Raw genomic sequence first — 55,190 nt, 5'->3', positions numbered from 1 at the left:
ACGAAGGCGACGCCGGCGTGGACCTTCACACCACGGTGGCTGTGAATATCCCACCGGGGGAGCGGGTTTTGGTTGGCACCGGCCTTGCCGTCGCGCTGCCGATCGGAACGGTCGGACTCATCCATCCGCGGTCGGGGCTCGCAGCGAAGCTGGGTCTGTCGATCGTAAATGCGCCTGGCACGGTCGACGCGGGCTACCGCGGCGAGATCAAGGTCTGCTTGATCAACCTGGATCCGCGGACTGCGATCAAGCTTCATCGCGGTGATCGCATCGCGCAGCTGGTGGTGCAGCGCGTCGAGCTGGTCGACTTCGAGGAGGTGGCTGTGTTGGACGCGGCGGACCGCGGCACCGGTGGATTCGGTTCCAGCGGAGGGCATTCGAGTCTGAGCTAGGTGGCGCGGCGAACGAAGTCGACCACTCGATCGCCTGGGATGCCGAGCAGGCGTGCACGATGGATTGCCATCAGCAGGAGCTGCGAGATGAGCGTCTCGCCCTTGTATCCGTTCGGCACCCATTCCCAGAGTTTCTCCACACCAAGGTCATTGAGTTCGGTGGTGAGGCCGGGGTATCTCGCCCGACACTCGGCGATGACGCCGGCGACGGCATCCAGGAAATCAGCTCCCGGCCGCACGCAGTAGAGGCCCGGGTACTGATCACCTTCGAGCCAGCGGCAGCCGATTGGTGGATCCGCGCGGATCTGATCGCGGACACCATCCGGTTCCCAGTACTCACTGAAGTGGAGGGCGAAGGGGTAGACCTCGTGGCCGTCGCCGTCGACGAAGTTCGCGTCCATGACAGCGCCCATGTCGGGTTTGTGGCCCTGGGGGATGAGCTCGTACAGGCTGTAGGCGACGCCGCGTGGTTCGGTCACTCGAATCTCGCCCGCGTCCGGATGCCTCGCGATCCAGGCATCTTCGTCGTCGATCAGCGTGACGGTGAATGGCTGGTCGTCGGGCAGGGATTCAGGCATCGGGTCCTCGTAGTGGTCGATGGTCCGCTGGCGTCCATGGAGATCGACTGAGTCTATTCGCCGTCAACAGATTGAAGGGCGATCCGAGTGCTCTCCATGGTCTTGAGCGGCAGGTCCGCAAGGGGAAACCATCCCAGGCCGGAGCAAAGATCCGACTCTTTGATGCTGGGCTCGCCCGCCCAGGTGGTGGCCAAGTAGGTATAGACGGCGCGGGCGCCACCCTCGTGGGATGCATCGAGCCTCACGATGGTGGCGAGGTTTGCGTCAGTGAGCTGGACATCGACGCCGATCTCCTCGGCCGTTTCACGAGCCGCCGCCGAGGCGAAGTCTTCGCCGGCCTCGATGCATCCGCCCGGGGCTGCCCACCAGTCATCGCCAACTCCAGTATTCTGCCGCCGCATGAGCAGGACCTGGCCGTCGCGCACCAGCAGGGTTTGGACGCAGGGCACGTACTCGTCCATGTGAGCGCCTCCGGATTACTGGGACGGGACCGGCCGCCAGCCAGACCAAGGCCGCGGACCGAACTTGCCACGGAGGCAGGCGATTCGGTGTTCGGCCTGCTCTCGGTCGGCCGGGATGGTCACCGCGGTCTGGGCCGCCATGGTGGTCATCCGGAACTCGCGCAGGTCGCGCAGGAGTTCGTACCCGGTCCATGCGGTCACATCGTGACCGTAGACGTCGCAGAAGGATTGGTACTCCTGCGCGCTGATCTGGCCGAGGCTTTTGAACTTGATCGCGGTGTGGACGGTGTCCCACTCGGGCGGCCCGATGGAGGTTCGCTCCAGGTCGAGCAGGATGATGTCACCGCCGTCGGTGGCAACCACATTGCCCACCCACGCATCTCCATGCACCACGCACCAGGGAAGACCATCGGGCAGCCGAGTCCAGCGCTCCTGCAACTCGGCCAGATGCTCACGCATCCAGGTCCGGTCGTCCTCGGAGATCGTGGTCGCGCCCTCGATTCGTTTGTCCAACCGCACGAATGGGTCCAGCGTGCCGAGATCGAGATCCACGGGCGGCGCCAGGGAGTGGAGTTCGCGTAGTGCGGTGGCCACCTCGGTCGGGGTGCCGTGGCGGTGCGGAGGCAGTTCTATCCAGAACGTCACGGCCCGTTCGTCGACAATGATGGGCTGCTCGATGCCGGGTACAACTCGCACCGCTGGCATCCCTTCGGATTCCAGCCACCGTGCCACTTCGACCTCACGCAGCGCCGCGGCCTGTTGGCCGGCGCGAGCTACGCGTGCAACCACTCCGCCGGGCAGCTTGTAGATCACGTTCTCGCTGCGGTTGAGGACGATAGCGCCATCGGATGGCACGCCCGCGAGGGCGCATGCGGTGCGGAGAATCGCTTCGGATGAGTCGGCCTGTGGCTCAGAGGTCATACCGCAACAAGCCCTTCGATCCGGTCCGTCAGCTTGGCGACCTCGGGCTGGTTCTGGCGGGCCGAAGCAAGTCGGTGAAGGTCACGGAGGTCATCGGCGGCGCGGCGACTGCGCAGGTGGATGGCGTCGTCTAGTGCATGGTCAGCGACGGTGGCGGCTTCTTGGGGATCGCCTACCGCCATGATCAGCGAGGACAGCTTGATTCCTGAGATGGCCCGGGAGCGGCGGTAGGCATCGGTGTGGCCGTCGACCGCGGTGGCGAGGCGGTGTTGGGCTTCGCTGGCGAATCTGCCCGCGATGGCGAGGTCGTAGAGTGCGTGGCCGGTATCGCCGCAGTGCTGGGCGAGGTCGTAGTACTTCATCCAGGCGGGATCGTTGTCGGGGCTGGAATGGGCGAATTCGTCGTCAGCCCTACCGATTTCAGTGAGCGTGTTCTGGACCTGGCCGAGTTTGGCGTAGGCGCGGGCCTTGGTTGTGTGCAGCATCGCCCGTTCGGTCGCGGTCAGCCGATCCGCCTTGTCGAACGCGTCTTCGGCTGACTTCAGCCCAGCTTTCGGGTCGCCACACCAGATCGACTGCCGTGCCATTGATGACAGAACCTTCGCGCGGAGGTGCGGTTCTCCGCAGCGCTCCGCACACCCGAGCGCGAGCGCCCACAAGGTATCCGCGTCGTCGTGCTCGTACTGATCGAACGCGGTGAATCCCACGCTGTGGCTGAGGAATCCGACGGCCGCGCAGAGTTCACGTTTGTCGCTGGGCGTCGCATTCGCATCGAGCAGGCGCACCGCATACCGAACTTGCGCGAGAGCGGCTTCCCGCACGAGGCCGCGGCCGGCGGCGGCATCCCACGAGCTGATCTGCTTGGCGGCGGTCCGGATCTCTTCGATCTGTTCTTGACCGACGGCAGCTGGCACCGGTGTTGAGCGCAGTGTGCCGATCAATTCCAGCAACGGCTCCGGCGTGAGAGCGACCGCCACCGCGGCGCGAAGAAATTCATGCCGGTTCACATCGTCGAGGGTATCGGCGTTTCGGTTCGGCAGCTTGAACCACAGAAGTTCGCTCGGGATCTTGAGGGTTTCGGCCCAGTATCTGAGCTTGCTCAACTGCTCGGGCGCGGTGCCGTTCTCGAGCCTGCTGAGTTGGCCCTGGGTGAGCTTGAGCCAGCTGGCCACCAGCTCCTGGCCGAGAGGACGGCCATGGAATGGGTGGGTGCGGTAGGTGAAGATGACGCGGCCCATATGCCAGGTGGCGAGCGCATCGTGCATCTGGTCGGTAAGCCAGAACCGGATCGGCAGGTCCGGCGGCTCCAAGATGCTGGACACGCAAGCACCGCAAAGGGTCTCGTCGTTGTACTGGCTCAGCGCGGTGCCGCATCGTGCGCAATAGCGCCGCGGCTGCGGCATCTGTTTCATGCGACTGCTCCGGCTCGCATTCGGGGCGTCGACCCCCTCGATCTCCCTGATCTGCGGAAGCTACCACGCTGTCAACCCGGCAGGTATGCGTTCGATGCATATCCCGGCCGTGGCTCTCGACATGGTTCGGCCTGCGCGTCCGCTGGACGCTTGGACCGTCCCAGATCGCGCAGAGGAAGGAGCAGGCCGTGGCGCTTTCGTTGGTGGTTCCGTTGTTCGGGCCGCCGGCCGCGGGCAAGACCACGCTGACCATGGTGCTCGGCGGAGAGGACGGCAGGCGGGTCTTCCGTCTTCGCGAGCACGTACCGCACGAGGTACTGTCGGCGACCGCTGGCAGCCTTGATCAATTGGGGTGGATCGACGATCGCATCGTCGAATCCGCGCTACGTGACTACTTCCAGGGCGTGGTCGACGATCCCAGCGCGCACACCGTCCTGATGGACAACTTCCCAGGCTCAGCTGATCAGGTCGGCCAATTGCTCTCTGTGCTGGAGGAATTCGACCCACCGTGTCACGTCGAGGCCGTGGAAGTTCACACGGATGCGAAGACGCTGAAGCAGCGCGCCCAGAACAGGAAGGTTTGTCACAGCTGCGAGCGTGACCCCATCTCTGATCCGCGGTTGCCCGCAATCCCGCAGCCAGACGACATCTGGAAATGCTCACGATGCCAGGGTGTCCTGCACCCCCGTCGAGGAGATTCCCCACGGCTGCTGAAAGCCCGCACCCAGCGCTACCAGAATTCCGCCGTCGGCATCCGCGCCACCTTCGCCGACTGGGGCGTCGAGATCACTGATCTGGACACCACCACGACCATCGAAGGCGCCGCGGATCTTCTTGCTCCCCTGCTTATCTCACGGAGTCCAGTCCAATGACATCGGTTTCACTGCCCACGCCCACGTTCGGAACGGACAACTACGGCCACGCCCGGATGCCGCGCCGCATCAGCATGCCCGAACCGGAGCGCATCGACCCCGTCAAGTACGGGCGATTCCGCAACGTCTACATGTACATCACCGAAGCCTGCCAATTGCGTTGCGAGCATTGCTATATGGGCGAGCGACTCGAACGCGCGAGGAAGATGGAACTCCCCCAGATCGTCGACTGGCTCAGAACGTGGCGAAAGCTCGGGGGCAGCAAGGTGACGATCCTCGGGGGCGAGCCCACACTGCACCCCTACTTCATCGACTCCATCCGCGCGGCAGGCAAACTCGGCTACGAGCACGTCATCACCACAACGAACGCCCAACTACCGGCGGCCAAGAAGTTCCGGAAGATGGATCCCTTGGACTTCGCCTACGTCCAGGTCAGCTTGGACGGCGGAAGCAAGGCCACCCACGATGCGGTGCGCGGCGCGAACACCTTCGAAACCGCGATGCAGACGACAACCGAGCTGACCGAGCGCGGATTCGACACACGAATCATCTGCACGGTCAACAAGACCAACGAGAGCGACGTCCTCCAGCTGCTCGAAATCGCCGACGACCTGAACGTCAGCCTCGTCAAATTCCACGTCTTCAGCACCATCGGGACCGGCCACGGGAATCCCGAGATGGCGATGACCCCACCGGAATGGGTTACGTTCTGCGACAAGCTCAATGAGGTCGCGCCCGAATACAAGACGCGGGTCTGGTACCAGCCGACCTACGTCCGTCGCGACCAGATCGAGCGCCACGCCCGCGAGGGCTACGCAGGGTGCATCGGCCGCACGCTGGACCGGATCTCGATCTTCCCCGACGGCCGGGCGTACGTGTGCAGCTACCTATTCGACACGAAGATGAACTACGCCCAGATGACCGACGGACAGGTCCAACTCAACCACGGCCCCAACGAATTCGAGCTGTTCACCAGCGTTTTGTCCGAGTCCAGCTGCGGAGGCTGCAAGGCCACGGCATGCATGGGCGGCTGCCCGGCCGAGGAGCTCGTGATGGGCGCATCGTCGTGCAGCGCCTACCCCGACATCGTTCCGATCTGTCGACTGTGGAAATCCAGCGCCAAGCCAGAGGAGTGAAAGCCCATGTACGAAACCAACATCGCCGAAGGACTGGATCTCGCCGCGACCGCCCTGTGCGGAATCGACTGGAACGACATCGACGAAGTCGAGCGCGCCGCCTTCGAGTTCTTCGAAGTCGTCGCCGCCGAGCCCGCCGTCATCCGCTCCCGCCTCGACGAGCTGCCGCGCCGCCCGGAGCTCATGGAGCTCTGCGAGCACTACGACATCCTCGACAAGGTGGTGTTGTTCAGCGACGACGCGTCCGGAGTCCGGATTCGCCTGCACGTGTTCCTGCCCGGCTATTACGACCGGCCGCACAACCACCGCTGGTCCTACGCCAGCCGCATCCTGCGCGGGCAGTACCGGCACTACCTGTTCGGCAACGCCGAGATCGACGACCAGCTCGATCCCGCGAAACTGCCTGTGCTGCAAGTCCGGGAAGAACCAGTCGGCGGCACCTACGCACTGCACCACACGATGGTGCACGCCGTGGTCGCGCAGCCGTGGACAGTGAGCCTGGTCGTTCGCGGGCCTGCCGTGAAGGACCGGTTCGTGGTTAGCGACCGTGGGACCGGCGAAGCGTGGTGGCAGTACGGTGCCGGCAAAGAGTCTGCCGCCGAGGCGGCGAAAAAGCGCATGACGCCGGAGCGGTTCCAACACGTCGTGCGGGATCTGAAGGGCTGGGAGCTGTTCTAGTTGGAGCACGATCGCGCCAGCGACGCGATCACCGATTCCAATTCCAGCAAGGTCGGAAGCGGCGCGCTCTGGTCCCGTGTGCACCGGAGCGCGCCGCTGGCGGCCCCCAACAGCAGACTCCGTTCGATCGGCAAGCCCATCCGCATTCCGTAGAGCAGTCCGCCGGAGAACGTAGCGCCCGCGCAGTGGGTGTGGCGCACCTGTACCGGGAAGGCCGGAACGGTCACAATTCGCTCCCTGCTGGCGGCGCTCGCGCCGTAGGCCCCCGCGGTGACGACGACCCACCGTGCACACGTATCGGTCAACAACTGCCTGGTCATCTCCGGTACGTCGCTTCGGGAGTCGTCATCGGCATTGGTTTGGACGATCAGATTTCGGTAGCCGGCCAGTTCGGTGCGCAACGCATCCGACAGCGGGCATCCACCCAGATTGACCAGCAGCTCGGCGCCGCACTCGCGCGCCGCCCGCACGACGCGTATCGCTGCGGGTTCGATGAGCTGATACGCGTCCAGGTAGACGGTCGACGCTGTGTGGATCGCGGAAAGATCGGAGCGGTTCAGCTCATCGGTGACACCAGGTAGGTGCGCGAACCAGGTTCGCGTCTCCCGGCCGTCGCCGACCACGACGATCCGCGGGGTAGTGACGTCGGCGCTGGCTACAGCAGTTGTGGGCACGCGATGTTGCTGTAGCCAGCGACCGACCTTCCCGCCCACCTCGTCGTCGCCGATCCTGTTGGCCACCAGAAGAGTGGGCACTCCAAGGGCCGCGAGCGTGGCCGCCGTCATGGGCCCGTCCGCAGCGATGGACTCTTCAGTGGTCCGGATTTCGGCCCCGTGGTTTGGGGCGGGGAACTTCGGCACGCTCCACAGTTCGGCTGCGGCTAGGTAGCTGACGCACACGACCGGTCTGTCTTGCGTGGTCATGCGAATTACCAGCCGTAGACCGAGAACTGCTCGTCGGCCGCGATGTGATCGAGCGCAGTCCGGCAGTAGGCGATCAGGTGATCAGGGAGCGCGTTGAGCGAGAACCAGTCCAGCTCACTGCATTTGTCCGGTTCCTGATTGACGGGATCGCCATCCCAGGCATCGACCGAAAAGAAGAAGGCCATCCGTCCGCCCGAGGACGAGTTGTGCATGACGTGGGCGAAGTGGACATCCTCCGGCCGGATCTCGACGCCGACTTCCTCTTCGGCCTCGCGGATCAGGGCGTCGACGACCGACTCGTCGGCTTCGAGATGTCCGGACGGCAGATGCCACGCTCCATCCTCGAATCCGGTGTTCTGGCGCTGCCCGAACAGCACCCGGTTCCCGCGGCGCAGCAGCAGGTGTACATCGCCGGTCACCTTGTGACGCGGCGGTTTTGCTACCTGGCTCGGCTGAATTGCCGTCTCCACAACCACTCCCTTTCGAAGGCCACGCGTATGCGTTGAGCTGGACTGTTTCTGGTAGAACTGCGTCAAGCGCACCGAGCCTAGTGCCATTTCGGGTGCTCGATTATGCGTCGGATACATACCCGGCAGCGGTGAGCGTGCATGGCCGAACGGTCGGCGGTGATCCACCGTGACAGCAGGACAAATGCCGCAGTGTCGCCCGAGGGGGAGATGATGAGCAACGCCTTGCCGGAACGGAATCCGGGCACCCACTATCCGTTCGAAGGCGCGCCGTTCGATCCACCACCGCTCAACAAGTTGATGGCGGTGTTCGAGGCTGTCCAGCATTGGGCGGCTACCGACGCTCGGCTCGGTTCAATACGGTCGGCCGATGACCCTGATCCGGCCGGATGGTCGCGAGGTAGGTACCGGCGGCCGGAGCACGGCATTCCACGAGGCAGGCCACGATTTGGCCGGGGTTGTCCGGGTGATGGTGCACGCTGACCACCCTGCCGGTTCGGAGTCTGCCCTCCGGGTCATGCGGGTCAACGCCCCGGCCGTGGCTGTCGGCCCACCACGCGATGCTGTCGCCCTCCGCAAGCTCATCGAACATGCATTCGATGGTAACTAGTCTGCTTGGTTGCGGAGGCTGGCGACTCAGGCGGTTTGCGTGGCCGGTGACGTCGTGATGTCCACGTCCACGCCGAGCTTGGCGGCGTGCCCGATGATCGAGTCCAGCTTCATCGTCTCCAAGCGGTGGGTCTTCAACTTCCAGATCGTGCTCTGGGGGAGATTCACCTCGTCCGCCAGGTCGCGCTGACTGCGGGTTTTGCCATCGAGCGTCCCATCCAAGGCGGCCTCGATGCATCGACCCAGGATGGTGGCGAGAGTTTGGCTGAACCGGTCGCTGTCGGCACCGTCTGACGTGGCGTCGATGCCGGTCCGCGGCGTGGCGCCCGGGTCCATGGCCGCCTTCGGGATGCCAGTGATGTGCATTGTCGGCGTGAGCCCGAACTGTGGGCTTGCATTGATCAGCCATCGCAGCGAGAAGGTTCGATCCTCCTGGCGCGCAAGGCGACTGATGTTGGCTGCGTCGATGCCTGTCTCTTCGGCCCATTGCAGCTGCCGGCCGCGTTCCGGGCCAATGACGTCCGAGATCGCCGCGACCAGCTTGATGCGGAGTTCATCGGTGGAGGGCATGGGCTCGAGTGTAGCCACCGCCCCGCTGCTTCCAGGTTCCCGCAGCTCGTCCGTACTACATCCTGTATCCCATGGAATGCATGGTACGGTTGGTGCTGCGCCACCGTCTATGGCGCGCCCCCTCAGCGCCCGTAGGGAACCCACGGGTGGGACGCCTCACCAGCGTTGCGGAGCCGTCAAACGGGGACTCAGCACCCATCTCGATCCAGAGAGATTCACCCGGTAAAGGCAGACTCGAGCGGGCGCGGCGTGGTAGCCGTCGTCAATCTCCTGGAATAGCAAAGGATCTGCGATCTCTCCGATCCACGATCTCCCAGTCCTGGGGCTGTACGAGTAATTCCCGTGAGCCCGTTGCTTAACCAGGCCAAACCGTTCCGACCGACCGGGCGAACCCGCGTTAGGCATCCCGTAACCCTTGCAGTTACGGGGTTACTCTGCCCGTCACCTCCCGAACGCTCGGTCCCAGGCGATTCCCGGATGGGAACGCACGGGGCTGATCTGGGCTGCCGAATGACTCTGAATCCGGGGCCTCACTGCACACTCCATCCCAAACACCACAGGTTGCCTGGGGAGCTAGGGTGGGACGACGGGGCTGATAGGTCCAACTAATCAATCGGCCGCGGTGGTTACGCTCGGCGCGACAGCAACCAGGGAGAGACACGACGGTGCATTACGAGTACGGCGAGATCGCGCGACGCGCGGAAGCCATCGGGTACGGCCATCGCGCCGCCACCATTGTCTTGGAGTCCGGCGATAGCGCCGTGGCACCGTGGTGGGCAGGGAAGGCTTTCCGTGGGCCGGGGCGGGTCCGCTACCTCTTCGATGACCATGGTTGGGATGCCTTCGCCGGTGCCGGGGTTGCCGTGTCGAGCTAGTGGCCCGGGTGTAAAGCCGAGGGGGGTTGCGGCGGGCGGCTCGTAAGGTTGGTGGCGCGGCTGGTGCTTCGGCTCACCGCGGTCCCCGGCTGGGTTGCTGCTACGACTGGTCGGGGTTCTCCTTCGGTGTTTGGGACACGAAGGGGCCCCGGTGGTTCGGGTCCGTTCCGCCGGGGCCTTTTTGTATCTGCACCCATTTGCGTCGCGCATCGATCTGCGCTTTCATGGAGAGGTGAAATACCCTCAGGTCCTGCGCCTTTCGGTCGCATCACCCGGGGGAGTGAAGGCTCTTCATCTGATTCGCAATGAGCTGCTTTTGTTTTCGGACCTTCGCCGCGCTGGGATCAGGCCCCCATATTGAGATACGTCTGAATGGTCCTGACGTTGGCAATCGCCGAGACGCGATAGATGCCGCACAGTGGATCATCCATGTTGCCGGTCAGCAGGCAGTTCTGGGCGGTCATCTTCTCGTAGGTGCCCTGGAAGGTCGCGATGGACGATTCGGCGTCGAAGCGGGTGCGGACGGCGGGCAGCTGCTTGACGGCCTGCGTCAGTGAATTGATCTGGATGACCTGCCATTTGAGGCAACTTGTGAACGCGTCGCCGGTCTTGTCCTCGCAGGTCGTGGTGAGGAACTGGTTGTAGTCGGACTTGAAGGTGCCCCAGGTGTACCCGGCCGGCGCAGTGGTGGTGGCCGTGGTCGACGAGGTGCTGCTCTTGGCGCTCTTCTCGTCATCGTCTGAGCATCCGGAGATCGCCAAGGTGAGGCCGGCAGTGAGGATGGCTGCGGACGCTGCGCCCGCGGTGGCCAGATTGCGCTTCACGTTCTACTTTCAGGTCATCCGTTGATCTTGGACCCAAATCGTAAACGGCGCAGGGCTGCCGAGTCATATCATCTGGAAGTAACAACACGCGCTGGGATAATCCGAATCAGATGATTTCAGGCGGTGGTGTTGTGGGGTGGGGTTCGGGTGGCACTCGGCAGGTGAGTGCGGAGCATCGGCGAAATCGGCCGATCGTATTGGAGCGCGACGAATTTCTCTGTCAGCTCCGGCTGCCGGTGTGTGTCGGCACGGCCACCGAGGTCGACCACATCCTGAATTTCGCAAGCCAAGGATCCGATCAGCTCGAGAACTTGCAGGCTGTCTGCGGGCCATGTCACAAGGTGAAGACCGCCGATGAATCCGCAGCAGCGCGGGCAGCGATGAAACGGGCCGCGCGGCATCCTGACTCGCTGCGTCGACACCCCGGCTATCGCTGATCATCTTGCACTCGACCGCGGTGCTCATACCGTGGGAGAGGTAGTGGGGCGTAGCTCAATTCGGTAGAGCAGCGGTCTCCAAAGCCGCCTGTTGCAGGTTCAAATCCTGTCGCCCTGGCTCTTTCCCCTCATCACAGCTCGGCAGGGGCGCGTCTGCCAGCTCGCGTGTGTGAAGCGGGTGAAACCAACGCGCGAATCCGTACCGCCGAACCGCAGGTAGCGCCGCCATGGTGGCTGCCCGCGGCGGGAGCGGCATTACCCCGACACGGGAGCACAACTTCATATGGCTGGACGCAGAAGCGGTCCACCGCCGAAGAACCCGGACGAACGATTGCGGCGCAACGCCGATCCGTTCATCACCGGTGACGGCTGGACCGAGATCGACCCGACCCCGCACGACGGGGAGATTCCCGATATCCCGGAATGGATCACGGTGGGGCCTACCGGGCGCGCGATCTACGAACACCTCGCGACGCTGCCACAGGCCCGCCTGTATGGGCCGGGTACCTGGTTCCAGCTGTGGGTGACGCTCCCGCTGATTGAGCGCTATCTTTCGCGCCCTGGCTCGGAGAACTACAAGGCCGTGACGTCGACTCTCGGTGCGGCGCTGCGCCTTACGGAGGATGACCTCGCGCGGGCGCGGGTGCGGATCAAACCGGTACTCGACGAGGACGACGAGGATGCGCCGGCCACCGGGAAGCAGGTGGTCAGCTTCGCCGAGGAGCGACGGGCGCGGCTGCTGAAGGGCGCGTGAGCCCGGGTGCCGCACGACATCGTCACCCACCCCGACCACGACCGCGAACGTAGCCTCGGATGGCTCGCTGTCGCGTGGCTCGAGCATTACGCCGTCCATGGCCCCGGCGACGTCGGCGGCGAACCTGTCGCGCCGATGATCGATGAGTACGTCGGGTTCGTCGTCGACACCTACGGCCTGGACGCGTCCGGGCGGCGGATCTACGACCATGTCTTCCTGAGCAGGCCCAAGGGGGCGGCCAAGAGCGAAGTCGCCGCTCTCATAGGTCTTTTCGAGGCACTGGGTCCATGCCGATTCGATGGCTGGGCGCGCGGCGGCGAGGTCTTCCGGGACGACTGGGGCGGTGACTTCACCTACACCTACGCCCCTGGCGAGCCCATGGGGCGGCGCCTGCGCAATCCCTATATCCGTTGCGTCGCAACCGAAGAGGGCCAGGCCGGGCTCATTTACGACACTATCCACCTCAATCTCACCGAGGGGCCGCTGCGGCGTGCGCTGCCGCGCCGTGACGATGCCGGCCTGACTCGAATCCTGATCCCGGGCGGCGGTGAGATCGTCCCGTCCACCAGCTCGGCGTCAAGTAAAGACGGCGGTAAGGACACCCTTACCTTGTTCGACGAGACGCACCTCTATAACCGCCCTGAACTGCGGCAAACGTACAAGACGCTGACCCGAAACCTGCGCAAGCGCCGCAAGTCCGCAGAGACGTTCGCGGTCGAGACCACCACCATGTACGCCCCGGGCGAGGACAGCATCGCCGAGCAGACCTACAAGCTGATCCAGGATGTCTTGGCCGGCAAGCTGAAAAGCCATCCACGCCAGCTATTCGACCACCGCTACGGCGCGATCACTCCTGAAGAGCTGGACGACGAGGAGAAGGTCCGCAAGGCCCTGATCGACAGCTATGGCGATACCGCGCTGTGGAACGACATCGACGGCCTGGTGGAGGCCATCGCCGATCCGCGCAACGACGTCATCAGCTCATTTCGCTACTGGTTCAACAGCCCCACCTCCGCGGAGAACGCATGGGTGGCCGCCTATGAGTGGGATGCAGTCGGTCCGGAGAACTCACCGGTCGAGCCGCTCGTGCCGGGCGATGTGATCACCCTCGGGTTCGACGGTTCGCGCCGTCGACGTCGCGGTGTCACCGACGCCACCGCGCTGGTGGCCTGCCGAGTTCATGACGGGCTGATCGTGCCGATCAAGATCTGGGAGCAGCCGCCTGGCATGCACGTGGACGGTTGGGAAGTCCCCGAGCACGAGATCGAAGCCGCGCTGCTCGAGACGTTCAAGACCTACAAGGTGGTCGCCTACTATGCCGACCCCGCACGGTGGGAAGCGAATGTCGCTGCGTGGGAAGCCAAGTACGGCCCGCACCTGCTGGTGAAGTCCTCGGCCAGCCATCCCATCGAATGGTGGATGACCGGCTCTCGCGCGTTCAAAACCGTTGAGGCGCTTAGGGAGTTCGTGGAGGCGATCCTCGATCGAAAGCTGTGCCACGACGGGAACCTGACACTGCGGGCGCATGTGCTCAATGCCCGGCGCGCGGAGACGCCGAAAGGCGTTCAGATCCGCAAGGAAAACCCCGACAGCCCCAACAAAATCGACGGCGCAGTTGCCGCGGTGCTGGCGTGGCAGGCCCGGCTGGATGCGGTGGCCAAGGGAATCGGAAAGAAGAAGCGCCGCCGGATCGCCGTGCGCGTGCGATGACTGAAGGACCTAACTGAATATGGCTCAGCAGCAGAAGACGCAGCCGCCGGAGTGGTGGTTCGAATACCTCATGAAGCGATTCGACGAGAAGCTCGAATGGGAGCCGCGCGTCACCTCCACCAACACCCCCAAAACCAGGCGAGAGCGCTTGGACCTGCTGTGGAGCTATTACATCGGTGACGGCCCGCTGCCGTTCATCAATGAAAAGTACCGAGAGACCTTCCGGGAGCTGCTGCGCAAGTCGCGCCCGAACTACGCGATCATGGCGATCGACTCCATGTGCGACCGCAGCGTGCTCAAGGGCATCTACACCGAGGCCGACAAGGATCTCGACGGCGACGATATCGCCCGCAAGGTCCAGGAGGTGTCGGGTTTCGCTGCGTTGCAGCGGGATATGCAGACCTGGCTCTACACCCTCGGCGAGTCGTACGTGACGATCGTGCCGCCACTGGCGGGCGCGCCGACCGGCAGCGTTCCGATGCTCCTGGCCGAGAACCCCAGATTCTGTGTGGGCGAACCGAATCCGCTCATACCGCGGCAGCTGATCGCATTCGTGAAGGTGTACCGAGACCGAATCGCCAACTGTCAGAAAGCCTTGCTGTTTCTGCCCGGCCAGCGGATCGAGTTTATTCGCGAGGAAGGTCAGTTCGGCACCAAGTTCATCCTCGACCAGTGGTCCAAGGGTGAGGTCGCGGCGATGGCCGGCCTCGAAGAGTATGGCGGGATCCCGGTCGTTCGGTTTGAGAACAAGATGGGCTTGGGGGAATTCGAACCCCATCTGGATACCCTCGACCGGATCGCCGACGGCATCCTGCACCGGAAGATCATCACCTGGTACCAATCGTTCAAGCAGAGGGCCATCCGGGGCGATTTGGACGGCGGCGAGGATTTCAGCGACGACGAGAACTCGCTGATCCGCTCCCTCGGTGACGCCAAACTCGAGGACATCTTCCAGGCGGACCCGGGAACCCTGTGGATCGTTCCGGAGGGTGTGGAGTTCTGGGAAAGCGGCGCAACGGATCTGACGCCACTGCTGCTGGCAGAGCGTGACGACGTCAAGGAATTCGGTGTGTCCACCCGTATCCCCATGCACATGCTCGCGCCGGACGGTAACAACCAGACGGCCGAAGGGGCCTCGATGCTTCGTGAGGGCCTGACCGACAAGATCAACGACCGGCAGGCCCGCCAGCAGCCGCAGTGGATGCTGTTGTGGCAGATGGTGTTCGCGCTGTCGGGCCAGGCTGCCCGTGCGGTGAATGTTCGCCTCCAGTGGGGCAGCACCGAGCGCACGCCGCTGGCGGTGCGCGCGGACGCGGTCCAGAAGACCCGCGGTGTTTTGTCCCGTAAGCGCCAGGTGGTGGAGCTGATGGAGATGGATCCGCTGGTAGCCAAGCTGAACGAGACCGAGCTGATGGAGGAATCCATGGCCATGGACACCACCTCCGGAGGAGCGGTACCGGCTACGAATCCGGCTGCCGCACGGAACGCTTCGGCCGAGCCGGGCGCAGATGCGGGCGGCGACGAGCTGGCGGTGGCCGCCTAATGGTGCCGGAGCTGCTGCTGCGAATTCTGCTGTCGCATTCGCAGCGGCGGCGTCTGCTTCTGCTCGACGCGCAGGACCGTGTGCAGGCGCGGTGGCGGATGACCGATCCATTCGACGGGGCCGCGGTGGAGGACTTCTCTCAAGCCGCTGCCGACATCTCGATCGCCGCCCAGCGCAAGGCCGTGACCATGGTCGCGGCGGCCCAGCGTCGCTACCTCGCCGAGATCGACACCGACCTAGGTGATTTCGTGCCCGAGGTGCCCGACGAGGTGCGCATGTACTCGACGACGCGCCCATACAAGTACGCGGAGCCGAAAACGGTGCGCACCCGGGCCGGGGTGTCGGAACGGCTGCCGGCCGCCGAGCCGTTCAATCGCCCCGCACGCCGATATCGGCACGAAGTTGCTGGTGGACGCGATTCCAGTGATGCTCTGGACGCTGCGGCGAACCGTGTGAAAATGGAGCTAGCCACGAACGTCGCCCTCGCTGAGAGGGAGGCGGAAATGCAGGTCATCGGCCAAGCCGGAATCGTGGATCTCGACGTGATCGGATATCGGCGAGTCATCCGGCCCGAACGCTCCCGCACCGGTGTGTGCGGATTGTGTGTGGCGGCCAGCGACCGGATCTACAAGACCGACGAGCTCAAGCCCATGCACACGGGCTGCAACTGCACGGTCATGCCGGTCAAGGAAGGCGCGGATCCTGGGCTTCGGCTCAACCGCGAGGACCTGACCCGGCTGTATGACGACGCGGGCGGCACCGGCGCAAAGCTGTTGCACCGCACCAAGTACGGCGTCGATGAGCATGGCGAGCTTCAGGCGCTACTGGTCCCCAAGCGCCGCGGCGAGACTGTACCGCGGTTTAGGGATCCGGAAGTGCCCGAGGTGGTGGACCTGGATGCCGACTTCGCCGAAGTCGCGCGCCGCCAGCTGCCGCTGATGCGCAAGGAGCTGGCCAAGACCCGCTCCCAAGGTGTGCCGGATGACGATCCGCGTCTGCGCTGGCAACAGTCGCAGGTGCACGCGTTCGAGCAGATCCTCGCGCTCTAGAACTTCCCACCCACCAGGGTGGTCGAGAACTGGGCCGGTTCCGGCAAGGAACCCTGCCCACCATCAAATCATTTACCCGACAAGGGATCACAACTGAATATGAGCAAGCAGCAGCGCGCCGATATCCCTGCCATCTCCGCTTCCGACGACGTCAACCCCGACGACATCGAGACGGTTGAAACCGCCCCGGAGGCAGGCGAACCCGACGGTGTCGGCGAGGAGTCGGCCGTCAACAAGCACGGCTACCCCGACAACACGCCGCTGACGGAAATGACCGTGGAACAGCAGGCCGCCTACTGGAAGGCCAAGGCCCGCATGCACGAATCCCGGTCGCGCGCAAAGGCCAGCGGCCTGAGCGCCGAGGAAGCTGATGCGCTCCGCACCGAGCTTCAGGAGCTGCGCGACGCACAGCTGTCGGAAACCGAACGTGCCCAGCAGGACGCGATCGAGACCGCCCGCGAGGCCGGCCGCAGCGAAGCACGCGATCAGCTGATGCCGATGCTGCACGAGGCGCAGCTGCGCGGCTACGCGTCCACGGTCGTCAAGGGTGCCAAGCTCGACGGTTTCGTTTCCACGGTGAACATCACCGCGTTCAGCGCCGAGGACGGCTCGATCGACGGCGAGAAGGTCGTCGCGCACCTCAAGGCCATGTACGGCGAGGAACCGCCCGCCTCGACCGCTGCGAGCACCTACCCGAATTTCGGACAGGGCAGCCCGGGGGCGACCTCCCAGAAGAGCACCCGCGCTGACGGCCTGGCCGAAGCGAAGCGGCGCGGATTCTCCCCGGCCGCCTAACCATCACTGGAGCCATTCATGAGCAACATCGCCACACGCAAGACCGGTACGTTCCGGGGTGATTCGCGCGCGTTCGTCTACGCCGACATCAGTGCACAGGCTGGCCGCGCCTCGGTCACTTTGGACATGAGCAAGTTCACCTCGGTGCAGATGCCGGAAGGCTACCTGCCTTCGGGCATTGTGCTCGGCCTGATCAAGGCCACCGGCAAGTACGGTCCCTACGACAAGACCGCCGCCGACGGCCGCGAGACCCCGGCCGGGTTCCTATGGGACGCGTTCGCCCCGACCGGCCCGGATGAGGCCGCGCCGCTGTGGTTCGGCCCCGGCGCCATCAAGAAGAACAAGCTGCCCGCAGGTGCCGGCCTCGACTCGACCGCCGAGACCACGCTGGCTGCCTGGTTCAAGTTCTTCTGAAACCTGGTCTCTCACAACTGAATACACAACTTAATACGGAGGCCATCCCATGGCTCTAGTCTTCGACGCGCCGGTCCATCCCGACTCGGCGACCGTCTTCGCGCGCGAGATCCCGCTGCCGTCCGATCACAAGCTGTCCGCGTTCTTGCCGGACCAGCTGGTGCAGGAGCAGACGATCAAGCTCGTCAATTCGACCCGGGTGAACCGGACCGCCAGCTTCAGGTCGTTCGACGGCAACATCCCTCAGCTTGAGCGGGACTTCTTCGAGACCAAGGAAGTCGACCTGCTTCCGATCTCGGTGCAGGGCATGAAGGGCGAGCTCGAAAGGTTGCAGCTCGAGCGTGCTCGGCAGAAGGGTGGCTCGCTCTCGGCGATCACCTCGGCGATCTACAACGACATCGAGCTGGCGGTCCGCGCGATCCGCAACCGCATCGAAGTCGCCCGCGGCGAGCTGCTGCACACCGGCAAGATCGACCTGGCAGGCGAGAACGGTCTGTACCTGAAGGCCGACTTCGAAGTCCCCGGCGACCATTTCGTCACCGCGGGCAAGGTGTGGACCGACACCGCCGCAGCCCAGATCGTTTCGGATCTGGCGACCTGGACCGAGAAGTACATCGCCGACAACGGGTTCGCCCCGGCCGGCATGATCATCTCCCGCAAGACCGCGTCGCTGCTCCAGCGAAACGCCGAGTTCCGCACCTACGCGGCCTCGATCGCCGGTTCGCCGCAGATCGTGTCCCGCTCGGTGGTCAACAACATTCTCGAGGACTACAACCTGCCGCCGATCGCCGAGGTCTACGACACGGTGATCCGCGTCGACGGCGTCGACAAGCGCGTAATCCCCGAGAACAAGGTGATCTTCGTGCCGCCGGCCGGTCGCCTGGGCGGGGTGAAGTGGGGCGTCACCGCGACCGCGCTCGAGCTGGTCAACGCCGCACAGTCGGACATGACCTTCGAGGACGCGCCCGGCATCACCGGCGTCGTGGTCAAGTCCGGTCCTCCGTTCAAGGAGACCACCGTGGTCGACGCGCTGACTCTGCCGGTCCTCGAGGACCCGAAGAGCCTGTTCGTCGCGACGGTCTACTAGGCCGGGTGTTGTTGTGGCGAAGTTGATTTCGTGGGTGGTCGCCTACGACGAACACAGCGCACCGTGCTGGTTCGGCCCGGCCGACGAGGTGCCGGAGTGGGCGGCCCGCCAGATCACCAACCCCGCCGCCTGGGACTCCGCCCCGGCCCCCGCTGTCGAAGCGGGGGCCGGTGAGGCGGCCACCAGCGGCGAGCCCGAATCCGAGGCCGAGCCGGTCGCGCCCAAGCGGCGCACCCGTAAGCCCGCCGAGGGGGCGTAACCGCGATGGGCGTCTTTGCTAGCCGAACCGATCTGATCGCCTCCTACGAAGGGCAGCTGACCGAACGGCAGCTCGTCTTCGCGGAGACCAAGATCCTCGAGGCCGAAGCGATGCTGATGTCGCTGGTGCCGCGGCTGGCCAGCAACCCCGCCGCGCTGCCGGAACTGGTGCGCTACAACGCGCGTCGCGCCGTCTGCGCGGCCGTGCTACGGGTGGTGCGCAACCCCGCCGGCGTCGCCTATCAGGCCGTCGGCGGGTCCACCACCCGCCTGCACGACAACGTGGCCTCCGGCGAATTGCATTTCACCGCAGAGGAACTCAAGCCGTTGCGCGCCCGCAAGAAGCGGTTCGGTGTCCTCGGAATCGCTCCAGTGAGGTGGTCGGTGTGATGCTGCTGCCAAACCTGCACGGCGACACCGTGGTCGTGTGGCGCCGCCCGGCCCGAGACCGGTTCGGCGACACCTCGTATGTGGAGCACCACGAGATCCATGGCGTGGTTGTCGATTACGGCGCGCAAGACGAGCCGAACGCCAATGGAGCCCCGACCGCTGATCGTGAGCTGGCCCGCTACGACGCCACTCTCTACGGCGTCCCGATCGGCTCCGATGTGCTGGCCAACGACTTGATCGAGCTGCCCGACGGCGACAAGTACCACGTTGTCGGCCGGCCGGTGAACCCCAAGCATCCGGTGACCGGGTGGACTCCCGGGCTGATCGTGAAGCTCCGGCGGATCGAAGGATAGGAACTAACACCAGTGCCCCGCTATGGCCGATTCGGTCGCCTCACCTGGTACGGCGATCAATCCAAACCAGCGATCAACCCCGCCGTCGAGACTGTTATGACCGGACCGGTCATGGGCGGCATCCTGCTGGGCGTGGCCCGCCAAGGCCAAGACATGTGGCGGGCGCGGACACGCTGGCAGACAGGCCATCTGGCCAACGCGACCACTCTCGCCCTGGCAATGCGCAAGGACGCGGGCGGCAAACGGCCCCGAATGGTCGCCGAGCTGACCGCAACCGCTGACTACGCCGGTGCGGTCGAATTCGGTCGATGGAATCTGGCCAGCAAGTACCCGCGCCCTGCGGTGCGGCAGCGAGTGAAGCCGGGCCAATTCCCGCCGCGGTACAGCAGGTACGCGCGCCACACGATGGGTGGCGACAACCGGAGACTGCGCTCGATCGTCGCTGACCTGGAACGGAAGTACCGAGCCCGATGAGCGAACCCATGGATTTCCCCGACGCCGAGCTCGTCACTATGGCCCTGCTCGAAGATCTCGGCTGGACCTGCACCGCGCTGCCGGATCCCGATGAATGGGCCAAGCTCGGCACCATCATCGCGATCAACCGCGTCGGCGGCGGCAGCGAAGACGGGATCACCGACCGGGCATTGATGTCGGTGGTCGTCGTCGACGACACCCGCCCCAAGGCATGGGCCGCCGCGAGCAAGGTGCGTCGCCGCGTCCTGGGCGCGTCGCGGACCCTCGCCGGAGGCGTGCTCATCGACAACACCAGCGAGGAAGTCGGCAACACCCAGGAACCAGACCTCGCTGGTGACAACCGATTCGTCGAGTCCAGCTACTGGCTCAGCTTCCGAGCGCAGTAGGCCATGACCGCACAATTTCATACCTGCTCCGGCTGCCTCGAAAACAAGCCAACCGGTCACTTTCATCGGAACCTGAGCAAGCGACACGGCATCGAACGTCAATGCCGCGACTGCGCCGCCGACCGGAAACTACGGGGCCGCTACGGCATTACCCGCGACCGCTACACCGAGCTGCTCGCCGAACAGGGCGGTGCTTGCGCGATCTGCACAGCCGTCGACGTCCCCTTCGTCGTCGACCACCAGCACGGCGGGGCCGGGCAAGTGCGGGGCATTTTGTGCCACGGCTGCAACACCGGAATCGGCCTGCTCAAAGACAACCCGACGACGCTGCACCGCGCCGCCGAGTACCTCGAGTCGCGCTCGCTGGCGGCTTGAAAGTTCGACCCCCACAACTGAATACACAACTGAATAGGGAGGCCGCGATGGCGGATCTCAACGTAATGCGCGATCTGAAGCAGTCGCTGCTGCTCAAGCCGCTCGCCGGTGCCGTCTTCATCGCGCCCATGTCGGTGGAGGTCCCGCAGGCATTCACCACCGGTGCGACCGCGGATCTGCTCGACCTGAAGTCCGCAGGCTTCACCTCGCTGGGCCACGTGTCCAAGGAAGGCGCACCCACCTTCACCCCGGAGACCGAAACCTCCGAAGTTGAAGCCTGGGGTCTGCTCGAGTCCGCGCGTACCGACGTCACCAAGCGTTCCACCAAGATCGCCTGGACCGGTCAGGAAACCCACAAGGCCAACCTCGAGTTGTTCCACAACCGCGACCTGTCCAACGTCAAGTACAACCCGATCACCGGTGAGACGGAATTCGCCGACCCCACCGCGCCGTCGATCACCTACAAGCGCGGCATCTTCATCGGCGTCGACGGTGCCGGCCCGACCACGACCTACGTCATCAAGGTGATCCCCAAGATGACCATCATCGAGGTCACCGAGCAGTCCTGGAAGCAGGACGAGGTCATCAGCTACGGCTTCACCGCCTCGGCCAAGCTCGACGAGTCCACCGGCTACGCCATCAAGACCGTCCTGGCCGGCCCCGGCTGGAAGGCCCTGGCCGCCAAGGCTGGCTTCACCGCCGCGGCCTGATTCCCTCCGGCCATTCCCCGCTCCGGCGCCGCTCGTCCCACCTGGGCGGCGCCGGAGCGATCAGAGATCGACTCTCACCAAAGTCTTTTCGTACGAAAGGTTTTCGCCTCTCATGAGTGCATTCACCCCCGTGGTCATGGTGTCCCCCGACGGTCTCGAGGTGACCGCTCACAGTCCTACCTCGGTCAATGATCTGGCGTGCGTCGGATATGTCGCCAAGATTGGTAGCAGCGCCGCCGCGCCGACCGTAGACGTCGAAGCAGATTCCGGCGATCGCAAGCCCAAGCCCAACACTGTCCGGCCTGCTGGAAAGTAAACGGGCGCAGGCCAATCCATAACTGAATACCTAACTGAATATCAGGAGCCGCTCACTCATGGCTGCCACCAAGGCCCCCAAGAAGACGTCCGAGCCCGCCGAATCGAACTGGTCGCGGCTGGTCCGTGAGGCCACCAAGGACCGAAAGGTGTTCGAGCCGTACGCGTTCGACGCCTACGACCCGCCGGTGATGATCACCCCGCCGATCGGTCTCGAGCGGACCCTGATGCTCGCCCGGCTCTCCGACGACGCCGACACCGTCTCCCCGGAGGACCTGCCGGACATGATCGCCGCCCTCGTCGGCGAGGACGCCTTTCCGAAGGTCTGGGCCGCCCTGCGTGACCAGCCACTCGATGTCACTCTCGCGCTGATCGACGACATCAACGCCCATTTCAACGGCGGCGCTGACGACGGCGCGGCGGCGTTCCCGGGGGGCGACTCGGCCTCGTAGCGCTCATCGAGAAGCACTACGAGGCCATCGAGTGGGATCTGCACGCCTACTGGCGTGTAGACCTGCTCGCCTTCTTTCGCGGTGAGCTGCCATGGGCCAAACTCGCGCGCTTTCTGCGCCAGCTCCCCGACGGTTCTCGCTACCGCGCCTCCCAGGCCATGGACATGGATCTCGCGGAGGACTGGTTGCGAGCCGAAGACGAAGCCGAAGCACGAAGGCAATCCGCCCCGGTCGAAGATGCCGATCCCGTCATGCGCTCCTCGGCCGGCTACGACCTCACCACCCATCTGCTGCTGACGATCGCTGACCGGTTGCAGATCCTCAACGCCACTCTCATCGCGGTCAATCTGCCGCCCGGGAAGAACCCGCCACAGCCAGAGCCGATGCCTCGCCCGGTGTCGGCTGTCGACGTTCTGCGCGCTCGCCAAGAACGCGAAGCCGCGAAGGACGCCATGTCCGCATTCGGGTTCTGACCCAATCATCCACTGCCACAAAGGGTTCGCACATGTCACTGATCGCTGGTCACGTAAAGATCGCTGTCGGCGCAGACATGAGCGACCTCGAAAAGGCGATCCGCCGCTACGTCGAAGGCTCCCAAGTTGCCGACGACAAAGGCAACGACCGCGACCGCGAGACCCAGGCCAAGAAGAAGGCCAAGCGCGAAGGCGAGGCCGCGGGCAAGGCGCGCAGCGACGCCGACCACGACCGATCCTCTCGCGAACGCAAACGCCACGCAGACGACGACCTGCGCGGCGTGCGCAAGGCCGCCGACCGGCAGGGCGAGCTGTTCGGCAGAACCTTCGCCCGCGCCTACGCCAAAGCGTTCCAGCAGGAAGTCCGCAAGACGAGCGGCAAGGGCGGCTTCGACGTCCAGAAAGTCCTCGCTGCCGACCTCGCGCTCAAACAGGGCAAAGCCGACAACTCCACGAAGGTCGCCAAGGGCCGCTCGGTCGCCAAGGAAGCGGTCCGAGACAACGAACACGTCGGAAATCTGAAGCGGACCGCCGAAGCGCGCAAGGCACGGCGGGCTGATGCACGCCTCGGGCGCGGCGAACGGTGGGCCGACGAGGATGCCCGCTCCGAGCAGAAGAAGGCCAAGAAGGCCACAGCGGCAAACGATTTCGCGGAGAAGGTCAACGGGCGCGAGCAGGAGATTCTCTCGCGGCTCAAGCCTGCGGGCAACAAGGCCGCCAAGGAGCTGCGCGGGCAGAAGGTCAGCGTTCCCGACGTCCAGTCCGAGATCCAGAACGCGGGCAAGCTCACCGAAACCACCGAGCGCCGGGCAAAGGCGTGGCTCAACACTGCCAAGGCCCACGACAAACTTCTGCGCGACGCCAAGACGGCGTGGACGTCGGTCAAGCGCGCCGACCAAGCCGTCCGCAAGGCCGCCCGCGGTCTGGCCGAAGCCAGCGTCGACGGCAACAAGGCCAAAACCGCGCGCGCCCAGCTGGCCTTCGACGGCGCTGTGTCCAACCACGGTGCCGCACGCGCGCGGGCGAAAGAAACCGGCGCCGCGCTCTCGCAGGCCCGCAAGAACGCCGACGAACTGCGCGACCAGTTCCGCCGATCGGTCACCCTCAGCGACCACGACCGCGAGCAGATGGAGAAGGGGCGCGCCGAGGTCGAGGATGCGATGCGCGCCAACGCTGGGCTCCCTGCCCAGAACGGCGACCGCAACTCCCAGATCCGCCGGGTCGAAACCCGCGTCAAGAACCTTCGCACCAAGGACAACGGCAAGCAGCGCCGACTGAGCCCTGTCGACAACGTCGTCATCACCCGGGTCACCGAGGCTGCCGCAGTACTGGATTCGCTCGAGCGGGAAGCGGTCGAACTTCAGGCCCGCGCGGATGCCGCCGACGAGCGCATCAAGAGCGCGTCGCTGACCAAATACGAGGTCGACAACGACGCGACCGCCGCGGTCACCCGCCGCACGGCCGCCGAGCGCGAGCTCAAATCCGCGATCCTCGAACGCGACAAGATCGAGACGAGCAAGTCCCGAAACCGGCAGCGCACCGAAATCGCCACGCGCAACTACCAGGTCGAGAGCAACGCGCTACGCAAGCGCGAGAACTCAAATCCCTTCCTGCGCTTCACCGAACGACTCGACAACGGCACCGCCAGCTGGCTCGACAGCGTCAACGACCGCCTGATCTACGCCGGCCGCTACCTGTCGTCGATCACCCAGATCGCCACCACCGCCGGCGCGGCGCTCGCGGCGATGGGCGCGGTCAACCTGCTCCCGCTGATCTCCTCCGCCGCCCAGGCCGCCTCAGCGCTGGCCACCCTGCCCGCGCTCATCACCACGGCCGGTATCGGCATCGCCGCGCTCGCCGTCGGCGGCAGCGGCATCATCGGCACGTTCAAGGCCGCCAAGGACGCGGGCAACTCCGCGGCCGACGTCGCCGAAAAGCAGCAGAACGCCGCCGAGCGGGTCGCTGACGCCTACGACTCACTCAGCGACGCCCGGGAGAGCGCCGACCGCACCGCAGTGTCGGGCGCCCGCCAGATCGCCTCGGCCGAGAAGTCGGTGCAGTCGGCGCTCGACCGCACCAAGTCCGCGCAGGAGAACCTCAACAAGGCGCGCAAGGATGCCGCGGACAAGATCCGCGACCTCAACGACGCCCTGCGCGACAACTCGCTCGACGAGCGCAGCGCCGCACTGTCGGCCTACAAGGCCGGCCAGAACGTCATCCGCACCGCAGCGGACCCGAACGCCAGCTGGATCGACATCGCCGAGGCGCAGATTCGCGCTGAGCAGGCGCAGTTCGATCTCGAGGACACCCGCAAGAACAACCAAAAAGAAGTCGAGGCCGCCAACAAGGCCAACAAGGACGGCATCGAAGGTGACGAGAACGTCATCGCTGCGCGCAAGGCGCTGACCGAAGCCAACGAGTCCCTGGCCGAGTCGCAGGAGCGGGTCAAGGAAGTCGCCGAGTCGGTCGCCCAAGCCAACGAGGACGCCAACAAGCGCGCCACCCGCGCGGCCCGCGACTACCAGCGCGCCATCGACGACCAGACCAAGCTGCTCGCCAAGCTCGGCACCTCCGGGCTGGGGGAAAAGTTCCAGGAGCTCTACAACAAGCTCTCGCCCAACGCGCAGGGTCTCGTCGACGACATCCGTTCACTGGGTCCGGAGTGGACCAAGCTGCGCAAGACCTCCCAGGACGCGCTGACCAACGGCCTGGGCAAGTCGATCACCACCGTCGCGCGCGAGCAGCTACCCGTGCTGAGCATGGGCCTGGCGGGGATCAACCGCGAGATCAACACCGGTCTGAAGAACTCGCTGAATGTGTTCAGCCAGCCCAAGACCCTCAAGGACTTCTCGTCGTTCCTGTCCAACACCTGGGGCATGTTCGACGGCCTGAGCAAGTCGGCCACCCCGCTGACCAAGATCTTCGTCGACCTCACCACCGCGGGCTCCGCGGTGCTGCCCAGCCTGGGCCGGGCGATCAACGACGCCGCCACCCGCTGGTCGGAGAAGATCAGCCTCAAACGCGAAACCGGCGAACTGAACCAGTCCATCAACAACGGCATCGACAAGATGCAGGAGCTGGGCAAGATCGTCGGCAACACCTTCGGCGGCCTGCGCGGGTTCTTCCAAGCACTGCGCGGCGAGGGCGACTCCATGACCGCGCGCATGGTCGAGTCCACCGCCTCGTTCGAGAAGTGGACGAAATCCGCTGAAGGCGCGGACCGCATCCGCCAGGTGTTCGGCCGCGTCAAGGAAATCCTCGACGACATCCAGCGCCTCGTCGGCGGACTAGCGGGCGCGTTCACCGGCCTGTTCGGCGACGCGCTCCAGACCATGGGCGGCCACACCCTCAAAGTGCTCGCCGACCTGGCAAACGCGCTGGCCACGGTCGTCAACGCGCTCATGGACCTGCCTGTAGTCGGCGCGGCCCTCAACGGCCTGATGACCATCCTCGTCGGGTTCTTCACCCTGCGCTCCCTATCCGGAGTGTTCTCCACCCTCGGCTCGACCCTGCGCAGCTTCGGCAAGGCCGCGGCCGACACCGGCGCACAGGTCAACAGCCTGGCCTCCAGCACCAGCCCCGCCGCAGGCGACAAGAAGCACGGCAAGAAGGACGGCGACCTCGACGGCGACGGCCGCCGCCGCAACTCCGCCCTGGATCTGGCCGCCGACCCCGACGCGCGCACCCTCGGCGACGACGACAAGAAGCCGAAGTCCGGCGCCCAAACCGATCGCGACGGCCGCCGCCGCGAACTCCCGGATCCGGCCGCCCCGACCCGTTCGACGACCTCGAGCGCACAGGCCGACATCGACGCCACCCGCAACAAGGCCAACGCCGCCGGTGCCGCGGTCAATGCTCAGGCCCAGGCCAGCCAGCAGGCGATCAACAGCCAGGCCAAGGCCGCCAAGGACGCGACCGTCGAACATGGTCGTGCCGCCAGCGCCGCGGCAGCTGGGCAGGCCAAGGCGACCGGCGACGCCGCCAAGCAGCAGGCCACCGACACCACCACCTCGGTGCGCCGCCAGTTCGGCAGCGTCGTCGACGAGGCCGGCACCGCCCGCACGAAGACCAAGAACATCACCGCAGGCGCTGCCCGTGACACCACGGCCGCCGCTTCCGCCGCCGCGGACAGCATCAAGACCGGCCTAGCGGGAATCCTCAGCGACACCAGACGCGTCTACGGCGAATCCAAGAACCAGGCCAAGGCGTCCCTCGACGCGACCGACCGCGAATACGGTCGCTTCCAGCGCGGAATCCTGACCCGCACCAGCGCGATCGGCCTGACGACCGAACGCGCCTTCGACGCCATGCCCAGCCGGGCCTCGAGCGCGTTCTCCTCGGTGCTCAAGGGCCTCGGCGGCATCCAGGACGCCCTCGGCGGCCCGTGGGTCACGGCGTTCACTGTCGCGGCCGGAGCGTTCTCGCTGATCACCTCCAAGCTCGACGAATGGGACGAGAAGGAGTCTCGGTTCCAGCAGTCGATCAAGGACCGCTCGAAGTACTACGAGGAATACAAGGGCAGCATCCGCGACGCCCTCAACCAGAGCGACGGCCTGGTCGACGACAACGTCAAGGGCGTCGAGCTCGAGCGAATCGACCAGTTCCGCAAGGGCCTGGATTCCGATATCGACGGGCGCATCAGCCACGGCGACATGACCTGGCGCAAAACCAAGGTCATCAAATGGGACGAAGACGAAGCCCAGAAGATCCGCGCCGGCATCCAAAAGGAGTACGACGAGCGCAACAAGGCCGCCGACGAAGCCTCCGGCGTCAAGGGCATCCTCGACGACTTCACCTCCACCCAGATCAGTGCCGCGATCACCGGCACCAATGCGGCGTACCAGGAATTCCTGGGCTCGCTGGGCAAAGACCCCAACGACACCAAGGACGCGATCAACGCCGCCCGCAAGCGGCTCGCCGATCTACGCAAGGAGTTCGTCGACAACCAGCAGGCCGCCAACCGGCTCAAGGACGCGATCGAGAAGGTCAAAGACGGCAACCTCGATGCCGCCGATTCCGTCGCACTGCTGTCGACCGCGCTGGCCAAGCAGCGCAACAACACCAACATCTTCGACGACAGCCGGGCAGGAGTCTGGCAGGCCGCTGACGCACTCAAAGGCTTCACCGCCGACGCCAACAGCGGCGCGGTGCTGATCGACAACAACCAGATCAGCCTCAAGAACCAGAACAGTCGCGACCTGCGCGACGCCATCAAAACTGCCGGTACCGCCTACGACAACGCGCTGTCATCGGAGTTCGCACAGGCCCTCGACAACGACAAAGACCGCAATGTCGAAGCCGCCCTTGCCAAGACCGAGGCCGCGACCGCCGAAGTGCTGGGCACCATCCAGAACTCGATCGCGCAGCAGACCGGTCTCACCGGCCCCGAGAACGAAGCCGCGCTCAACGCGCTACTCGCCGCCTACGGGCTGTCGAAAGGCTCTGCGCGCGCTCGCCTCACTCCGCAGCTCAACAGCGCGACCGGCGGCATGGGACTCCAGGGCATGCCCACGGTGCCCGACCCGACGGCCACCGCCCCGGCCCCTGGCCAGCCTCCGGCAGTCGCGCCAACCACCGGGCAGCCCGCACCGGTCGCGCCCACGACTGGCCAGCCCGCACCCGTCGCGCCCGCCACTGGCCAGCCGACCCCGCAGCCCGCCGCGGCTGCCCCGGCTCAGCCGCCGAACGTCGACTACGCGGCCACGGCCAAGTCGTACAACGACCTGGTCGAGGTGGTCAACAAGCTCAAGACCGCGTTCGTCGACGCGAACACCGAGAACGGCGACTTCGGCAAGGGCATCGACGTCAGCCGTGACGCCGCAGAGAAGGCCAAGCCGAAGGTCGACGATCTCGCCACCGCCATCGGCACACTGCAAACGAAGTTCACCGAGCACTTGGGCGACACCGGCGCGCTCAAAGCATGGCAGGACTTGGTCAACGGCATCGACGGCCACGTCAACAACCTGACCACGCTCATCCTGCCGAAGCTGGCGACCGGCCTGACCGAGCTCGACACCAAGTTCGCCACCACGAAGACCGGCATCACCACCTCGTTCGACGGGGTCCGCGCTGCTGTCGCCCGGCCGATCGACTGGCTGATCAAACAGGTGTTCAACGGCGGTCTCATGAACGCCTGGAACTCGGTGCGCGCGGTTCTGCCGAGCCTTCCGGAGTGGAAGGGCGGGATCCCGGAGATCGGGGGCTACTTCCGCGGCGGCATCATCCCCGGCTACACCCCCGGCCGCGACACCACCACGATCGCTGTCGGCGGTGGCGAATCGGTCATGCGTCCCGAGTTCACTCGGGCGGTTGGCGCGGACTGGGTTCACGGCATGAACGCCGCCGCTCGCGCTGGCGGTGTGGGCGCGGTCCAGGCGCAGATGGCGAGCGGCCCGTGGGGCGGTGCGTTCAAGAACGGCGGCATCGTCGGGTCGTTGGAATCCGCGATCACGGAGCGGTTCCCCGGAATGCAGTTGACCTCGGGCTACCGCAACGAGCCGGGGTCGTACCACTCCACCGGCCAGGCCGGCGACTTCAGCGATGGCGTCGATGACACCCCCGGCATGCAGAAGCTCGCCGCGTGGATCGCGTCGAACTTCATGTCGAACACCCGCGAGCTGATCCACTCCCCCTTCAACCACAACGTCAAAGACATGCGCGATGTCGGTGACGGCATGGGCGTGTACGGCGCCGGCACCATGGCCGAGCATCGCAACCACGTCCACGTGGCATTGGAAAAGGCCCTGGGCGATCTCTCGGGCACGACCATGCCGACCGGCGACTGGTCCGCGCTGAGCGCAGCGACCGGCAAGGTGCAGGAGCTGCTGCTCCAGCCGCTCGCGCAGCTCAAGGCCCAGATGCCCAAGGTCGGCAACTCGGGGATGGAACAGATCACCGGGGCCGCGTTCTCGACGATCATGGACGCCGTCACCGCCCAGGTCGGCCGGTCCCAGGATGCTGGAGTCACTCCGTTCGACATCAGCGCGGGTGTGGAGCAGTGGCGGCCCAACGTCATCGCGGCGCTCGAGCGCGAAGGCTTCGCCGCCGACGAGCGCAACATCCGGCTGACGCTGGCGCAGATCCAGTCCGAGTCCAGCGGCGACCCGAACATCATCCAGCGGATCAAGGACGTCAACTCCGGCGGCAACGAAGGGGTCGGCTTGCTCCAGGTGATCCCAGGAACCTTTGCCGCATACCGCAATCCGTCGCTCCCGAACGACCGCACGAACCCGGACGCGAACATCAGCGCCGCGCTGCGCTACTACCGCGCCCGCTACGGCACCGACCTCGCCGCGCAATGGGGCCAAGGCCACGGCTACGACCAGGGCGGCTGGCTGCCGCATCTGGGTTGGGGCTGGAATATGAGCGGCAAGCCCGAGCCGGTGTTCACCAACGAGCAGTGGCAGACCATGACGGGCCGGCTCGCCGAACTCGCCTCGGTTACACCAGGTTTGGAAGGCGGCTACCGCGCGCCGTCTGGCCCGGCGGAGTTCGTGGAGATGCTCGGCAAGGTGGTCGCTGCGGCAGCCAAGGCGCTCAAGAAGTACGTCACCGCCTCGAATGCCAAGCAGGACAAGCCCAAACAGAACGACCCCAGTCAGGCCAACGCCGGTGCCAAACCCTCCGGCGGCACCGCGGCCAAGGACGACACCAACGCCACCGCCACCGGCGGGACCGACACCGGCGAGACCGAGGTCGACGAGCAGACCGGAATGCTGACCGGCGAACTGCCAGACGGCGAAGCGCCGACCGCAGACCCGAACGGTGACATCCAGAACACCAACCCCGATCCGTCGGCCGGGAAGACCGGCGTCACCGGCACCGGGCAAGGAGAGAAAGACAACTCCAACTCCAGCAACGGCGACGCCGCCCTGACCAACCCCGAGGTCACCAATCCCGGTGACGCGGCAGGTTCTTCGCTGGCCAATACGCAGACCGAGGACCCGGTCGCCGCCGCCTACAAGAAGTCGGCGGAGACCACCCGCGATCCGGCGCACTACCAGCAGATCTGGAGCACTGCGGGTTCCAACGCCTCCAAGGCGATCTGGGACCAGTTCACCTCCGATCTCGGGATCACCGGCGGCGGATTCTTGTCCAAAGCAATCTCGGCGGCCAACGATCCCGACGACCAGCTCAACCAGGTCATCAACTACGAGCTGGGCAACCGGATGCCCGGATACAAGGAAGCGCGCACCGCGCTCGCGAATCCGGGCGCAGCGATCACGTCCGCAGCGCAACAGGCGGGTTCGAATGCGCAGACCGCGGTGCAGAACGCCCAGAAGGTCGTAGAGGAACACATCCACTACCACGTCTCGAACATCGACGAGGCGATCCGCAAGAACGCGATCCGTCAGCAGCAGAAGGCCGCGGGGTTCATGACCCGCTGAAACAGCAATGCACACAACTGAATACGACAACTGAATAGGCGGCAACCCGCTGTGGAAGACAACCGCACCCTGGTCGAGGTGGAAGGCTGCATGGGCAGCTGGTTCACCCTGTCAGGCCCGGGAATGGGCGAGCAGGGCGTGATCCTGGGTACCGACGTCGAAGGTATCTGGGATGCCCCGGTCAAAACCATCTGGACCGAGCACGCCCACCAGATCGGCGGCAGCTACGCCGGACACCGATACCTGAAGAGAGACATCGTTTTCGGTGTCTGGATCGACGACATCGACACCGGCTCGTGGCAGATCAACGACAGCGAATGGCGCAAGAACTGGGCCTACGACCGCGACTCCAAACTGTGGATCACCACCCCTGATTCCGGCCGCCGCTACCTGAACGTGCGACTGCTCGAGCAGCCGAACTTCAAGCCGGAGAAGGACCCGAATCTGCTCCGGTCCGGCAAGGTCGTGATGACCGTCTGCGCGGGCGACCCGTGGTGGTACGAGGAACAGCCCTACACCGACACCTGGGTCCTCGCCTCGGGCACCTCGGGGTCCGGGTACGTCACCATCGACAACCCCACCGATCAGCCGGTGTGGCTGGAGTGGATCCTCCAGGGCGGAGCCCGCTGGACCATCCCGGATTACTCCTTCGGGGACAACAGCTTCGGGCGCGCCGATGCCGATGCCGCCCGCCGGATCCGGATGCCCAAGCAGAAGCCGGGCCAGACGTTCTGGATCAACACCGACCCGTTCGAAGACATGCTGCGCGACCCGGCGGGGTCGCAGGTGTGGTCGCTGATGAACGGCGTCACCTACAACTACGCGATCCCGCCCTACACCAAGGCAATTCAGCTGCCGGTGTCGGTAGAGGAAGCCAGCCCGGGTGCCTCGGTACAGGTGCGGGTCAAGCGCAACTGGTCGCGGCCGTGGGGGCTGGAATGAGCGCGCCCGCATTCGATTTCGAGCTCGAGTACGCGAAATTCGTTGCCCAGAAGCAAGACGAGCGTCGCCGCCGTCTCGCGCCTCCGCTAGTGCGGCTGTGGGACGGCGACTACAACCTGCGCGGCAAGGTGACCCGGATCCTGTCCGCGTCCATCACCGAGGTCAACAACGACACCGGCATGGCGCACCTCGAGCTACCCATGGACTACTGGCTGGCCGAGTGGGTCGTCAACGTCGACGGCCGCGACACCTCCAACATCCACCTGACCGTCGACAAAGACGGAATCCGCTGGTCAGGACGCATGGAATCGTTCTCGGTCCGCGCGGCCGACGACGGCACCCGGTCACTGGTGATGGCCTTCAAGCACGACTACGAAGAGCTCAAACACATCGTCTGCTACCCAAACCCGTTCTTGCCCCCCGAATTTCAGTTCCCGCGCTGGTTCTTCCTGTTCGGACCCTCGCGCTGGGCACTGAAACTGCTTGCCTTTTTTAACATTTGGCGCTTGCAGACCCGGGCATGGACGTTCCTGCCGGACGATCCGCTCGATCCAGCTACCTACGGGCACTTCGATCAGTCGCAGTGGACCATGGTCGTCAAACCCGACCCGATCGGCCTGGACACCTCCATGCCGGCGCTGGTCATCGCGCGCATGAAGACCGTGCACGACGCCAGCAAGAAAATCGTCGCCGACGCCCAGCTGACCTGGACCTTCCGCCGATATCTGCCCGGTGACCCGCCGCCCTGGCCCGGGGCGAACCTGAAGTTCGGCTGCCTGGTGATCGACCTGGAGGACAAGAGCTCCGCCTATAAGTCCACGTCGTTCTTCGGTGACCTGTTCGGCGGCCTGATCCACGGCGTGCTCGGCATCGACAAGGACGGCCTGGACAAGGGCATCGACATCGTCGCCGACCCCAACATCCCGCCGGAGTACTACGACCCCGAGTGGCGCGGCACCCTCGCCCAAGCCCCCTGGGTGATCTACCGAGATTCCCCGCACACCGGAATCCAGACCGCGGACTTCACCTTTCGGCCCGCCACCGACGTCGGCGTCATCGCGGGCGGCCACAGCGCCCCGGGCGTGAACGAAGTCATCGGCGCCGCGATCCAGACCGTCGGTGACTTGATCGCTGCTGCGGTCGTGATTCCGCCGGTCGGCGGCGCCTTGGACCGGCTGCTGGCCCCCCTCTACACGGACGTCATCGCCGCGTTCGGCAAGTGGCGATTCCAAAGCCGCGCAAGGAAATTGGGCTACCACTACTACCACGAAAAATTTCAGGAAGGTGCTGACCGCGCCTACAGTCTGGGCTGGTTGCTGGCCATGCGCTCGGGGCAGTGGAGCACCCGCGAGACGACGTCCCATGAGCTCGTGGTGGCCGACGGCGCACCGTTCCTCATCGGCGCGCCCGGCTACGGTCACTTCTATCTGGGTGACCGCATCGGCTCCACGATCCGCGGCATGCCGCCCGGTAGAGTGTTCGTCGACCGGGTATCGCAGATCGAACTGGCCTGGGACCGTGAACGCGCGCCCAGCTGGAAGATCACCGTCGGTCAGCGCGAGATCCAGGACCCCGCCGTCAAAGCGTGGGAGCAGCTGCGCGAAATCATCTCCCTCATCCAGGATCTCGGCGTGCTATGACGAAAACTGAATAAAGGAAACAACTTTCGTGTACTCGACCTTCGACACCGTCGACTTCAACGACCCAGAGCAGCACTTCTCCGCAGCCCTGATCAACGTGCCCGGCCTCGGCCCCGGCGGCGTCGGTATCCCGCCAGCCTGGGCGGCGATCATCTCCAAACACCTCGTCGAGATCGGCTACGTGTGGGGACCGTGGCTGGCACGGCTGGCCGACGCGAACGGCAAGATCGACGTCAACGACCTGCCCAAGCAGACCAAGAAGCTCCAAGGGCCGGTGCGCGGCCCGAACAGCGTGTGGAACTCCGCAACCCAGTGGGTGCCCATGGACACCCCGGATCCGGACCTGATCGTGCTGCCGAGCCCCGATTCCATGACCGTGCAGGAACGCTCGGCCATGATCGACCTCTTCAAGGCCGGCGGCTACCTTCCCGAGCCGGAGGAGCCCACCAACTTCGCCGAAGAGCTGTAGGCCCGCAGCCCCGCGATCAAACATCTACCGGGCCTCACCGGGGCGGGTGACAATCAGGACAACCGGCGTTGGGGGCGCGGGTTTCCTGATTCGTCATGCGCCGCGCAGATGCGTGCGGCTGCGTCTGCCCTGGTGGGAGTTCTTCGTTGGTTCGCTGCATGCCCCTCAAGCAGGGGACCTACTCGATCGCGTCCGGGTTCGGGCCGCGCTGGGGCACCAGCCATCTCGGCCTGGACTTCGCCGCGGACGACGGCACCCCGTTCTACGCCGCCCAGTCCGGCACCGTCGCCTACATCGGCGACGCGTCCGGATTCGGCCAGTGGATCGTGATCGACCACCCGGCCGAATCCGGCGGCGGCACCACGGTCTACGGCCACATGTGGAACGCCTACGCGACCGGGCTGAGCCGCGGCGACCGGGTCGAGGCCGGGCAGCTGATCGGCTACGTCGGCTCCAATGGCCAATCCACTGGGCCGCACCTGCATTTCGAGGTCCACCCCACCGCGTGGGCGGCCGGATCCCAGATCGACCCGCAGCCATGGCTATCCGGCGCCATCGAGCCCGGGAACCCCGAACCCGAACAACCCCAGGTTGGTGATCGCGTGCAGACCCACTTCGGTATCGACATCGCGTCCTATCAGCGCGGCCTCGACATGGCCCGAGTGAAGGCCGAAGGCTTCGTCTACGTCATCGCCAAGGCAACCGAGGGCGGCGACTACGTCAACCCCGAATACGCCGCCCAGCGCGACGGAGCACGCGCCAACGGCCTGCTGTTCGCGGCCTACCACTATGTGCGCGACGGCGTCTCGGCCCGCGAACAGGTCGACAACTACACCGCGACCGAACCCGACCGTGCGATCCCGGTGATGCTCGATGTCGAAGTCGGCTCCGGCGGAATCGAACTCACCCGCGCGGTGGTCGACGAGTTCACCGCCTGCGGCTACCGAGTGATCCTGATCTACCTGCCGCGCTGGTTCTGGCACGGCCACATCGGACGCCCGGACCTGTCCGGGCTGCCGCCGCTGATGTCCTCGCACTACGTCGACGGCACCGGCTACGCCAGCGAGCTCTACCCAGGCGACGACCACCCAGGCTGGAGCGGCTACGGCGGCAACACCGTGGCGGTCTACCAGTTCTCCGAAAAGGGCAAGGTCGCCGGATACGTACTCGACGTCAACGCCTTCCGCGGCACCCGCACGGAACTCACCTCGCTATTCGGCTCCCAGGAGGACGACTTGCCCTACACACCCGAGGACCTCAAGGCCCTCATCTACGAATGCCTGGCCACCTACATCGGCCCCATCGGCAGCGACGTCAAGGACGTGCGCGAACAGCTGTGCGGCGCAGGCCAGCGCGACGCCGGACAGTACGGCGGCTGGCCGCAGCTCGGCGGCAAGACCGTGGTCGACAAGCTCGCCGAGCAGTCCCCGCCCGCGTGCGCGCGAACCTGCGCAGTCGCGGAGTGCCCCAACCGGGTTCCGGCCAACTGAAACACATTGAAGGACAACTGAATATGGCTGATGTATTTACCCGTGAAGGTCTGCTCGACTCCGGCAAGCGGGCGGTGAAGACGTTCGCGCAGTCGCTGGCCGGTTCGCTGGTGGTGTTCACTGGCGTGCTGGACGCGGACTGGACTGCCAGTGTCAGCGCCGCCGGTCTGGCCGCGCTGATCTCGCTGCTGACCAACGTCGCTGGCGACCAGCTGGCGGACAAGGTCCGATAGCCGATGCCGGTAGACGGTCACCCCTGGGTGGTGTGGGCGTCGGTCGCCGTCGCGGTCATCACGATCGCGGCGGCGGCCGTACCGAAAGTCCGCGAAATCCTGCGCCCGGTCATCGAATTCGTGGCTGGCGCGCGGGTGCGGCGCATTCAACGTCAGGCCCGAATCGAGGCCGCTGCCGCCATCCTCAACGATCAACGCGTCGAGCTGCTCTCGCTCCAGCTCTCCGGCGTCGCCGCCCAGCTCGACAGCGTGCTGGCCCAGGCCCGCGAAGACGCCGCCCGCTATCAAGCCCAGATCGCAGAGCTACGCACCGAGCTCGCCGACACCAAGGCCGAACTGACGGCCAGCCGCGTCGAGATCGCCGAATTGCGGTCCGCGCTCGCCGAATACGCCGAGAAGCGGGGGATCACTCCGTGAGTTTCCCAATCGGCAATCCGCCCGACGGCGCGTTCCGGTTCGGCACCAAATACGGCTTCGACATCGACAAAGACAAAGCCACCGCGTTCATGACCGGCGGTGTGAAGAAGTCCTACGCCGACGCCCGCAGCGCCATGAAGCAGAACGTCGACGATCCGCTGTCGGACAAGCCTTCCCTGTCGCAGGTGCCGATGGGCTCACCGCTGTGGGCGTCGATGGGCAAAGGCGAGGACACCACCTTCCCGCGTTCCCTGCTCACCTTTGGCGCGGCTTCGGCGACCTCAAGCGGCGGCGGTGGAAACGGCTCGCACTCTCATTCGTTGCGGTCGGTGCCCGACTATCAGCCCGCTGGCCACGGATCGAGCTTCCTGGAGATGGGATTCATCCAGGCACAACGGGATCGAACCTACACCGAGGTGGGGTTCATTACCGGTGACAGCATCACGGCCTTCGGGATCACGGCGTTCTACATCGGTGTGTTCCGGGTCGATCCCGCCAACGGCAACGTGAGCCTGCTCAACCCGATCTCAGCGAAGGTCGACATGCGCGGCAGCTTCGGTGCGACCAACACCGAGTACCGCTTCAACCTCGGCACGTCGATCACCGCCAAACAGGGCGATGTCTTCGGCGTCGGCCTGATCCAGGTCACCGTCACCGGCCAGACGTGCAGCTCGTTTCTGTGCATCACGCAGAACAACATCCAGCCCGCAGCCGGGCAGCCTTGGCCGCGCGCAGGTTACTGCTGGTCAGGCGGCTACAGGGAGATGCCGACCTTCATCGAGGAGAAGTACCTCTCCTACAAGGACTCCAACAAAGTTCCCTTCTACGTACTGCGATAGGCCATGACCGACAAGCTCAAGCACATCAAGGCATTCTTCGTCGCCAACGCGCTCGACGGGTTCGGGTCGCGCCGCTACATCGGATTCCACGACCTCGAGCACGCGCGCAAGTACATCCACAACTACGCGGTGCCCGGCCTGTACGCAGCGATCAAGTCCGACGACCCCGACTACGACCCTCAGGGCCCGCCCACCGAGGCTGCGACCAACGCCGCCACCGTCGTCTTCGCTCGCCACATCGAACGCGACATGGAAGCCCTCGAGCGCATCGACAAATCCGGCGACCTCTACCTGATGATGTGCACCCCCGGCCAAACCGGCTGCTTCATGGACGAGCTGCACGACGCGCTCACCGCCGATGACCCCGACTGGAGAACCCATGGCTGACAAATGGGAAATCGGTCTCGGCGTACCGAAACTCGTCGTCCACATCAAGAAGTACTCCGGCCTCGTCTGGCAATTCCGCTGGGCCGCAGGCAACTACCCGCCCGGCTGCGAGCTGTACCTGCTCGTCGGCTCCGGCGCCTCGCCCGTGCGCTGGCCGTTCACCATTCAGGAAGACCTCGCCACCTTAGTGGTGAAACAGACTGTGGCGGCCACGATTCCGGACCGCACCCCGGTCTATCTGATGTTCAAGGCCAACGCCGCCGCCGAACCCGACAACCTAGCGGCCGGGCAGGTCAAGGCATGGAAGTGAATCCCCATGACTGACGTCATCATCGGCGTACCGCCGAACATCCCCACTCTCGGCGCAGCACCGAGCCTGCCCACCGGCGGTGTCCTGGTGCCTGTGGCTGGCCGCGACGGGCACGGGATCGACCTCAACGGCGTCAAGAACGCCTACACCGAGCTGCCCGCCGGCCTCGGCCCCGACGACAACGGCCGCTGCTACCTCGTGCTCGACGACAACCTCGTCTACTTCTGGAACGGCGCAGCCTGGCCCGCCAAGGGCAAAGGCTCCCCGCTGCGTGGAGACAAGGGCGACCCCGGCCGCGGCATCGACGCAATCACCGCCACCCCAACCGGCCTGCGGTTCAACATGTCGGCCACCCCCACCGCGGTCGACGTGCCCATTCCCGCGCTGACCGTCGCCACCGACGCCGCAGCCACCGCCACCCGCAAAGCCGATGAATCCCTGATCAACGCAGGCGTGGCCGCCAACGCCGCAGGCGCGGCCGACGCCTCCGCCAAGGCCGCCGACGCGACCGCGAAATCGGCGAGCACCGCCTCGGCGACCGCCATCACGTCCCGTGACCAGGCTGCCGCCTCGGCGACCGCCGCGGCAACCTCGGCACGCAACGCCGCGGATTCCGCCACCGCCGCAGCAGGTTCGGCCACAGCAGCCGACACCTCGCGCGCAGGAGCACGCACAGCGGCCGACGACGCGACCGCCTCAGCCAACTCCGCCAGCGCCGCCCGCACCGACGCACAAGCCGCACGCGACACCACCCGCACCGATGCCAGCGCCGCTGCGGACTCCAAGACCAAAGCGGGCGAACACGCCGCCACCGCCAAGTACTGGGCCGAGCACGCCAGCGAAACAGTCGGATCTGGAATCCCGAACGCCGACAAGACAATCAAGGGCGGCATCATGCTGCCCGGGGCGAACCCCGGTGAGCTCGGCGGCACCTTCGAGCATCCAGCCGTCGTCGGCTGGAACACCAAGGCCGACATCAGCGCCCTCGACGGCAAGTACGCCAAACCCGCTGCCGGGATCCCGAGAACCGATCTCGACACCACGGTGCAGGGCGCACTCGACAAAGCCGCTACCGCCTACCAGCGGCCCGGATCCGGCATCTTGAAGGCCGACCTCGAATCGGCTGTGCAGACCTCACTTTCGCGCGCAGACTCGGCGGTGCAGGTCGACGGCACCGGAAAGATCCCGGCCGCGATGGTGCCCGCCATAGCCCTGACGGAGTTCCTCGGTGCGGTGGCAAGCCAATCCGCCATGCTCACACTGACCGGGCAGCGTGGTGACTGGTGCACACGCACCGACCGTGGCACCGACTGGCAGCTCATCGGCGAACCGTCTTCGCAGCTGTCGAACTGGCGCGAAGCGACCTATCCGGCCTCGCCGGTGTCCACCGTGAACGGCCGGACCGGCACAGTCACTACCGGATCCGCCGACATCACCGACGCCACCACGATCGGTCGGGCAGTCATCACCGCCGCCTCGGCCGCCGCCGCCCGATCCACCATCGGCGCAGGCACTTCCAGCCTGGTCGTCGGCACTACCGGCGGCACCGCTGCCGCAGGCGACGACCCGCGCCTGTCGGATCAGCGCACCCCCCTCGACGGCAGCATCACCAACGCCAAGATCGCGGCCGGTGCTGCCATCGCACTGTCGAAGCTCGCCACCGGAAACGTTGCAGGAAGCGACAATTCGGGAGCCCGTTCCCTGACTATCTGGGTGGGCAGTGAGGCCCAGTTCACCGCCATCGCAACCAAGGATCCCAACACGATCTACATGAGGACAGCCTGATGGTCGCCAGCATCAGCGCCGCAGCCGTCGCGAAAGTGTCTATCGGCAACACCGAGATCCGCGCCATCAGTCTCGGTAGTGCCGAGCTGTGGACCGGTGCGAAGTTCGAGCCCGTCAAGGCCACACTCAGTAGCGGATACAGTGCGCCGACCTCCTTCGGGCAGGTCAGTGGCTGGGCAGCCGACACGGCGAACTACCCGAAATCGGTTGTGTCGGGCGGAAAGCAGCTCCAGATCCCGAATCCGGGTACGGGCGTCACCGTCACCGCGACGATCCGGTTCAACAACCCCGCTCTCGGCACTCCCGACGCGACCTTGCGCCTCAACATCGACGGCACGCTGGTAACCGGTAGTGCGACCAGGGTGGGCTCGAGCAATACCGCGGTGTCCGTCACGGCCGTGAATGTCACGCTGAAGGCAGGCAGTCTCATCAGTGTCGACTCGACGGCCACCCAGCAGTACCAAGGCTGGGCCGCGTCCGCGGTTGCCGGTGCCACATCCTTCATCTGGGCCTACATCCCTGGAGCAGATGTAACCCGGACGAAGAAGGCGTAGTAGGACAGCACTTCCATCCATCCCATGCACTAGACGCCCGGCCACATACATGGCCGGGCGTCTTCTGCATTTCAGGACATCGGAAGATCTTCAGGGTGTAAAGCCGACCATCCCATGCATGCCATGGGATATAGGATTCTCGCTGTGAGTTTGTTTGTGCAGCCCCAGGTCACCATGATCGCCGCCACCAACCTGTGGCTCCCGGATGTCCCGGACTACGCCACCGGCGAGGACGCCCGCGATGACGGCGAGGAACTGGCGGTGTTCGCCGGACGCACCTGCTACCAGTCTTGGGAACGCCCCAACCCCGAGACCGCCACCACCGCCGGATACCTGAAAAACATTCTGCGGCAGAAGCATTGGAGCGTCCTTGAGCACGCCAACGCCAGCTTCTACATCACCGGCGTATCCCGCACCCTGACCCATGAACTGATCCGCCACCGGCATATTCCGCGCTCGGAACTGTCTCAGCGATACGTAGACGGCAACGAGGTCAAGTTCATCGTCCCGCCGCTGTACGAGAACGACCCGGACGCTATCCACGACCTTGAGCAGACCGCCCACGCGGGGCTGTCTAAGTACCGCAAGTGGGTCGAGACCTATCGAGGCCGCGGTGCCACTCACAAGGAAGCCCGCGAAGCCGCACGCGCTCACCTGCCCAACAACGCCGAATCCCGAATCGTCGTCACCGGCAACTACCGCGCCTGGATCGAATTCCTCATCCAGCGCGACGCGGATGGCGTCGACAAGGAAATCCGCAGGCTCGCTCAGCTGATCGGCCGCGAACTCCGCGACCAGGCGCCCAACGTCTTCGGTCCCGTCGCCCGCGACATCTGGCAGCCCCGCACGTCCCGCGCTGCCTGACGAAAACCGTTCCATCAAAGGAGAACCCGCCGTGGCGACCCCCACCGCCAAAGAGCTCGAATCCGTCGTCCGCTGGCTCGAGACGCGCGTCGGCCAGGACCAGACCGGAACCCTCGCCGACTATCTCGTCATCGCAAAAGGAGACCTATCCGACACCCGGGCAGAGGAAGTCAGGCAGTCCACCTTCGCCCAGCTGTTCTACGAGGCCGCACCGCCCACACGGCCCTGGGACATCGGCCCCGCCCGCACCTGGGAGCAGCTATCGGCTGCCGACCGCCGGTCCCAAATCGTCCGCGCGGCCCCGTTCGCTCAGGCACTCGAGAACGCCGGATGGACCAAGCCGCCCAAGAAGGCGCGCACATGGAACAGCCTCTCTGACGTGCCGGCCGACGTCATCGTCACCGACTGCGAAGGCGACCGGTGGGAGTACCGCGGAGGCAAATGGGGCCTCGGAACCGGCGGCAACTGGGGTTGCGACGCCTTCGGCAGCCCCAACACCTACGCACCCTTCCGGGAGTACCTGGGCTAATGCTCGACTCCCAGAAGCCCAGCGGGCCATGGGAAGTCGACGTAGATCTCACCTTCGCTGAGATCGCTGCACGCCGCCGCAACAGCCCAGGGCCACCACAGACCATCGGCCCCTCAGCGGATGTATTCGAGGCCGAGTACGCCCACATCCGCGCCTACAAGATCGCAGAACCAGAGCGCCTCAGCGCCTACCTCGGGCTCACCGTCGACGCCTTCGAGAAGCGCCTCCACCGCGCCAACTCCTGAAACACACACCCCAACAACCGAACTGGAGCACAGCCATGTCCACCTTCCCCTCCCCGTATTCGATCGAGACCAAGTCCACCGCCCTCGAACTGCTCGAACAGGCCCGCCAGGCAGGCATGAAGCAGTCCGACGCATGCGTAGTCGTGGCCGAGGAATTCGAGAACGGCCCGGCCGTATCCACCCTGCACGCCTGGGCACGCGAGTCCGGCATCTTCAAGGCCCACCGCGGAAAGCACAAGCGCACCAGCAAGACCCGCGTCGCGCCCGTCATCACCATCACCGCCGAGCCGGTCGCAGCAAAGGCCCCGATCGTCTCCACCGCTCCGACGGCTGCAAATCCGGATATCGCCAGCCTCCAGCGCGAGAACGCGCAGCTCGCCGGAGAGGTCGAGGGCAACAAGCGCGAAATCAAGGCCCTGCGCGGCCTGGTCATGCACTACATGCGCCCTGCCGCCTGATCCCCACACGCCACCGCCGCCGACCATGCGGCACCCACCTCGTGGTCGGCACTTAACCCCGAAAGGGCCTCCGTGCCTTTCCTCTTCACCCTCGGCTGCACCAGCCTGTTCATCGCGGCCGTCGCCCTCGCTGTGCGGATGGTGTTCCGGCACCGGTCATATCGGGATGTCCGCCAGCGCGGCGCCATCACCGCCGTCATCGCAGGCGCTATCGCTCTCGTCCTGTTCGGGCTCTCGTCGTTCACGGTCGTCAGCACCCGCAATGTGGGCATCACCACCTCGTTCGGCAAGCCCACCGGCACCCTGCCCAACGGCATCCACCCCGTCGCCCCGTGGCAGAAGGTCATCGAGCTATCCGGCACCATCCGAACCGATTCGCAGGCCGGCGGATTCGCCGACGGCAAATGCGACGGCGGCACCGCGGTCCGACTCGCCAACAATTCCACAGCCTGTGTGGATAACACTGTGCGCTACCGGATCGTGCAGACCGCCGCCGACGAGCTCTACCGCGACTACCAGAGCGACGACAACATCAAGAACAGCCTGGTCACCCGCGAACTCAACGCGGTCATCAATGGCGTGTTCGCCAGCTACAACCCACTGTCCGTCGAAGCCGCCGACGGCCCCAAACTCGATCAGCTCTCCGGCCAGGTCACCGACAAGCTCAAGGCCAAGATCGGCAAATGGATCGACGTCCAGGGCGTGATCATCAGCCTGGTCCACTTCGACCAGGTCACCCAGGACAAGATCAACGCCTACCAGGCACAGATCGCCTCCACCCGCATCGCCGAGGAATCCCAGCGCACCGCCGCCGCCCAGGCCCAAGCCAACCGCGTGCTGTCGGACTCGGTCTCGCGCGACCCCAACGTGTTGGTCGCCAAGTGCCTGGACCTGGTGTCCTCCGGCAAGGCGCTCCCGGCCGGATTCCAGTGCTGGCCCGGTACCGGCCTGGCCAACACCGTGCCCGTTCGATGAATCCTGCCTCCCACGCCGACCTCGTCGAAGCGGTGAAGAAGATCCAGGGCGGCGACGCTGATGCTGCTCTCGCGATGGCCTGCGCCATCGCTGAGGGGTCGGTGTCCCTGGAAGCCATCGTGGCCGCCGCCCGCGCCGCGCAGGCCAGCTGATGGCCCAATCCTGGCTCCACGCGCAGGCTTCCGCGCGCCACTTCGGCGGCGCACCCGACGACTACATCCGCATCCACGAATGGATCGACGGCTTCAAGGCCATGGTCGGCGACGTCACCCACCGCCAGTACCGGCACAACAGCCACGGCCCCTGGATGGCCCAGGAAGTGTTCGGCCGCACCATCACCAACAGTGCGGGCAAACAGATCCTCGTCCGCGACATCGCCGAGAACCACATCGTGGAAGACCTCGGCTGGCTCCCCTCGCCGGCCGACTGGTCAGCGTGCCTGACCTGCAAGGTCTGGATGGGCGGCAAACGCAACAAATTCATCGGCCGCGAAGAGCTGCTGGAAAAGGCGCTCCCGCATCCCAACAAGATCCACGGCATAGCGCCAGAACAGGACCCGGCATGACCGCCGCCCACCCCACCACACTCGCGGGCCGACCCATCAGCGGGAAGATCGCCCGCCGCGGGTTCGGTAACCAGCGCCCCATCGAAGACCTCGTCGCGGTACTCGACGCCGTGTTCGCCTTCCCCGAGGTCCAGAAGATCCAGTGGGAGCAGTACACCCCCAGCTGGAACGACGGCGAACCCTGCGAGTTCAGCGCCGAGACACCGGCGTTCCTGATCGACGGCGTCACCAGCGACCTCGAAGACGATGACGACGACGAAGACGACGAACAGCGGCACTTCACCTCGGCCTGGGACATCAAGTACGGCAACGTCATCGGACCCGACAGGTACAACGAGCCCGTCCGCTACCCGCACCTGAGTGCTGGCCTGGTCGACGCACTCATCGAGCTCAGCGAGGCATTCGAGAGCGAAAAGCACTACGTCGCGTTGCAGGCCCACTTCGGCGACCCCAGCATAGTCACCGCCACCCGCGACGGCTTCCACGTCGAGACCTCCGATAGCGCCTTCTGACAAGGGAATTCGCATGAGCCACACCAACACCCTCGCCGGTCGGCCCATCACCGGCGACGTCCACCACTACACCAACAAGGAACGCGTCGATCAGCGCCCGATTGAGGAACTGCTTGACGCCTTCGACGCCATGCTCGCCTTCGCTGAAGTCGAAGCGATCCGCTGGCACCAGTACACCCCGTACTTCAACGACGGCGACGCCTGCGAATTTGGCTTCGGCGATGTCCTCGTGAAGTGGGTCGGCCAGGACAACGGCGGGGACTACGGAGATGGATTCTTCAGCACCTCCGGCGACTTCCCGCCCGGCTACTGGGACACCCACTACCGGCCGTGGGTCCGCCGCGAGCATGACCTGCTGCCCGGCTGCTTCGAGGACATGGTCTATGGCCCCGCCGGAACCCAGCGCAACGACATCAAGCTCGCGCACAAGAACCTGTCCCGGCTGATCCACAGCTGCGCATTCGAAGACCAGATGCGGGAATCCTTCGGCGACCCCGGAGAGATCACCGCCACCCGCGACGGGTTCCACGTCGAGTTCTACGAGCACGAATAGCCACGAAAGCCACTATGAGCCTCCCTGATATGCACTTGACCGCCGAGAGCCTGTTCTCCAAGTTCGGATTCAGCGACGGCGATCAGGTGCAGGAATGGCTTTGGAGCATCGAAGAACTCGGCTACTACGTCGACGCCTGGGACCAGATCGACGACCACGCCGTACTTCGGCAGCTCGTCCGTGAACATCTGCTTCCCGGCATCCCCGGCGAGTTCACCGTGTGCGATATCTCCAGCCACCACAACCCGATTCGAATCGACACATGGCGCGGCCAGCCATGCGGCGACCACACCACGGCCCCGTCGGAAATCTCGGACATCGCCATCGACGTACCGGCCGCGGCAGTGATCGCCGAATTCAAGACCGCGGCAGGTGGCACCACTGTCCGGCACGCCCGCGACATCCCTGACCGCGAGTTCCTCGACGCCGTCGCCTACGCCATCGACTGGTGCCAAGGCCGCTGGGCACTGCTCACCGACCTGTGCGCCATCCTCGAAATGCGTGGCTACCGAATCGAACACGGCCCAGGCAACAGCGAGCAGGCGGAAATGCCAAGCAAACTCGTCCGCGCCAAAGCGCAACGCCTCATCGACCGCGGATTGCTCGAAGGGTGCGCGTGTGGTTGCTTTGGTGGGTTCGATGTCACTGAGGCGGGATGGGGCCTGCTGACCTCTATGTCTATTGGTCAGTCCGGCTCCTGATGGCTGCTCTGAGCAGCGTGTATACGGCCCGCGCAGCAACCCCTGTTGCGTATCCGGTCGCGGCCCCGCCGACACCGCCAGCGGTGATTATGCTGAGTGCGGTCATAATCGATCGCACAGTTTCGCGAGTGGGCACGGTCTGCTGATCCGGGTTCAGGGTGTTGTGGATAGTCGACACTGAAACCGGAGCGCCGGCTTTCTTGGCCTCGGCGCTGATCTTCCTGAGCGAGGGTTTTCCGCTCTCCTCGACAAGTTCGTTCAGCCGCTTCTTCATCTGGACCAGTGGATCCTCGCCGTCGCGCAGCAGAACATCGTCGATTCCGGTGGCAGGCCCTTCGTCCTCAAAGATGCTGAACATGTCGGGGAGGGGCTCATCCTCAGAGTCAGGGTCCAATGTGTGGACGTCGCAGCTACCTGCAAGGTGCCGCTGCAATTCGACTTCCGCCTCAAGGGCCGAACGACGCTTCATCCAAGTCGCTACATCGCCACCCCAAGCGGTAACCAACACGGCGAGCGTCCCACGTGAAGGGACGACATTGCCGCCGATCGCCTTGTACATAGCCGATCTCGACGCCTTCCCCTCGATCGCGAGGTCTTCGATCGTGGGCGCGTCGGCTCCCGCGCTGTCCCTCAGCGCTCGCAGGTTCAGCGCGAAGCGCTCGGTCGGGCTGCCGTTTGGGTCAAGCGGTTTGGGTCGTCGTGCCATCTGAACAGCCTTTTGTCTCTCGTTGACTGAATTCTATCAATCGTCCAGTTGTCGTGTTTTGTATCCCGTACTTTGAACACCGCTCGGAGTGTGGTTAACTGTCCATCGTCCAGGTCAGATGCGCATTCTGGCTACCCTCAACCGAGGAGCGTTATGCCTCAGGTCACCGAAAACAAGTCTCGCGATGATGAACAGCCCGACCCCGATCGCCGCCGTTGGTACGAACGCCCTGCCGGGATCATGCTCCTGCATGTTGCCGGCGGTCTGATGACCACCTGCATCGTCGCGGGTCTGGCGGGCAACGCCCAGGTCGACTGCCAGTACAGTACGAGCACTGAAACCTGGTCGTGCACTGCGACCTGGAGCGACGCCTAATAATTCCGATTGCAGTACCCCAGCCGACCACAAGGCGGCTGGGGTTTTTTATGCTTCCGCCCGGTCGGCCATCCATGCGTACGGATCCCGGTTTCGTGTCTGGATAGTCTCCTTGCACTCGGAGCACATCAGTCCACCCTCGGGCAACCGCTTCTCACCGCAGATCCCGCACATCTTCACTTCGTCCGTCACAAGTGAGATCGTATCCGCAGGTGACGACGCGATTCGGTTCCGGCTCAAGGCAAACTTGACGACCGGTTGTGGCGATTCCCTCCACGATTTCGCCGTGAGGCTAGTCGTCGAGTTGTGCCCGCCGCCAGCGTCGTAGCGCTTCGGTCTGCTCGGGATCGGAGGTGAAGGCGAACTCGATGCGCAGGCCGGTGGAATTGGCGGTCCGCAGAAGCCATTCGACGGTGTACTTGCCCAGGCGGCCCATCATGAGGTGGGACAGGTTCGTCGGGGCCGTCCCGAGCAGGGTAGCCAGTTCGGATCGAGTGACGCGGAGTTCTGCCGCTTGGTTGACGATGGCCAAGGCCGCGGCGACGCGTACTTTGGCGAGCGGGTCATCGGGCGCGAAGTCGGGGTAGTCGCGGATCATCGCCCGGATGGCGTCGATCTGGTTCGCGATCATGTCACTCCGTTCCTCGCTGCATGCGAGACGATTCTCCATGGGCGTGAGAAGCGGTGTACGAGGGGCTATCTGGGCGTGCGTCATCGCCGGTGCTCTCTCATCGTGAGTCCGTTGGATTGGTTCTCGTTGAGCGTGTCGATGGGTTGGGCCGGTGGTGGCCGTGGATCCTGATCACCGAGGCGTCGGCTGACGGCGGGCCGTGCTTGAGCCCCTCGGCCGCCTGGCGGGGTTGCGAGGCGGCCGAAGGGGCTGATGCCGGCCAGGCGCGCGGGCACGCCGCGGCTCGCCGGGATGCCGCGTACGGCCACCGGTGTGCGCGAGGTGTCTGTGTGCCCGGCCGGGTGCAGTCAAGCTGCCGGAGCAGCCTCCAGGATCTCGACCGGAAGCAGTTCGGGGGAGTGCTCGATGGTCGGGGCCACGGTGGCGGCCGACGTGGTGGTCTCCTTCGACTCCGTCCACAGCATCATCGTCAGGTGGGTGATCAGCAGCAGCACCAGCGGCGGCACCGCGGAGATCGCAACACCGATCCAGGAGCCTGAGTTGTACCAAGCCGCAAGGCCGTTGCCCACGACCGATAGCAGCGCGCCGAAGAACAGCAGTGTCCACGCGTAGCCTTTGCGTCCGCGTCCCTTGAACGCGGCAGCGGCGATGGTCGCGCCGATCACGAGGCCGTCGACGACTAGCGGGATGGACCACGCGTGCGCGGTGTGGAACTTCTCTGCGAGTCCGGACAGGTCGGAGTAGCTGATGAGGAATGAGAACGCGCCGACGGCGACCGAGCATGTGGCGGCGGCCTGAACGGCGGTGACGCGCGAGAGCGAGTCCTTAGCGCGAGTTAGCATGAAGATGCACCAACCTCTACTTGGTGTTTTGAACCCCCGCGGAGTGGGCGCTCGGCGGGGGTTCGCGCTTTTCTGAATGGGTTTCGCCCTATGTGGGCAGGTCGGGTAGGGTTCAGGTTCTCAGGGGATCTCCCATCTCCCTGGGGTGGTTTGAACCCCCGCAGTCCGGTGAATCTGCGGGGGTTTTCCTTTAGGCGGACAACGCCATTCCGAGCGACTGCGGCTTCATGTCCAGGGCCAGGAAGGCGTCCAGCCGGTCGAGAGCGTCTCGCGCGGTGGCCTGGCCGATGTGGGTGTAGATCAGGGTTGTGGCCACGTCGGTGTGGCCCAGGATCATCTGGATGGTCTTCGGGTCGACGCCAGCCTCGTGTAGCAATGTGGCTGTGGTGTGGCGGGTTTCGTGCACGAGCAGGTCCTCCGGCAGGCCGGCCAGCTTGGCGCACTCCTTGTAGAGGTTCCAGGCGTACCGCGGCGGCAGCGGACGCGCGCCCCAGTTGCGGCGGCCGTCCTCGGAAGGCGCTGCGTCGCTACGGGGATCGAGGAAGACCAGGTTGTACTTGTTGTCCGGGCGGTTGCGTGTCAGCTGCGCCTGAAGCATTAGGAACGCATTGAGCTGCGGGGTCGTCGGCAGCTTCCGGATGCCAGCGCCGGACTTCGGGCGGGTGAGGAACATGCTGTCGATGAGGTGCTGGTGCTCGTAGTCGACGTTGAAATCGAAGAAGCCTTGCGGGCAGGACGCGCCGCGCTTCTTGCCACACGGCCAGCCCTTCTCCTCGTGCTCGACACCGCATCCGTGGGTCTTGGTGTGGGACTGGAGCTGCCATTCGAAGTCGACCCAACCGCCCATGCCGTCGGCGGTTTCCGAGAGGGCCACACGGTCCCAGGTCAGGCCCAGCACCTCGCCTAGGCGCACGCCGGTGAACAGGTGCACGGCCAGAGCGACGGTGTAGGGGTGTTTGGCTTCGTAGGCGCTGCGCAGCAGATGCTTGGCCTGCTCAGCGGCCATGGCGCGCCGCTTGCTCTTCGGTGCTGATGGCGGGTTCGCGAACTCGGCTATGTTGCGGGCGATTTCGTCGCGCCGGTAGGCGTCATGGAGTGCGGAGTGCATGATGCGGTGCGCGAGCCGAGCGGTGGCGATGCCGTCCCAGCGGCCGTTGTACTCCTTGCGGATCCGCTTGACGATCTCGATGTACATGTCATCGAGGTCGTCGGAGGTCAGCTTCTTCAGCCGTGTGTCCCCTATGAGCGGGATGATGTGCGCCTCGATGATCGACTTGTGGCCGCCTCGGGTCTTGGGAGTGAGCCGCTTCTTGGCGATGTCGTCGATCCAATGCCGCATCCACCACTCCACGGTCCCGTTACCGGTCGTGGGGGCAAGGCCCTGTCGCGCCCGGTCAACCATGTCGCGGAGTTTCTCGAGGGCCTCGTCGTAGTCCTTGCTATACGCGGAGAGCCGCCGCGGGCCGTCGTTCTCGGCGTTGGGATTGGCCTGGGAGGCTTCATAGACTCCCTTGGCCGGCCGCCAGGTGCAGCTGGGGGCGCCGTTGGGCACGCGCTTGGTTTTGCTCTTCGGCACGGGGTTCCTTCGTCAGGTTTTCGATCGCAGCGGGAGTGTCAGCGGGGCCGTTTTCGGCACTGCCGACAATCGGCACTACCGATAGATACTGCCGACATCTACCTACGTGCAACCGCACCACATTCCATGCGATTGCCTGCTTGACCTGAGGATATCCCGACCGGAACCCGTGGGATATGGGACTTTACACCCCGTTAGATGTGACTACGGATCAGAAGGTTGGGAGTTCGAGTCTCTCCGGGCGCGCAGTACAGGAGCCCCGCACCGAATGGTGTGGGGCTCCTGGCTTTTGGCGTCCTATTTCCAGGCGGCGAGGTTGGGGAGGTCGCCGGTGAGGTCGGTGCCGGGGGAGCGGCCGATGAGCCAGGCGGCGAGGGCGGCGGCGGGGCCGGTGACGGTGGTGGCGGGGGTGCCGATGGTGGCGGTGAAGCCGGTGTCGGTGGCGGTCACGGTGAAGCCGGTGCCGTCGGCGGGCTTGACCTCGGTGGCGGACTGGGCGAGCAGGCGGGTGGTGAAGTCGGCGGGCCAGTCGGCGGGGGTGTAGCCGAGATTCAGGTCCACATGGTGGATCTCGACCTCGAGCAGGCGCATCCAGACCACGCGGGTGGCGGGGATTTCGCCGCCGGCGCGATTGCGGACCAGGGTGGACCAGCGGTCGGCGGGCATCACCCGGGCCAGGGCCAGCCAGCGCTCGTGCGATGCGGTGAGGTCCTCGAGCTGTTCGCGCAGCGGGCGGGGCGCACCGGCCTCGATATCGGCCTCGCGCAGGAATTGGCTTGCGTACTGCGGGGTTTCGATGCCGGTGCGGGCCCACAGCAGCAGGTTGACCAGGCTGTCGGCATTGCGGGACAGATGGGCCAGCACATGGCCGCGGGTCCAGCCGGGCAACAGGGAGGGCTCGGCCAGGTCGGCCTCGCCGAGGGCGGCGACCGCGGGGAGCAGTCGAGTGGTCGCGGTGGCGACGATATCGAGCTGGGCGGTGGTGTCGGCGAGTTGCGATGCGTCGCTGGTCACACCTGCGACCCTAGTGGTTCGACACCCCGGAATCCCGTTCGGCGACAACGATTTGCACCGCCAGCGCCACCAGCCACAGCGACATCGCCCCGACCTGGATGCGCTGCGCGATGCCGAGTCCGTAGTTGCCGGGCAGATTGTCGGCGATCAGCATCCACGCCGTCACGGCGGAACCGACGATCAGAATCCACAGGCCGGTGTGCCGCAGGATCGGCCAGCGCCGGTACTTGAAGGCCGCCACCGTGAACGCGAACATGGCGATATAGATGGAGAACACGGCCAGCGTGCTGGTCAGCGCGTGAATCTGATGCAGCTGCGGGAACAGTCCGGTGTCGACATACCGTTTCGGCCCGTCCGGATCCTCCGGTTCGATGGGCCACTGGGCGTCCGCGATGGTGGACAGGCCGAAGCAGGTCAGGGCCGCCCAGCCGATATTCGAGTACAGCCGCCGCGAGAACAGCAGCAGGCCACCGATTCCCGCCGCCACCAGCAGCGAACCGGACACGGTGTCGCCGGTGGAGAACACCCAGCGGAACGGTGCGCCCTTCTCGGCCAGCTGGCTGAGGAAGGTATTGGTGGGGTTGCTGTCGATCGGCAGGATGAACTCCAGCACCCAGGACGAATAGCCGAGTCCGGCGACGGCGATCAAGATCGCGATGAGCCATCGCAGCGCCCGTCGCCATCGCGGCTGCCGAGCTGTCGTGCTCGGAGCCGCGTCGGCTAGTTTCTGCTCGGTTGGCGTCATCACCGCGCTCGCTTTCGCTGGCCTCGCTTACTCGTACTCCCTGCCCGGAGTTGCCCTGTTCGGACTGGTCAGCCTGTCCGATATACCGACCATTGTCTCCCATTCGGAAACATGTCCGTCACATGCCGCGTGCCAGGGCCCGCATCACCAGCTCGGCGGCCGATTCCGGGGACTCGTGTTCCCACACCCGCACCACGGTCCAGCCCGCCGCCGCCAGCCGCGAATCGGTGTCGCGGTCGCGGGCCACGTTCCCCGCCAGTTTCTCGGCCCACCACCGGGCGTTGTTCTTCGGGCGTGTCGCATGCTCGGGGCAGCTGTGCCAGAAGCACCCGTCCACATAGACCGCCACCTTCCGCCGCGGGAACACCAGGTCGGCCCGCCGCCGCAGACCGGGCAGCGGAGCCCGATCTACGAAGAACCTCTTTCCCTGGCGATGCAATTCCCGTCGCAGCGCGATCTCCGGTTTCGTGCCCACCCGCCGTTGTCTGGCCATGCGCGCACTGGTCGCGGCGTCCGTCGTCGGGCGTGCGTCTGCCATCAGGCCATCCTGCTGACGGCGGCCACCCTCGGCAAGATGCCTCACGCGGCTTCGCGCGGTGCGCCTCCCATGCGCTCGAGATGGTTGGCGACGTCCTCGAGGAAACCGTCGGGGAAGCGCAGCGAACCCATGGCGGTGCGACGCAGGAACCCCGCGGTCGCCCGCGCCGACAGCAGCCGGGAATCATCGAGGAACCAGCGCAGATCCTCGTACGGCGCGTGAACGGGCCAGGTGGACACCGGAACCCGCCGCACCTCCCCGCCGTGCCCCCAGGCCGCGGTCGGCCAGCTGCGGCGGGTCAGCGGTTCGCCGTCGGGATACGGATCGTCGGCGGGGTTGGTGACGCGCTCGGCGATCCAGGACGCCATTCGCACGCTCACCGCATTGCCGACCAGCTTCCAGCGATGGCCCTTGCGGACCCCCGGCACCGCCAAAGCCGGTGTCGTCCAATCCCGGTCGAAGCCCTGCAACCGCTCCGCGTCGGTGATCCCCGGCGTCACCAGCTCACCGGACGGCAGCCGCACCGCAGGCGGGCTCGCGATGCCCAGTGCCGAACCGCCTTTCAGCGTCGGCACCGCGTTCACCGCCCAGCCCAGGCCGCGGTTGCCCTCGGTCCAGTAGAAGCCGCACGGATCGTGCAGCGGATCGCCGACCTCGCGCGGCCCCGCGTCCGCCCCGAACAGCACCGGCCGCGGATCCTCGGTGCGCGAGGCCAGCATCAGCACCCGCTCCCGCCGCTGCGGCAGCCCGAAGGCGCGCGCGTCCACCACCCGGTAGGCCCAGGTGTAGCCGAGTTCGGTGAGGGCATCGGTGATGTGGCGCATGGCCGCGCCGCCGCCGAGCTGCAGCATGAACGGCACGTTCTCGATGAGCAGCCAGCGCGGGCCCTTCTTGCGCTTGACCAGACGGAACACCTCGTCGACCAAACCCGAACGGGCGCCGGTGATTCCGGCGGTGCGCCCGGCCTGCGAGAGGTCCTGGCAGGGGAATCCGGCCGCCACCAGCTCCGTCCCCGACGGCAGCGCGCGCAGCTTGGTCACATCGGAATGCAGTGGCACATCGGGGAAATGCGCGGCGAGCACCGCCTGCGCCCCGGAATCGATCTCACAGAGCAGTTCACTGCGCCACCCGTGCGCCGCGAGCCCGAGCTCCAGCCCGCCGATGCCGGCGAACAGGCCGACCATCCGCGCGCCCGTCACAACAGTCCCTTTCACCCCGGAGTCCCCCCGTGCCCAGAGGAGGTTACTCGAGTCCCCTCGCCCGCACCGTGACCAACACCCATCCCGGCCCCCGCCCAGAGCCGTTCGCTATCACTCGGGCGGTTGATCAGCAGGCGATGGCGTGCGCAAACGCCGAGAACCGGTCGGCACCATTGCATGTTGATCACGATGTCGCGCACGAGGAGTGATACCGGCCGGGGAGCGCGGGCGGGCGGGCGGAGGGAACTACGGTGATAGGCGTGACGGATAACGGGAATGCGGAAGCCAAGCCGGGTGCGCCGCGGTGGCCTGCCATTCTCACCTGGCGGGCACACAATGCGTCGCGGATGGAGTCGGCCCGGGTGGTGCTGAGCGGCAATCGGATTCGGGCCGCGGGCCGCATCATCGCCGGGGACTGCGAGGATCACCCAGCCTTCAGCGCCTCCTACGACCTGGTCACCGACGAACTCGGGGTCACCAAGCGACTCTCGCTGCGCAGCACCCTCGCCACCGGGGAACGGCACGCCTCCATCGCCCGCGACGAGGAGGACTACTGGCTCATCGACGCCGGAAACACCCACGTCCGCTCCACTTTCGGCGGTGCGCTGGACGTGGACGTGGTGCTGAGCCCGTTCTTCAACACCCTGCCCATCCGCCGCTACGGGCTGGCGCACGCCAGCGAGGACGTGCAGGTCCCCGTCGTCTACGTGCGCCTGCCCGACCTGCTGGTGCAGGAAGCCAGCCTCACCTACAGCAGCGGACCGGACGGCATCCACGTGCTGTCGCCGGTCTCCTCGGCCACCGTCACGGTCGACGAGGACGGCTTCCTGCTCGACTATCCGGGCCTGGCCGAACGGATCTAGTCCAGCGCGGTGAGGACGCCGCCGGAGCGTCCGGCGTCGATCAGCTTGGTGAGCCAGTTGTGCTCACCGGGGCGGATATCGGTGATCACCCAGCGCTCGTGGTCGTCGAATTCGGTGCGGGCGTCGTGCCCGGCCTCGGCCAGTTCGGCGAGAGTGCCGTTGGCGCGGAGGCTGTCGCGGGCCTGGGTCAGTACTTCCAGGGTGTCGTCCAGGACGTCCAGCAGGGCCGCCGCATTCGGTTCGCAGATGGCGCGGACCAGGTCGGGTGCGGTGGCGGCGACCCGGGAGCCGTCGCGGAAGGACCCGGCCGCCAGGCCCAGGGCCAGCGGGCCGCCGTTGGAACCCTCGATGGCGAGGGCCTCGGCCAGGACATGGGGTAGGTGCGAGATGCGAGCCACCGCGCGGTCGTGTTCCACCGCCAGCACCGGCACCACCACCGCGCCGCAATCCAGGGCCAGCCGCGCGACACGCCGGAAGTGGTCGGCGTGCACACCGGGATCCACGCTGACCGCCCAGGCCGCGTTCTTGAACAGGTCGGGACTCGATGCCGCCCAACCGGATTCGCTGGTCCCGGCCATGGGATGGCCGCCCACGTACTTCGCGCCCAGCTCATGGCGCTGTACGGCTGCCGCGACCGGGGCCTTCACGCTCACCACATCGGTCAGCACGCAGTGGGGGGCGTAGGTCTTCACATCCGAGAGCACGGCGTCGATGGCCGGCATGGGCACGCCGATCACGATCAGCGCGTCGCGGTCGGCGGCGCGGGTGAGCACCGCGGACACGTCGCTGGTCACGTCGTAGCCGTCCAGTCTGGCGGCCTTCGCGCCGACCTCGGAACGGTTGTAGCCGAACGCCTCGTACCCGGCCGCGGCGGCGGCGCGCAGCACCGAACCCCCGATCAAACCGGTACCGAGGACGCAGACAGCTGGTTTGGAAGTGCCCGTCATCCGATCAGATTCGCATACGACTTCAACATTTCCCCCGAAGCGGACTACCGTTGCGCCCATGGCAGCACAGCGCTCGAGCACGAACAGGGCGGCGTCGGACGAAAACGACGACGTGGAAGGGTTCGCAGTGGCGGTTGTCCGCGAAGAAGCCAACTGGAAAGTGACGCCCCTGAGCGACGCGGCACTGTCCAGTCTGTCCGCGGCCG

The 55,190-nt window shown here is 65.7% G+C and carries 64 protein-coding genes and 1 tRNA gene (1 of these 65 running past the window's edge); 48 read left to right on the top strand and 17 right to left on the bottom strand.

All coding sequences use genetic code 11. The features are described from left to right. Positions 1 to 392 carry the 3' portion of a dUTP diphosphatase gene (gene dut / locus ACWELQ_RS00325; RefSeq protein ID WP_452394932.1) on the top strand. 67 nt of this gene lie to the left of the window's left edge, so only the last 392 of its 459 coding nucleotides appear in the window; its start codon lies off the left edge, out of view; it ends in the stop codon at positions 390 to 392. On the opposite strand, the gene ACWELQ_RS00320 is transcribed toward dut, so the two are convergent. The 4 genes from ACWELQ_RS00320 to ACWELQ_RS00305 are packed head-to-tail and all read right to left on the bottom strand — an operon-like array spanning position 389 to position 3,764. Continuing rightward, on the bottom strand, positions 389 to 970 hold the full coding sequence (locus ACWELQ_RS00320) for a hypothetical protein (RefSeq protein WP_452394840.1): 582 nt from the start codon (positions 968 to 970) through the stop codon (positions 389 to 391). The genes dut and ACWELQ_RS00320 overlap by 4 nt on opposite strands. Before the next feature lie 53 nt (positions 971 to 1,023). Further along, positions 1,024 to 1,431 (bottom strand): NUDIX domain-containing protein, encoded by a 408-nt coding sequence (locus ACWELQ_RS00315; protein ID WP_452394839.1) that lies wholly within the window; start codon positions 1,429 to 1,431, stop codon positions 1,024 to 1,026. A 15-nt stretch (positions 1,432 to 1,446) separates the two neighbouring features. Next, positions 1,447 to 2,352 carry a phosphotransferase family protein gene (locus ACWELQ_RS00310; RefSeq protein WP_452394838.1) on the bottom strand — a complete coding sequence of 302 codons (906 nt, stop codon included), beginning with the start codon at positions 2,350 to 2,352 and terminating at the stop codon, positions 1,447 to 1,449. Then, positions 2,349 to 3,764 (bottom strand): XRE family transcriptional regulator, encoded by a 1,416-nt coding sequence (locus ACWELQ_RS00305; protein ID WP_452394837.1) that lies wholly within the window; start codon positions 3,762 to 3,764, stop codon positions 2,349 to 2,351. Before ACWELQ_RS00305 ends, ACWELQ_RS00310 begins: the two co-directional genes overlap by 4 nt. A gap of 188 nt (positions 3,765 to 3,952) precedes the next feature. Here ACWELQ_RS00305 and ACWELQ_RS00300 point away from each other — a divergent pair, with 188 nt between their 5' ends. The 3 genes from ACWELQ_RS00300 to ACWELQ_RS00290 are packed head-to-tail and all read left to right on the top strand — an operon-like array spanning position 3,953 to position 6,450. Beyond that, on the top strand, positions 3,953 to 4,636 hold the full coding sequence (locus tag ACWELQ_RS00300) for a hypothetical protein (protein ID WP_452394836.1): 684 nt from the start codon (positions 3,953 to 3,955) through the stop codon (positions 4,634 to 4,636). Further along, complete coding sequence (locus tag ACWELQ_RS00295; protein WP_452394835.1) at positions 4,633 to 5,772, top strand: radical SAM protein; 1,140 nt, start codon at positions 4,633 to 4,635, stop codon at positions 5,770 to 5,772. The genes ACWELQ_RS00300 and ACWELQ_RS00295 overlap by 4 nt, the downstream gene beginning before the upstream one ends. A 6-nt stretch (positions 5,773 to 5,778) precedes the next feature. After that, on the top strand, positions 5,779 to 6,450 hold the full coding sequence (locus ACWELQ_RS00290; protein WP_452394834.1) for a hypothetical protein: 672 nt from the start codon (positions 5,779 to 5,781) through the stop codon (positions 6,448 to 6,450). Here the strand turns inward: ACWELQ_RS00290 and ACWELQ_RS00285 are convergent. The 3 genes from ACWELQ_RS00285 to ACWELQ_RS00275 form a co-directional block, all read right to left on the bottom strand. Continuing rightward, a complete protein-coding gene (locus ACWELQ_RS00285) occupies positions 6,447 to 7,310 on the bottom strand; it encodes a carbohydrate kinase family protein (protein ID WP_452394833.1) in 864 nt (287 codons plus the stop codon). The genes ACWELQ_RS00290 and ACWELQ_RS00285 overlap by 4 nt on opposite strands. A gap of 68 nt (positions 7,311 to 7,378) precedes the next feature. Then, positions 7,379 to 8,167 carry an NUDIX hydrolase gene (locus ACWELQ_RS00280; RefSeq protein WP_452394832.1) on the bottom strand — a complete coding sequence of 263 codons (789 nt, stop codon included), beginning with the start codon at positions 8,165 to 8,167 and terminating at the stop codon, positions 7,379 to 7,381. A gap of 309 nt (positions 8,168 to 8,476) precedes the next feature. Further along, entirely contained in the window at positions 8,477 to 9,019 is a 543-nt protein-coding gene (locus ACWELQ_RS00275) for a hypothetical protein (protein ID WP_452394831.1), read from the bottom strand. A 665-nt stretch (positions 9,020 to 9,684) separates the two neighbouring features. Here ACWELQ_RS00275 and ACWELQ_RS00270 point away from each other — a divergent pair. After that, complete coding sequence (locus ACWELQ_RS00270; RefSeq protein ID WP_452394830.1) at positions 9,685 to 9,894, top strand: hypothetical protein; 210 nt, start codon at positions 9,685 to 9,687, stop codon at positions 9,892 to 9,894. A gap of 344 nt (positions 9,895 to 10,238) precedes the next feature. On the opposite strand, the gene ACWELQ_RS00265 is transcribed toward ACWELQ_RS00270, so the two are convergent. Next, positions 10,239 to 10,718, bottom strand: a complete 480-nt coding sequence (locus ACWELQ_RS00265; RefSeq protein WP_452394829.1) for a hypothetical protein — start codon at positions 10,716 to 10,718, stop codon at positions 10,239 to 10,241. Positions 10,719 to 10,879: 161 nt separating this feature from the next. Here ACWELQ_RS00265 and ACWELQ_RS00260 point away from each other — a divergent pair, with 161 nt between their 5' ends. The 41 genes from ACWELQ_RS00260 to ACWELQ_RS00060 all read left to right on the top strand — a co-directional run bounded on the left by ACWELQ_RS00260 (position 10,880) and on the right by ACWELQ_RS00060 (position 45,548). Then, the gene (locus tag ACWELQ_RS00260; RefSeq protein WP_452394828.1) at positions 10,880 to 11,155 is read left to right on the top strand and encodes an HNH endonuclease; all 276 of its coding nucleotides are present in this window, start codon (positions 10,880 to 10,882) and stop codon (positions 11,153 to 11,155) included. A 44-nt stretch (positions 11,156 to 11,199) separates the two neighbouring features. Next, a tRNA-Trp gene (locus ACWELQ_RS00255) sits at positions 11,200 to 11,273 on the top strand. 165 nt (positions 11,274 to 11,438) lie between these two features. Continuing rightward, a complete protein-coding gene (locus ACWELQ_RS00250) occupies positions 11,439 to 11,909 on the top strand; it encodes a phage terminase small subunit (protein ID WP_452394827.1) in 471 nt (156 codons plus the stop codon). Between the two features lie 6 nt (positions 11,910 to 11,915). Continuing rightward, positions 11,916 to 13,619: a hypothetical protein gene (locus ACWELQ_RS00245; protein WP_452394826.1), complete on the top strand. Its 1,704-nt coding sequence runs from the start codon at positions 11,916 to 11,918 to the stop codon at positions 13,617 to 13,619. Positions 13,620 to 13,638: 19 nt separating this feature from the next. Beyond that, positions 13,639 to 15,162: a hypothetical protein gene (locus tag ACWELQ_RS00240; RefSeq protein WP_452394825.1), complete on the top strand. Its 1,524-nt coding sequence runs from the start codon at positions 13,639 to 13,641 to the stop codon at positions 15,160 to 15,162. Then, positions 15,162 to 16,211, top strand: a complete 1,050-nt coding sequence (locus tag ACWELQ_RS00235) for a hypothetical protein (RefSeq protein ID WP_452394824.1) — start codon at positions 15,162 to 15,164, stop codon at positions 16,209 to 16,211. Before ACWELQ_RS00240 ends, ACWELQ_RS00235 begins: the two co-directional genes overlap by 1 nt. A gap of 99 nt (positions 16,212 to 16,310) precedes the next feature. Continuing rightward, positions 16,311 to 17,006, top strand: coding sequence for a hypothetical protein (locus ACWELQ_RS00230; RefSeq protein WP_452394823.1), 696 nt, complete (start codon positions 16,311 to 16,313; stop codon positions 17,004 to 17,006). A gap of 18 nt (positions 17,007 to 17,024) precedes the next feature. Next, positions 17,025 to 17,420 carry a head decoration protein gene (locus tag ACWELQ_RS00225; protein WP_452394822.1) on the top strand — a complete coding sequence of 132 codons (396 nt, stop codon included), beginning with the start codon at positions 17,025 to 17,027 and terminating at the stop codon, positions 17,418 to 17,420. 49 nt (positions 17,421 to 17,469) lie between these two features. Beyond that, positions 17,470 to 18,507 (top strand): major capsid protein, encoded by a 1,038-nt coding sequence (locus ACWELQ_RS00220; protein ID WP_452394821.1) that lies wholly within the window; start codon positions 17,470 to 17,472, stop codon positions 18,505 to 18,507. Positions 18,508 to 18,520: 13 nt separating this feature from the next. After that, positions 18,521 to 18,766 (top strand): hypothetical protein, encoded by a 246-nt coding sequence (locus tag ACWELQ_RS00215; RefSeq protein ID WP_452394820.1) that lies wholly within the window; start codon positions 18,521 to 18,523, stop codon positions 18,764 to 18,766. A gap of 5 nt (positions 18,767 to 18,771) precedes the next feature. Beyond that, on the top strand, positions 18,772 to 19,155 hold the full coding sequence (locus ACWELQ_RS00210; RefSeq protein WP_452394819.1) for a Gp19/Gp15/Gp42 family protein: 384 nt from the start codon (positions 18,772 to 18,774) through the stop codon (positions 19,153 to 19,155). Next, on the top strand, positions 19,152 to 19,508 hold the full coding sequence (locus tag ACWELQ_RS00205; protein ID WP_452394818.1) for a hypothetical protein: 357 nt from the start codon (positions 19,152 to 19,154) through the stop codon (positions 19,506 to 19,508). The genes ACWELQ_RS00210 and ACWELQ_RS00205 overlap by 4 nt, the downstream gene beginning before the upstream one ends. A 96-nt stretch (positions 19,509 to 19,604) precedes the next feature. After that, positions 19,605 to 19,982, top strand: coding sequence for a hypothetical protein (locus ACWELQ_RS00200; RefSeq protein WP_452394817.1), 378 nt, complete (start codon positions 19,605 to 19,607; stop codon positions 19,980 to 19,982). Beyond that, complete coding sequence (locus tag ACWELQ_RS00195; RefSeq protein ID WP_452394816.1) at positions 19,979 to 20,368, top strand: phage tail termination protein; 390 nt, start codon at positions 19,979 to 19,981, stop codon at positions 20,366 to 20,368. Before ACWELQ_RS00200 ends, ACWELQ_RS00195 begins: the two co-directional genes overlap by 4 nt. Positions 20,369 to 20,371: 3 nt before the next feature. Then, positions 20,372 to 20,743, top strand: a complete 372-nt coding sequence (locus ACWELQ_RS00190) for an endonuclease VII domain-containing protein (RefSeq protein WP_452394815.1) — start codon at positions 20,372 to 20,374, stop codon at positions 20,741 to 20,743. Positions 20,744 to 20,790: 47 nt separating this feature from the next. After that, positions 20,791 to 21,453 carry a phage tail tube protein gene (locus tag ACWELQ_RS00185; protein ID WP_452394814.1) on the top strand — a complete coding sequence of 221 codons (663 nt, stop codon included), beginning with the start codon at positions 20,791 to 20,793 and terminating at the stop codon, positions 21,451 to 21,453. Between the two features lie 112 nt (positions 21,454 to 21,565). Further along, a complete protein-coding gene (locus tag ACWELQ_RS00180; protein ID WP_452394813.1) occupies positions 21,566 to 21,769 on the top strand; it encodes a hypothetical protein in 204 nt (67 codons plus the stop codon). 58 nt (positions 21,770 to 21,827) lie between these two features. Further along, positions 21,828 to 22,220 (top strand): hypothetical protein, encoded by a 393-nt coding sequence (locus ACWELQ_RS00175; protein WP_452394812.1) that lies wholly within the window; start codon positions 21,828 to 21,830, stop codon positions 22,218 to 22,220. 158 nt (positions 22,221 to 22,378) lie between these two features. Next, the gene (locus ACWELQ_RS00170) at positions 22,379 to 22,693 is read left to right on the top strand and encodes a hypothetical protein (protein ID WP_452394811.1); all 315 of its coding nucleotides are present in this window, start codon (positions 22,379 to 22,381) and stop codon (positions 22,691 to 22,693) included. 77 nt (positions 22,694 to 22,770) lie between these two features. Then, positions 22,771 to 31,080, top strand: a complete 8,310-nt coding sequence (locus tag ACWELQ_RS00165; protein ID WP_452394810.1) for a transglycosylase SLT domain-containing protein — start codon at positions 22,771 to 22,773, stop codon at positions 31,078 to 31,080. A 51-nt stretch (positions 31,081 to 31,131) separates the two neighbouring features. Continuing rightward, entirely contained in the window at positions 31,132 to 32,022 is an 891-nt protein-coding gene (locus ACWELQ_RS00160; RefSeq protein ID WP_452394809.1) for a phage tail protein, read from the top strand. Next, complete coding sequence (locus tag ACWELQ_RS00155) at positions 32,019 to 33,662, top strand: Gp37-like protein (RefSeq protein ID WP_452394808.1); 1,644 nt, start codon at positions 32,019 to 32,021, stop codon at positions 33,660 to 33,662. Before ACWELQ_RS00160 ends, ACWELQ_RS00155 begins: the two co-directional genes overlap by 4 nt. A gap of 28 nt (positions 33,663 to 33,690) precedes the next feature. After that, the gene (locus tag ACWELQ_RS00150; protein WP_452394807.1) at positions 33,691 to 34,131 is read left to right on the top strand and encodes a phage gene 29 protein family protein; all 441 of its coding nucleotides are present in this window, start codon (positions 33,691 to 33,693) and stop codon (positions 34,129 to 34,131) included. A 158-nt stretch (positions 34,132 to 34,289) separates the two neighbouring features. Then, positions 34,290 to 35,621, top strand: coding sequence for a peptidoglycan DD-metalloendopeptidase family protein (locus ACWELQ_RS00145; protein ID WP_452394806.1), 1,332 nt, complete (start codon positions 34,290 to 34,292; stop codon positions 35,619 to 35,621). A 23-nt stretch (positions 35,622 to 35,644) separates the two neighbouring features. Next, positions 35,645 to 35,854 carry a holin gene (locus ACWELQ_RS00140; protein ID WP_452394805.1) on the top strand — a complete coding sequence of 70 codons (210 nt, stop codon included), beginning with the start codon at positions 35,645 to 35,647 and terminating at the stop codon, positions 35,852 to 35,854. Between the two features lie 3 nt (positions 35,855 to 35,857). Beyond that, complete coding sequence (locus tag ACWELQ_RS00135; protein ID WP_452394804.1) at positions 35,858 to 36,271, top strand: hypothetical protein; 414 nt, start codon at positions 35,858 to 35,860, stop codon at positions 36,269 to 36,271. Further along, a complete protein-coding gene (locus ACWELQ_RS00130; protein ID WP_452394803.1) occupies positions 36,268 to 37,110 on the top strand; it encodes a hypothetical protein in 843 nt (280 codons plus the stop codon). The genes ACWELQ_RS00135 and ACWELQ_RS00130 overlap by 4 nt, the downstream gene beginning before the upstream one ends. 3 nt (positions 37,111 to 37,113) lie before the next feature. Continuing rightward, on the top strand, positions 37,114 to 37,497 hold the full coding sequence (locus ACWELQ_RS00125) for a hypothetical protein (protein ID WP_452394802.1): 384 nt from the start codon (positions 37,114 to 37,116) through the stop codon (positions 37,495 to 37,497). Further along, positions 37,490 to 37,807, top strand: a complete 318-nt coding sequence (locus tag ACWELQ_RS00120) for an LtfC-like domain-containing protein (RefSeq protein ID WP_452394801.1) — start codon at positions 37,490 to 37,492, stop codon at positions 37,805 to 37,807. Before ACWELQ_RS00125 ends, ACWELQ_RS00120 begins: the two co-directional genes overlap by 8 nt. A gap of 6 nt (positions 37,808 to 37,813) precedes the next feature. Beyond that, the gene (locus tag ACWELQ_RS00115) at positions 37,814 to 39,592 is read left to right on the top strand and encodes a phage upper tail fiber protein (protein ID WP_452394800.1); all 1,779 of its coding nucleotides are present in this window, start codon (positions 37,814 to 37,816) and stop codon (positions 39,590 to 39,592) included. Continuing rightward, positions 39,592 to 40,146 carry a hypothetical protein gene (locus ACWELQ_RS00110; RefSeq protein ID WP_452394799.1) on the top strand — a complete coding sequence of 185 codons (555 nt, stop codon included), beginning with the start codon at positions 39,592 to 39,594 and terminating at the stop codon, positions 40,144 to 40,146. Before ACWELQ_RS00115 ends, ACWELQ_RS00110 begins: the two co-directional genes overlap by 1 nt. A gap of 144 nt (positions 40,147 to 40,290) precedes the next feature. Beyond that, positions 40,291 to 41,010: an FAD-dependent thymidylate synthase gene (gene thyX / locus ACWELQ_RS00105; protein WP_452394798.1), complete on the top strand. Its 720-nt coding sequence runs from the start codon at positions 40,291 to 40,293 to the stop codon at positions 41,008 to 41,010. 31 nt (positions 41,011 to 41,041) lie between these two features. Then, entirely contained in the window at positions 41,042 to 41,539 is a 498-nt protein-coding gene (locus ACWELQ_RS00100; RefSeq protein ID WP_452394797.1) for a hypothetical protein, read from the top strand. Next, positions 41,539 to 41,784 (top strand): hypothetical protein, encoded by a 246-nt coding sequence (locus tag ACWELQ_RS00095; RefSeq protein WP_452394796.1) that lies wholly within the window; start codon positions 41,539 to 41,541, stop codon positions 41,782 to 41,784. The genes ACWELQ_RS00100 and ACWELQ_RS00095 overlap by 1 nt, the downstream gene beginning before the upstream one ends. A 35-nt stretch (positions 41,785 to 41,819) precedes the next feature. Continuing rightward, positions 41,820 to 42,242, top strand: coding sequence for a hypothetical protein (locus ACWELQ_RS00090; RefSeq protein ID WP_452394795.1), 423 nt, complete (start codon positions 41,820 to 41,822; stop codon positions 42,240 to 42,242). A 72-nt stretch (positions 42,243 to 42,314) separates the two neighbouring features. Beyond that, positions 42,315 to 43,217: an SPFH domain-containing protein gene (locus ACWELQ_RS00085; RefSeq protein WP_452394794.1), complete on the top strand. Its 903-nt coding sequence runs from the start codon at positions 42,315 to 42,317 to the stop codon at positions 43,215 to 43,217. After that, a complete protein-coding gene (locus ACWELQ_RS00080; protein ID WP_452394793.1) occupies positions 43,214 to 43,369 on the top strand; it encodes a hypothetical protein in 156 nt (51 codons plus the stop codon). The genes ACWELQ_RS00085 and ACWELQ_RS00080 overlap by 4 nt, the downstream gene beginning before the upstream one ends. After that, complete coding sequence (locus tag ACWELQ_RS00075) at positions 43,369 to 43,782, top strand: DUF6915 family protein (protein WP_452394792.1); 414 nt, start codon at positions 43,369 to 43,371, stop codon at positions 43,780 to 43,782. The genes ACWELQ_RS00080 and ACWELQ_RS00075 overlap by 1 nt, the downstream gene beginning before the upstream one ends. Then, entirely contained in the window at positions 43,779 to 44,294 is a 516-nt protein-coding gene (locus ACWELQ_RS00070) for a hypothetical protein (RefSeq protein WP_452394791.1), read from the top strand. Before ACWELQ_RS00075 ends, ACWELQ_RS00070 begins: the two co-directional genes overlap by 4 nt. A 13-nt stretch (positions 44,295 to 44,307) precedes the next feature. Then, the gene (locus ACWELQ_RS00065) at positions 44,308 to 44,847 is read left to right on the top strand and encodes a hypothetical protein (protein ID WP_452394790.1); all 540 of its coding nucleotides are present in this window, start codon (positions 44,308 to 44,310) and stop codon (positions 44,845 to 44,847) included. A gap of 29 nt (positions 44,848 to 44,876) precedes the next feature. Beyond that, positions 44,877 to 45,548, top strand: a complete 672-nt coding sequence (locus tag ACWELQ_RS00060) for a hypothetical protein (RefSeq protein WP_452394789.1) — start codon at positions 44,877 to 44,879, stop codon at positions 45,546 to 45,548. On the opposite strand, the gene ACWELQ_RS00055 is transcribed toward ACWELQ_RS00060, so the two are convergent. After that, complete coding sequence (locus ACWELQ_RS00055; RefSeq protein WP_452394788.1) at positions 45,526 to 46,254, bottom strand: hypothetical protein; 729 nt, start codon at positions 46,252 to 46,254, stop codon at positions 45,526 to 45,528. The two genes, ACWELQ_RS00060 and ACWELQ_RS00055, sit on opposite strands and share 23 nt — an antisense overlap. A 153-nt stretch (positions 46,255 to 46,407) precedes the next feature. Here ACWELQ_RS00055 and ACWELQ_RS00050 point away from each other — a divergent pair, with 153 nt between their 5' ends. After that, complete coding sequence (locus tag ACWELQ_RS00050) at positions 46,408 to 46,629, top strand: hypothetical protein (RefSeq protein WP_452394787.1); 222 nt, start codon at positions 46,408 to 46,410, stop codon at positions 46,627 to 46,629. 292 nt (positions 46,630 to 46,921) lie between these two features. On the opposite strand, the gene ACWELQ_RS00045 is transcribed toward ACWELQ_RS00050, so the two are convergent. From ACWELQ_RS00045 to ACWELQ_RS00015, 7 genes are all read right to left on the bottom strand, one after another. Then, the gene (locus ACWELQ_RS00045; RefSeq protein ID WP_452394786.1) at positions 46,922 to 47,260 is read right to left on the bottom strand and encodes an XRE family transcriptional regulator; all 339 of its coding nucleotides are present in this window, start codon (positions 47,258 to 47,260) and stop codon (positions 46,922 to 46,924) included. A gap of 347 nt (positions 47,261 to 47,607) precedes the next feature. Further along, positions 47,608 to 48,102 carry a DUF2637 domain-containing protein gene (locus ACWELQ_RS00040; RefSeq protein WP_452394785.1) on the bottom strand — a complete coding sequence of 165 codons (495 nt, stop codon included), beginning with the start codon at positions 48,100 to 48,102 and terminating at the stop codon, positions 47,608 to 47,610. Positions 48,103 to 48,292: 190 nt separating this feature from the next. Next, positions 48,293 to 49,678, bottom strand: a complete 1,386-nt coding sequence (locus ACWELQ_RS00035; protein WP_452394784.1) for a tyrosine-type recombinase/integrase — start codon at positions 49,676 to 49,678, stop codon at positions 48,293 to 48,295. Positions 49,679 to 49,975: 297 nt separating this feature from the next. After that, a complete protein-coding gene (locus ACWELQ_RS00030) occupies positions 49,976 to 50,692 on the bottom strand; it encodes a maleylpyruvate isomerase family mycothiol-dependent enzyme (protein ID WP_452394783.1) in 717 nt (238 codons plus the stop codon). 10 nt (positions 50,693 to 50,702) lie between these two features. Further along, a complete protein-coding gene (locus tag ACWELQ_RS00025) occupies positions 50,703 to 51,437 on the bottom strand; it encodes a DUF998 domain-containing protein (RefSeq protein WP_452394782.1) in 735 nt (244 codons plus the stop codon). Positions 51,438 to 51,555: 118 nt separating this feature from the next. Further along, the gene (locus tag ACWELQ_RS00020; RefSeq protein WP_452394781.1) at positions 51,556 to 51,975 is read right to left on the bottom strand and encodes a very short patch repair endonuclease; all 420 of its coding nucleotides are present in this window, start codon (positions 51,973 to 51,975) and stop codon (positions 51,556 to 51,558) included. 41 nt (positions 51,976 to 52,016) lie between these two features. Continuing rightward, positions 52,017 to 53,159 carry a DNA cytosine methyltransferase gene (locus tag ACWELQ_RS00015; protein WP_452394931.1) on the bottom strand — a complete coding sequence of 381 codons (1,143 nt, stop codon included), beginning with the start codon at positions 53,157 to 53,159 and terminating at the stop codon, positions 52,017 to 52,019. Between the two features lie 275 nt (positions 53,160 to 53,434). On the opposite strand from ACWELQ_RS00015, the gene ACWELQ_RS00010 reads away from it, so the two are divergent. Beyond that, positions 53,435 to 54,037 carry a putative glycolipid-binding domain-containing protein gene (locus tag ACWELQ_RS00010; protein WP_452394780.1) on the top strand — a complete coding sequence of 201 codons (603 nt, stop codon included), beginning with the start codon at positions 53,435 to 53,437 and terminating at the stop codon, positions 54,035 to 54,037. Here ACWELQ_RS00010 and ACWELQ_RS00005 read toward each other — a convergent pair. Continuing rightward, positions 54,034 to 54,984: a prephenate dehydrogenase gene (locus tag ACWELQ_RS00005; protein WP_452394779.1), complete on the bottom strand. Its 951-nt coding sequence runs from the start codon at positions 54,982 to 54,984 to the stop codon at positions 54,034 to 54,036. The two genes, ACWELQ_RS00010 and ACWELQ_RS00005, sit on opposite strands and share 4 nt — an antisense overlap. Between the last annotated feature and the right edge of the window lie 206 nt (positions 54,985 to 55,190).

The organism is Nocardia sp. NPDC004722, assembly GCF_053601505.1.
This window is presented reverse-complemented; position numbering and strand designations above follow the sequence as displayed.

Bases quoted from the DNA above. Each gene is read 5' to 3' on its own strand.
- ACWELQ_RS00280 (WP_452394832.1), bottom strand. From the start codon at position 8,167: ATGCTGGACAGCCTCGAACACCGCCATCAACTTGTTGAGCGGTGGTGG.
- ACWELQ_RS00040 (WP_452394785.1), bottom strand. From the start codon at position 48,102: ATGCTAACTCGCGCTAAGGACTCGCTCTCGCGCGTCACCGCCGTTCAG.
- ACWELQ_RS00275 (WP_452394831.1), bottom strand. From the start codon at position 9,019: ATGCCCTCCACCGATGAACTCCGCATCAAGCTGGTCGCGGCGATCTCG.
- ACWELQ_RS00185 (WP_452394814.1), top strand. From the start codon at position 20,791: ATGGCGGATCTCAACGTAATGCGCGATCTGAAGCAGTCGCTGCTGCTC.
- ACWELQ_RS00190 (WP_452394815.1), top strand. From the start codon at position 20,372: ATGACCGCACAATTTCATACCTGCTCCGGCTGCCTCGAAAACAAGCCA.
- ACWELQ_RS00020 (WP_452394781.1), bottom strand. From the start codon at position 51,975: ATGGCAGACGCACGCCCGACGACGGACGCCGCGACCAGTGCGCGCATG.
- ACWELQ_RS00060 (WP_452394789.1), top strand. From the start codon at position 44,877: ATGCACTTGACCGCCGAGAGCCTGTTCTCCAAGTTCGGATTCAGCGAC.
- ACWELQ_RS00250 (WP_452394827.1), top strand. From the start codon at position 11,439: ATGGCTGGACGCAGAAGCGGTCCACCGCCGAAGAACCCGGACGAACGA.
- ACWELQ_RS00080 (WP_452394793.1), top strand. From the start codon at position 43,214: ATGAATCCTGCCTCCCACGCCGACCTCGTCGAAGCGGTGAAGAAGATC.
- ACWELQ_RS00240 (WP_452394825.1), top strand. From the start codon at position 13,639: ATGGCTCAGCAGCAGAAGACGCAGCCGCCGGAGTGGTGGTTCGAATAC.
- ACWELQ_RS00110 (WP_452394799.1), top strand. From the start codon at position 39,592: ATGGTCGCCAGCATCAGCGCCGCAGCCGTCGCGAAAGTGTCTATCGGC.
- ACWELQ_RS00170 (WP_452394811.1), top strand. From the start codon at position 22,379: ATGGACATGGATCTCGCGGAGGACTGGTTGCGAGCCGAAGACGAAGCC.
- ACWELQ_RS00230 (WP_452394823.1), top strand. From the start codon at position 16,311: ATGAGCAAGCAGCAGCGCGCCGATATCCCTGCCATCTCCGCTTCCGAC.
- ACWELQ_RS00290 (WP_452394834.1), top strand. From the start codon at position 5,779: ATGTACGAAACCAACATCGCCGAAGGACTGGATCTCGCCGCGACCGCC.
- ACWELQ_RS00090 (WP_452394795.1), top strand. From the start codon at position 41,820: ATGTCCACCTTCCCCTCCCCGTATTCGATCGAGACCAAGTCCACCGCC.
- ACWELQ_RS00120 (WP_452394801.1), top strand. From the start codon at position 37,490: ATGGCTGACAAATGGGAAATCGGTCTCGGCGTACCGAAACTCGTCGTC.
- ACWELQ_RS00310 (WP_452394838.1), bottom strand. From the start codon at position 2,352: ATGACCTCTGAGCCACAGGCCGACTCATCCGAAGCGATTCTCCGCACC.
- ACWELQ_RS00025 (WP_452394782.1), bottom strand. From the start codon at position 51,437: ATGACGCCAACCGAGCAGAAACTAGCCGACGCGGCTCCGAGCACGACA.
- ACWELQ_RS00070 (WP_452394791.1), top strand. From the start codon at position 43,779: ATGACCGCCGCCCACCCCACCACACTCGCGGGCCGACCCATCAGCGGG.
- ACWELQ_RS00125 (WP_452394802.1), top strand. From the start codon at position 37,114: ATGACCGACAAGCTCAAGCACATCAAGGCATTCTTCGTCGCCAACGCG.
- ACWELQ_RS00115 (WP_452394800.1), top strand. From the start codon at position 37,814: ATGACTGACGTCATCATCGGCGTACCGCCGAACATCCCCACTCTCGGC.
- ACWELQ_RS00155 (WP_452394808.1), top strand. From the start codon at position 32,019: ATGAGCGCGCCCGCATTCGATTTCGAGCTCGAGTACGCGAAATTCGTT.
- ACWELQ_RS00320 (WP_452394840.1), bottom strand. From the start codon at position 970: ATGCCTGAATCCCTGCCCGACGACCAGCCATTCACCGTCACGCTGATC.
- ACWELQ_RS00175 (WP_452394812.1), top strand. From the start codon at position 21,828: ATGGCTGCCACCAAGGCCCCCAAGAAGACGTCCGAGCCCGCCGAATCG.
- ACWELQ_RS00180 (WP_452394813.1), top strand. From the start codon at position 21,566: ATGAGTGCATTCACCCCCGTGGTCATGGTGTCCCCCGACGGTCTCGAG.
- ACWELQ_RS00075 (WP_452394792.1), top strand. From the start codon at position 43,369: ATGGCCCAATCCTGGCTCCACGCGCAGGCTTCCGCGCGCCACTTCGGC.
- ACWELQ_RS00165 (WP_452394810.1), top strand. From the start codon at position 22,771: ATGAGCGACCTCGAAAAGGCGATCCGCCGCTACGTCGAAGGCTCCCAA.
- ACWELQ_RS00315 (WP_452394839.1), bottom strand. From the start codon at position 1,431: ATGGACGAGTACGTGCCCTGCGTCCAAACCCTGCTGGTGCGCGACGGC.
- ACWELQ_RS00005 (WP_452394779.1), bottom strand. From the start codon at position 54,984: ATGACGGGCACTTCCAAACCAGCTGTCTGCGTCCTCGGTACCGGTTTG.
- ACWELQ_RS00095 (WP_452394796.1), top strand. From the start codon at position 41,539: ATGCTCGACTCCCAGAAGCCCAGCGGGCCATGGGAAGTCGACGTAGAT.
- ACWELQ_RS00220 (WP_452394821.1), top strand. From the start codon at position 17,470: ATGGCTCTAGTCTTCGACGCGCCGGTCCATCCCGACTCGGCGACCGTC.
- ACWELQ_RS00195 (WP_452394816.1), top strand. From the start codon at position 19,979: ATGAGCGAACCCATGGATTTCCCCGACGCCGAGCTCGTCACTATGGCC.
- ACWELQ_RS00045 (WP_452394786.1), bottom strand. From the start codon at position 47,260: ATGATCGCGAACCAGATCGACGCCATCCGGGCGATGATCCGCGACTAC.
- ACWELQ_RS00145 (WP_452394806.1), top strand. From the start codon at position 34,290: ATGCCCCTCAAGCAGGGGACCTACTCGATCGCGTCCGGGTTCGGGCCG.
- ACWELQ_RS00305 (WP_452394837.1), bottom strand. From the start codon at position 3,764: ATGAAACAGATGCCGCAGCCGCGGCGCTATTGCGCACGATGCGGCACC.
- ACWELQ_RS00225 (WP_452394822.1), top strand. From the start codon at position 17,025: ATGAGCAACATCGCCACACGCAAGACCGGTACGTTCCGGGGTGATTCG.
- ACWELQ_RS00015 (WP_452394931.1), bottom strand. From the start codon at position 53,159: ATGGTCGGCCTGTTCGCCGGCATCGGCGGGCTGGAGCTCGGGCTCGCG.
- ACWELQ_RS00140 (WP_452394805.1), top strand. From the start codon at position 35,645: ATGGCTGATGTATTTACCCGTGAAGGTCTGCTCGACTCCGGCAAGCGG.
- ACWELQ_RS00065 (WP_452394790.1), top strand. From the start codon at position 44,308: ATGAGCCACACCAACACCCTCGCCGGTCGGCCCATCACCGGCGACGTC.
- ACWELQ_RS00235 (WP_452394824.1), top strand. From the start codon at position 15,162: ATGGTGCCGGAGCTGCTGCTGCGAATTCTGCTGTCGCATTCGCAGCGG.
- ACWELQ_RS00050 (WP_452394787.1), top strand. From the start codon at position 46,408: ATGCCTCAGGTCACCGAAAACAAGTCTCGCGATGATGAACAGCCCGAC.
- ACWELQ_RS00135 (WP_452394804.1), top strand. From the start codon at position 35,858: ATGCCGGTAGACGGTCACCCCTGGGTGGTGTGGGCGTCGGTCGCCGTC.
- ACWELQ_RS00055 (WP_452394788.1), bottom strand. From the start codon at position 46,254: ATGGCACGACGACCCAAACCGCTTGACCCAAACGGCAGCCCGACCGAG.
- ACWELQ_RS00210 (WP_452394819.1), top strand. From the start codon at position 18,772: ATGGGCGTCTTTGCTAGCCGAACCGATCTGATCGCCTCCTACGAAGGG.
- ACWELQ_RS00200 (WP_452394817.1), top strand. From the start codon at position 19,605: ATGACCGGACCGGTCATGGGCGGCATCCTGCTGGGCGTGGCCCGCCAA.
- ACWELQ_RS00295 (WP_452394835.1), top strand. From the start codon at position 4,633: ATGACATCGGTTTCACTGCCCACGCCCACGTTCGGAACGGACAACTAC.